The 48,523-nt window shown below is 46.0% G+C and carries 46 protein-coding genes; 27 read left to right on the forward strand and 19 right to left on the reverse strand.

What is annotated here, in order from left to right; all coding sequences use genetic code 11:
- Window positions 1–50: 50 nt before the first annotated feature.
- Complete coding sequence (locus IQ263_RS12080; RefSeq protein WP_194067647.1) at window positions 51–311, reverse strand: hypothetical protein; 261 nt, start codon at window positions 309–311, stop codon at window positions 51–53.
- Window positions 312–380: 69 nt separating this feature from the next.
- On the opposite strand from IQ263_RS12080, the gene IQ263_RS12085 reads away from it, so the two are divergent.
- The 6 genes from IQ263_RS12085 to IQ263_RS12110 all read left to right on the forward strand — a co-directional run bounded on the left by IQ263_RS12085 (window position 381) and on the right by IQ263_RS12110 (window position 5,695).
- On the forward strand, window positions 381–1,112 hold the full coding sequence (locus IQ263_RS12085; RefSeq protein ID WP_194009115.1) for an undecaprenyl-phosphate galactose phosphotransferase family protein: 732 nt from the start codon (window positions 381–383) through the stop codon (window positions 1,110–1,112).
- 227 nt (window positions 1,113–1,339) lie between these two features.
- Complete coding sequence (gmd, locus tag IQ263_RS12090) at window positions 1,340–2,371, forward strand: GDP-mannose 4,6-dehydratase (RefSeq protein ID WP_194067648.1); 1,032 nt, start codon at window positions 1,340–1,342, stop codon at window positions 2,369–2,371.
- Between the two features lie 233 nt (window positions 2,372–2,604).
- A complete protein-coding gene (locus tag IQ263_RS12095) occupies window positions 2,605–3,549 on the forward strand; it encodes a GDP-L-fucose synthase family protein (protein ID WP_194067649.1) in 945 nt (314 codons plus the stop codon).
- A 214-nt stretch (window positions 3,550–3,763) separates the two neighbouring features.
- A complete protein-coding gene (locus tag IQ263_RS12100; RefSeq protein WP_194067650.1) occupies window positions 3,764–4,258 on the forward strand; it encodes a DUF4365 domain-containing protein in 495 nt (164 codons plus the stop codon).
- Window positions 4,255–4,797 carry a hypothetical protein gene (locus IQ263_RS12105; RefSeq protein WP_194067651.1) on the forward strand — a complete coding sequence of 181 codons (543 nt, stop codon included), beginning with the start codon at window positions 4,255–4,257 and terminating at the stop codon, window positions 4,795–4,797. Before IQ263_RS12100 ends, IQ263_RS12105 begins: the two co-directional genes overlap by 4 nt.
- A gap of 73 nt (window positions 4,798–4,870) precedes the next feature.
- Window positions 4,871–5,695, forward strand: a complete 825-nt coding sequence (locus IQ263_RS12110; protein WP_339384846.1) for a peptidoglycan-binding protein — start codon at window positions 4,871–4,873, stop codon at window positions 5,693–5,695.
- 254 nt (window positions 5,696–5,949) lie between these two features.
- Here the strand turns inward: IQ263_RS12110 and IQ263_RS12115 are convergent, their stop codons facing one another.
- The gene (locus IQ263_RS12115; RefSeq protein ID WP_194067653.1) at window positions 5,950–6,810 is read right to left on the reverse strand and encodes an acyl-CoA desaturase; all 861 of its coding nucleotides are present in this window, start codon (window positions 6,808–6,810) and stop codon (window positions 5,950–5,952) included.
- Window positions 6,811–6,997: 187 nt separating this feature from the next.
- Between IQ263_RS12115 and IQ263_RS12120 the strand changes: the two genes are divergently transcribed.
- The 3 genes from IQ263_RS12120 (at window position 6,998) to IQ263_RS12130 (ending at window position 10,257) form a co-directional block, all read left to right on the forward strand.
- Window positions 6,998–8,347 carry a TetR family transcriptional regulator gene (locus IQ263_RS12120; RefSeq protein WP_194067654.1) on the forward strand — a complete coding sequence of 450 codons (1,350 nt, stop codon included), beginning with the start codon at window positions 6,998–7,000 and terminating at the stop codon, window positions 8,345–8,347.
- Between the two features lie 313 nt (window positions 8,348–8,660).
- Window positions 8,661–9,257 carry a 5-formyltetrahydrofolate cyclo-ligase gene (locus IQ263_RS12125; RefSeq protein ID WP_194067655.1) on the forward strand — a complete coding sequence of 199 codons (597 nt, stop codon included), beginning with the start codon at window positions 8,661–8,663 and terminating at the stop codon, window positions 9,255–9,257.
- A 223-nt stretch (window positions 9,258–9,480) separates the two neighbouring features.
- On the forward strand, window positions 9,481–10,257 hold the full coding sequence (locus IQ263_RS12130) for a fumarylacetoacetate hydrolase family protein (protein ID WP_194067656.1): 777 nt from the start codon (window positions 9,481–9,483) through the stop codon (window positions 10,255–10,257).
- Between the two features lie 225 nt (window positions 10,258–10,482).
- Here IQ263_RS12130 and IQ263_RS12135 read toward each other — a convergent pair whose 3' ends face one another.
- Both IQ263_RS12135 and IQ263_RS12140 read right to left on the reverse strand, forming a co-directional pair.
- Window positions 10,483–10,956, reverse strand: a complete 474-nt coding sequence (locus IQ263_RS12135) for a Tic20 family protein (RefSeq protein WP_194067657.1) — start codon at window positions 10,954–10,956, stop codon at window positions 10,483–10,485.
- A 230-nt stretch (window positions 10,957–11,186) separates the two neighbouring features.
- Complete coding sequence (locus IQ263_RS12140; RefSeq protein ID WP_106149203.1) at window positions 11,187–11,384, reverse strand: hypothetical protein; 198 nt, start codon at window positions 11,382–11,384, stop codon at window positions 11,187–11,189.
- Window positions 11,385–11,551: 167 nt separating this feature from the next.
- Between IQ263_RS12140 and glyA the strand changes: the two genes are divergently transcribed.
- Window positions 11,552–12,835, forward strand: a complete 1,284-nt coding sequence (gene glyA, locus IQ263_RS12145) for a serine hydroxymethyltransferase (protein ID WP_333194513.1) — start codon at window positions 11,552–11,554, stop codon at window positions 12,833–12,835.
- Here glyA and IQ263_RS12150 read toward each other — a convergent pair.
- On the reverse strand, window positions 12,832–13,116 hold the full coding sequence (locus IQ263_RS12150; RefSeq protein WP_194067658.1) for a hypothetical protein: 285 nt from the start codon (window positions 13,114–13,116) through the stop codon (window positions 12,832–12,834). The two genes, glyA and IQ263_RS12150, sit on opposite strands and share 4 nt — an antisense overlap.
- Window positions 13,117–13,569: 453 nt before the next feature.
- Here IQ263_RS12150 and IQ263_RS12155 point away from each other — a divergent pair, with 453 nt between their 5' ends.
- The 5 genes from IQ263_RS12155 (at window position 13,570) to IQ263_RS12175 (ending at window position 18,748) form a co-directional block, all read left to right on the forward strand.
- Entirely contained in the window at window positions 13,570–14,625 is a 1,056-nt protein-coding gene (locus IQ263_RS12155; protein ID WP_194067659.1) for a glycosyltransferase family 4 protein, read from the forward strand.
- A gap of 152 nt (window positions 14,626–14,777) precedes the next feature.
- Complete coding sequence (locus IQ263_RS12160) at window positions 14,778–16,034, forward strand: competence/damage-inducible protein A (protein WP_194067660.1); 1,257 nt, start codon at window positions 14,778–14,780, stop codon at window positions 16,032–16,034.
- A 301-nt stretch (window positions 16,035–16,335) separates the two neighbouring features.
- Window positions 16,336–16,473 (forward strand): hypothetical protein, encoded by a 138-nt coding sequence (locus IQ263_RS12165; RefSeq protein ID WP_194009100.1) that lies wholly within the window; start codon window positions 16,336–16,338, stop codon window positions 16,471–16,473.
- Between the two features lie 81 nt (window positions 16,474–16,554).
- On the forward strand, window positions 16,555–16,995 hold the full coding sequence (gene aroQ, locus IQ263_RS12170; RefSeq protein WP_228049995.1) for a type II 3-dehydroquinate dehydratase: 441 nt from the start codon (window positions 16,555–16,557) through the stop codon (window positions 16,993–16,995).
- A gap of 607 nt (window positions 16,996–17,602) precedes the next feature.
- Window positions 17,603–18,748, forward strand: coding sequence for an ADP-ribosylglycohydrolase family protein (locus IQ263_RS12175; RefSeq protein WP_194067661.1), 1,146 nt, complete (start codon window positions 17,603–17,605; stop codon window positions 18,746–18,748).
- A 197-nt stretch (window positions 18,749–18,945) separates the two neighbouring features.
- Here the strand turns inward: IQ263_RS12175 and IQ263_RS12180 are convergent, their stop codons facing one another.
- Window positions 18,946–19,125: a hypothetical protein gene (locus IQ263_RS12180; RefSeq protein ID WP_194067662.1), complete on the reverse strand. Its 180-nt coding sequence runs from the start codon at window positions 19,123–19,125 to the stop codon at window positions 18,946–18,948.
- Window positions 19,126–19,187: 62 nt separating this feature from the next.
- Between IQ263_RS12180 and IQ263_RS12185 the strand changes: the two genes are divergently transcribed.
- On the forward strand, window positions 19,188–21,740 hold the full coding sequence (locus IQ263_RS12185; RefSeq protein WP_194067663.1) for an HD family phosphohydrolase: 2,553 nt from the start codon (window positions 19,188–19,190) through the stop codon (window positions 21,738–21,740).
- Window positions 21,741–21,794: 54 nt separating this feature from the next.
- Here the strand turns inward: IQ263_RS12185 and IQ263_RS12190 are convergent, their stop codons facing one another.
- The 3 genes from IQ263_RS12190 to IQ263_RS12200 form a co-directional block, all read right to left on the reverse strand.
- Window positions 21,795–22,058 carry a hypothetical protein gene (locus IQ263_RS12190; RefSeq protein ID WP_194067664.1) on the reverse strand — a complete coding sequence of 88 codons (264 nt, stop codon included), beginning with the start codon at window positions 22,056–22,058 and terminating at the stop codon, window positions 21,795–21,797.
- 129 nt (window positions 22,059–22,187) lie between these two features.
- Window positions 22,188–22,349 carry a hypothetical protein gene (locus IQ263_RS12195; protein ID WP_194067665.1) on the reverse strand — a complete coding sequence of 54 codons (162 nt, stop codon included), beginning with the start codon at window positions 22,347–22,349 and terminating at the stop codon, window positions 22,188–22,190.
- Between the two features lie 290 nt (window positions 22,350–22,639).
- Window positions 22,640–23,506, reverse strand: coding sequence for a carbohydrate ABC transporter permease (locus IQ263_RS12200; RefSeq protein ID WP_194067666.1), 867 nt, complete (start codon window positions 23,504–23,506; stop codon window positions 22,640–22,642).
- A gap of 66 nt (window positions 23,507–23,572) precedes the next feature.
- Here IQ263_RS12200 and rpsF point away from each other — a divergent pair, with 66 nt between their 5' ends.
- Window positions 23,573–23,908, forward strand: a complete 336-nt coding sequence (gene rpsF, locus IQ263_RS12205) for a 30S ribosomal protein S6 (RefSeq protein WP_194067667.1) — start codon at window positions 23,573–23,575, stop codon at window positions 23,906–23,908.
- Between the two features lie 195 nt (window positions 23,909–24,103).
- Here the strand turns inward: rpsF and IQ263_RS12210 are convergent, their stop codons facing one another.
- Window positions 24,104–24,850 (reverse strand): creatininase family protein, encoded by a 747-nt coding sequence (locus tag IQ263_RS12210; protein ID WP_194067668.1) that lies wholly within the window; start codon window positions 24,848–24,850, stop codon window positions 24,104–24,106.
- 262 nt (window positions 24,851–25,112) lie between these two features.
- Between IQ263_RS12210 and IQ263_RS12215 the strand changes: the two genes are divergently transcribed.
- On the forward strand, window positions 25,113–25,262 hold the full coding sequence (locus tag IQ263_RS12215) for a hypothetical protein (protein ID WP_194009093.1): 150 nt from the start codon (window positions 25,113–25,115) through the stop codon (window positions 25,260–25,262).
- 139 nt (window positions 25,263–25,401) lie between these two features.
- Entirely contained in the window at window positions 25,402–26,145 is a 744-nt protein-coding gene (locus IQ263_RS12220; protein ID WP_194067669.1) for a winged helix-turn-helix domain-containing protein, read from the forward strand.
- A gap of 748 nt (window positions 26,146–26,893) precedes the next feature.
- Here IQ263_RS12220 and IQ263_RS12225 read toward each other — a convergent pair.
- The 4 genes from IQ263_RS12225 to IQ263_RS29295 form a co-directional block, all read right to left on the reverse strand.
- Window positions 26,894–27,649: a 4'-phosphopantetheinyl transferase family protein gene (locus tag IQ263_RS12225; protein ID WP_194067670.1), complete on the reverse strand. Its 756-nt coding sequence runs from the start codon at window positions 27,647–27,649 to the stop codon at window positions 26,894–26,896.
- Between the two features lie 125 nt (window positions 27,650–27,774).
- Window positions 27,775–29,091: a dihydroorotase gene (locus IQ263_RS12230; RefSeq protein ID WP_194067671.1), complete on the reverse strand. Its 1,317-nt coding sequence runs from the start codon at window positions 29,089–29,091 to the stop codon at window positions 27,775–27,777.
- A 256-nt stretch (window positions 29,092–29,347) separates the two neighbouring features.
- The gene (locus IQ263_RS12235; protein ID WP_194067672.1) at window positions 29,348–30,709 is read right to left on the reverse strand and encodes a histidine phosphatase family protein; all 1,362 of its coding nucleotides are present in this window, start codon (window positions 30,707–30,709) and stop codon (window positions 29,348–29,350) included.
- 33 nt (window positions 30,710–30,742) lie between these two features.
- Window positions 30,743–30,874 (reverse strand): hypothetical protein, encoded by a 132-nt coding sequence (locus IQ263_RS29295; protein ID WP_255515866.1) that lies wholly within the window; start codon window positions 30,872–30,874, stop codon window positions 30,743–30,745.
- Between the two features lie 293 nt (window positions 30,875–31,167).
- Here IQ263_RS29295 and IQ263_RS12240 point away from each other — a divergent pair, with 293 nt between their 5' ends.
- The 7 genes from IQ263_RS12240 to IQ263_RS12270 all read left to right on the forward strand — a co-directional run bounded on the left by IQ263_RS12240 (window position 31,168) and on the right by IQ263_RS12270 (window position 39,204).
- Complete coding sequence (locus IQ263_RS12240; protein ID WP_194067673.1) at window positions 31,168–32,760, forward strand: CPBP family intramembrane glutamic endopeptidase; 1,593 nt, start codon at window positions 31,168–31,170, stop codon at window positions 32,758–32,760.
- A gap of 186 nt (window positions 32,761–32,946) precedes the next feature.
- Window positions 32,947–33,159: a hypothetical protein gene (locus IQ263_RS12245; RefSeq protein WP_194009087.1), complete on the forward strand. Its 213-nt coding sequence runs from the start codon at window positions 32,947–32,949 to the stop codon at window positions 33,157–33,159.
- 67 nt (window positions 33,160–33,226) lie between these two features.
- Window positions 33,227–33,574 (forward strand): NINE protein, encoded by a 348-nt coding sequence (locus IQ263_RS12250; protein WP_194009086.1) that lies wholly within the window; start codon window positions 33,227–33,229, stop codon window positions 33,572–33,574.
- A gap of 214 nt (window positions 33,575–33,788) precedes the next feature.
- Window positions 33,789–34,493, forward strand: a complete 705-nt coding sequence (locus IQ263_RS12255; RefSeq protein WP_194067674.1) for a helix-hairpin-helix domain-containing protein — start codon at window positions 33,789–33,791, stop codon at window positions 34,491–34,493.
- A 217-nt stretch (window positions 34,494–34,710) separates the two neighbouring features.
- A complete protein-coding gene (locus IQ263_RS12260) occupies window positions 34,711–35,193 on the forward strand; it encodes a DUF29 domain-containing protein (RefSeq protein ID WP_194067675.1) in 483 nt (160 codons plus the stop codon).
- 296 nt (window positions 35,194–35,489) lie between these two features.
- Window positions 35,490–36,500, forward strand: a complete 1,011-nt coding sequence (gene chlG / locus IQ263_RS12265) for a chlorophyll synthase ChlG (RefSeq protein WP_194067676.1) — start codon at window positions 35,490–35,492, stop codon at window positions 36,498–36,500.
- A 157-nt stretch (window positions 36,501–36,657) separates the two neighbouring features.
- Window positions 36,658–39,204, forward strand: a complete 2,547-nt coding sequence (locus tag IQ263_RS12270; RefSeq protein ID WP_194067677.1) for a transglycosylase domain-containing protein — start codon at window positions 36,658–36,660, stop codon at window positions 39,202–39,204.
- Between the two features lie 122 nt (window positions 39,205–39,326).
- Here the strand turns inward: IQ263_RS12270 and IQ263_RS12275 are convergent, their stop codons facing one another.
- The 4 genes from IQ263_RS12275 to IQ263_RS12290 are packed head-to-tail and all read right to left on the reverse strand — an operon-like array spanning window position 39,327 to window position 44,325.
- A complete protein-coding gene (locus tag IQ263_RS12275; protein WP_194067678.1) occupies window positions 39,327–40,520 on the reverse strand; it encodes a tetratricopeptide repeat protein in 1,194 nt (397 codons plus the stop codon).
- Window positions 40,517–42,379 carry a CHAT domain-containing tetratricopeptide repeat protein gene (locus IQ263_RS12280; RefSeq protein ID WP_194067679.1) on the reverse strand — a complete coding sequence of 621 codons (1,863 nt, stop codon included), beginning with the start codon at window positions 42,377–42,379 and terminating at the stop codon, window positions 40,517–40,519. The genes IQ263_RS12275 and IQ263_RS12280 overlap by 4 nt, the downstream gene beginning before the upstream one ends.
- Before the next feature lie 30 nt (window positions 42,380–42,409).
- On the reverse strand, window positions 42,410–43,549 hold the full coding sequence (locus IQ263_RS12285; RefSeq protein WP_194067680.1) for a DUF1822 family protein: 1,140 nt from the start codon (window positions 43,547–43,549) through the stop codon (window positions 42,410–42,412).
- Window positions 43,546–44,325, reverse strand: a complete 780-nt coding sequence (locus tag IQ263_RS12290; RefSeq protein WP_194067681.1) for a helix-turn-helix domain-containing protein — start codon at window positions 44,323–44,325, stop codon at window positions 43,546–43,548. Before IQ263_RS12290 ends, IQ263_RS12285 begins: the two co-directional genes overlap by 4 nt.
- 465 nt (window positions 44,326–44,790) lie before the next feature.
- On the opposite strand from IQ263_RS12290, the gene IQ263_RS12295 reads away from it, so the two are divergent.
- The gene (locus tag IQ263_RS12295) at window positions 44,791–45,900 is read left to right on the forward strand and encodes a vWA domain-containing protein (protein WP_194067682.1); all 1,110 of its coding nucleotides are present in this window, start codon (window positions 44,791–44,793) and stop codon (window positions 45,898–45,900) included.
- A gap of 238 nt (window positions 45,901–46,138) precedes the next feature.
- Here IQ263_RS12295 and IQ263_RS12300 read toward each other — a convergent pair whose 3' ends face one another.
- A complete protein-coding gene (locus IQ263_RS12300; protein WP_194067685.1) occupies window positions 46,139–48,211 on the reverse strand; it encodes an ABC1 kinase family protein in 2,073 nt (690 codons plus the stop codon).
- Window positions 48,212–48,523: the final 312 nt, after the last annotated feature.

Below are 48,523 nucleotides of genomic sequence, written 5' to 3' on the forward strand. Positions count from 1 at the left end.
GAGGGGGAGAGGGGCAAAATCTTCGTTCTTCTGAATGGCTTCAGAAACGTTCAAAGCCTTTCTGTATAAGTACCTTGTCCATTCTTCCTTCTTCCTTCTTCCGACTTCCCTCGGACTTCTTCCCGCGATTTTACCAAGTCTGGGAGTTGAGAGGGGGAGAGAGGGAGAGTGGGAAAATATTCCGTAATTACTTCCGAAGCCCTCAAAACCGCTCTACATAAGTACCTTGTCCATTCTTCCTTCTTCCTTCTTCCGACTTCCCTCGGACTTCTTCCTTCTTCTGAATGCAGAAAATTGAGTATTGGAAACATAATTCAGAGAACAAAGCGTCTTGAGGCTTTATGATCGAGACTGTGTGTGGTGTGAAGTGAAGGAGTAAGATGACTGCCGACAGCCAACTAATCTCCGGTAAGGTAATTCGAGCGATCGCGAGACGCGGTTTTGGGCCTGTCCTCGACGGAGACAGACGCATAACTCGTTCTCTACAGAGTCTCGACGGAGAATTTTTCAAGCGGCTATTTGATATCCTGTTTTCCTCATCGGTTCTGCTCCTGTTTGCTCCGGTTTATCTGCTTTTGGCTCTTTCGATCGCCTTAAGCTCGTCCGGGCCTATTTTTTACGTACAGGAACGAGTAGGCAAAAACCGTAAAATGTTTTATTGCCTTAAATTCAGAACGATGGTGGAAAATGCGGACGATATATTGCTGGAAATCATGGAAAAATCTCCGCATTTGCGTCAAGAGTTTGAGGACAATTTCAAACTCAAACAAGACCCTCGAATTACCTGGATTGGAAGATTTTTACGAATGACCAGTTTGGACGAATTTCCCCAGTTTTGGAATGTTTTAAAAGGAGATATGAGCGTCGTCGGGCCGAGACCTCTAGTTGAAGAAGAACTGCCGAAATACGGCCGTCACATCAACAAAATTCTTACCATCAGACCTGGAATTACAGGCTTGTGGCAAGTGTCCGGTCGCAACGACATTCCCTATCCCCAGCGAGTCCAAATCGACCTCTATTACGCCAAGGACAAAAACCTTTGGATGGATATGTGGATTCTTTTCAAAACAATTGGAGTTGTAATTTTTCCCAAAAATAACGGCGCATATTAATTATTGTCTGCAGTCAGCAATCGGTAGTTAGTTTTGTTTGTTACTGGCCGCTGATGCTGACTACTGACAGCAAGTGGCAAACTCTTTGTCAAAACATTCACATTTTGTTGATGACGATCGCACAATTGTGAGTTAATCTAGAGCTTGAAAATGCGATCGCCAGGGAACAACATCCTCTGGCCGGAACGTCCCAAATTAATTAACACAGCCTGTAAAAGGAAAATCAGATGACGCAACGCAAGCGAGCGCTAATAACAGGTATTACAGGTCAAGACGGCTCCTACTTGACCGAATTACTTTTAGATCAAGGATATGAAGTTCACGGCATTATCCGGCGGAGTTCTAGTTTCAATACCGATCGCATAGATCACATTTATGTCGATCCTCACAGCGCGGACGCACAGTTATTTCTGCACTACGGCGACTTAACCGACGGCACTACTCTGCGCCGGATATTAGAAGAAGTTCAGCCGGTAGAAATTTATAACTTAGGCGCTCAATCCCACGTCAGAGTCAGTTTTGACTCGCCGGAATATACGGTTGACACAGTAGGAATGGGAGTATTGCGCCTGCTAGAAGCAATTCGGGACTACCAGCGCCGCACGGGCATAGAAGTGCGGTTTTATCAAGCAGGTTCTTCGGAAATGTTTGGTTTGGTGCAGGAAGTTCCGCAGAAGGAAACAACTCCTTTTTATCCCAGAAGTCCCTACGCCTGCGCTAAAGTTTACGCTCACTGGCAAACAGTAAATTATCGCGAATCTTACGGACTTTTTGCCTGCAACGGCATCTTGTTCAACCACGAATCTCCCCGTCGCGGCGAAACTTTTGTAACTCGCAAAATTACTCGCGCCGTTGCCAGAATTGTCGCCGGCAAGCAGAAAAAGATTTACTTGGGCAATCTCGATTCCAAGCGGGACTGGGGCTATGCTAAAGACTACGTGCGGGCGATGTGGCTGATGCTGCAACAAGACAAACCGGACGATTATGTCATTGCTACCAACGAGACCCATTCGATTAAAGAATTTCTCGATTTAGCCTTTAATTACGTCAATTTAGAGTGGCAAAAATATGTCGAGTTTGACGAACGCTACTTGCGTCCGGCAGAAGTCGAACTGTTGATTGGCGATTCAACTAAGGCGCGCCAGCAGTTAAATTGGGAACCTTCTGTAACTTTTGAAGAGTTAGTGCATTTGATGGTAGATGCTGACATCACAGCTTTAGAAAAGCAGGAACGAGGTTCTGGTAACGGATTTGATTGAGGCGCGAAACTCAGCAGTCACCGCGACTGCTTGACAGCTATTTTCGTTCAACAAAATTGGTAGTTGGGCGATCGCTCGTCCTAGTTGAGTTAATGTAGATCCACTAGGGCGAGTTTGGTTATATTTTTACTGAGCAGGAAAAACAAGCGCGATCGCTCCAAGTTGTGTAGCGGTAGCATTTTTAGACAGAAAATTGTCGATCGACCTTTATTCAAAATCCCCAGGATCAAATTATGACAAGCTTGGATTTAAGCAACAAGCGCATTCTAGTCACCGGTGGCGCGGGTTTCCTAGGCCGTCAGGTAATCGACCAGTTAGTCAAAACAGGGGCGGATGCTGATAAAATTTCGGTAACGCGATCGCGCGACTGCGACCTCCGCGTCATGGAAAACTGCAAGCGCGCCGCCGACCAACAAGACATCATCATACACCTAGCAGCCCACGTTGGTGGCATCGGTTTAAACCAACTCAAACCGGCAGAACTATTTTATGACAATTTAATGATGGGCGCGCAACTAATCCACGCAGCCTACGAAACAGGAGTCGAAAAATTCGTCTGCGTCGGTACCATTTGCGCCTATCCCAACTTAACCCCAGTTCCCTTCAAAGAAGACGACCTCTGGAACGGATATCCCGAAGTAACCAACGCACCTTACGGAATAGCAAAAAAAGCCTTATTAGTGCAACTGCAATCCTACCGCCAGCAGTACGGATTCAACGGTATCTACTTGCTACCAGTCAATTTGTACGGCCCGGAAGATAACTTTGACCCGAAAAGTTCCCACGTCATCCCCGCATTAATTCGCAAAGTCTACGAAGCCCAAGAAAGGGGAGACAAAACATTGCCAGTTTGGGGCGACGGCAGCCCCAGCCGCGAGTTTTTGTATTCCACAGATGCCGCGCGCGGGATTGTGATGGCGGCTCAATCTTACAATGAATCTGACCCGGTTAATTTGGGAACAAATAGCGAAGTTAAAATTCGCGAATTAGTAGAAACGATTTGCGAATTGATGGGATTTGAGGGAGAAATTGTTTGGGAAACAGACAAACCGAACGGTCAGCCGCGCCGCTGTTTGGATACCGAAAGGGCTAAGGAAAGGTTTGGTTTTGTGGCTGAAATGGGCTTTAAGGAAGGGTTGAAAAATACCATTGATTGGTATCGCAAACACGCAGTTTGAGTGTATAAAACCCCGGTTTTTTGAAGAAACCGGGGCTTTTTTAAATGATATTCAGGGGTTGAAACCGCTACTATACAAACGATGTTTGCCTCCGCAGACTAAGAATAAGAATTTATACCAATCGATCGCCTTTTGGGGAGAGTTCTCCTACAATAATTACTTGTAGAACACTTTTATTGTAAAATATATTATTTTCGCAGATGTTTATTTGGCAATGGAACTGAACCAGCAGAAAGAACTTTTTAGCAAAGCTTATGTGCGTGCGGTTGCAGCCGTGGCAGGTTTCTCGATCGATCTGTTAGAATTAGACTTCGACAGCATCGACCTACAAATCACGGCTGGCAGCGGTGAGGGAAGCGTTTATTTTCCAGAGTTGAAGTTACAATTAAAATGTACTTCAAGGGACGTGATGGATGGCGACTACATCCGATATCCGCTCAAACTCAAAAACTACAACGATTTGAGAAGGAATACCCTAGTACCTAGAATCTTAGTTGTAGTTTTAGTACCAGAAAATCTAGAAGACTGGTTGCAGCAGTCAGAATCTGAACTGTGCATGAGAAGTTGTGCCTACTGGATGTCATTGCGGGGACAGCCAGAAACACAAAATATAGCAAATGTGACTGTTTCTTTACCCCGCACCAATCAGTTTACAATAGAAGCTCTTAAGTCAATGATACAGCGCATTAGCGAGGGAAGTTTGCCATGAAAGTAACTGTAAGAGATAGTCACATTCTGAAAACAATTGAGCCAAATGTGTTAGAGAAATACTTACAGATAAATGGCTGGCATAAAGCTCGTCAATTTTATGACGGATTCATTTGGAGTAAGAAAAATTCAGTGAGTCAGGAGGGGGAAGTATTGGTTTCCCCTCACCAAGATTTTGATGATTTTGCCGAGGTGATGTGTCGGAACTTAAAAGCAATAGAAGTGGTGGAAAATCGTTCTCAGCTAGATATTCTCAGCGATTTAATCACGGTTTTACCTAATGTTGCAATCTCGGGATGGATTAATAAAGTGCACGGGGCAGAATCTCCGGCCAAAATTACATTAATGGGATTTGTCGTGGGGAAGCTGAGAAAAATTAATCTGGAATTGAGCGGATCTGATTATCAGTTGGCCCTCAAGGCTTATGAAGCGCGATCGCCAGTTACCTGTTTTGGTGATTTAATTAAAGAAAATGACTGTTTCGTGCTACAAAATCCGCGAGATTTTGCTCTGCTGACTGAGGCAGAATTAATCAAATAGTTTGGGAAATCCTGGTTGTGGTACAATATCAAGCAAAAATTATTGTGCCGATCGCATTACAGGAAAACAGGTTGTGCAAACTATAAAATTAGGTGCATCGGGTTCCGATGTTGTGAAACTGCAAAAACGCTTGCTGGAGTTAGGTTTGAATCCAGGAAGTGCCGATGGTCAATTTGGGCCGAAAACTGAAGCATCCCTTAAACAGTTTCAAAGCAATCAAGGGTTTTTAGCTGACGGAATTGCGGGCCCCAAAACGCTAGCTGCGTTGTTCCCCGGAGAACCTTTGCGGTTGTCACTTTTATCAGACAGGGCGATCGGGCTAATTTTAGAATTCGAGGTTGGCGGCGGGCGGGAATATTACGAAAAGCTGTTGCAGCGTCCAACTTGGCCGGAAGCAGCATCGGGAATTACGATCGGCATCGGCTACGATCTAGGTTACAACAGTGTAGAAGTTTTTAACCAAGATTGGCATAAATTAGGAGATGCAGATCAAAAACGTTTGAGTAACTGCTGCGGCTTGAAAGGAGAAACTGCAAAAAGCCGTTTAGCTAGCGTGCGAGACATTCTTATTTCTTGGGAATTAGCGTGGGAAGTTTTTAATATTGTAACTATCCCAAAATTTTACAATTTTACTAAAGAAGCATTTCCCGGTTTTGAAGAATTGCCTGCAGATGTTCAAGGCGGATTGGTAAGTTTGGTGTTCAATCGCGGCACGAGTATGGAGGGAAACCGCCGCCGGGAAATGCGTGCCATCCGGGATTTAGTGCAGAAAAAAGATGTGAAGGGCATTGCTGAACAAATCCGGGAAATGAAACGGATTTGGGTGGGTACTTCAATTGCCAGGGGAATGAATAGGCGGCGGGATGCGGAAGCGGCTTTAATTGAGGAAAGTGCTTAATCACAAATGAATAATGACTAATTTCATAACCATTGTAGGATGGGCAAATATCTATTTTTAATAAAATTGGTTCGTAGTGAGGTTTTTCGTGCGATCGAAAAAGAAGGACTGAAATCCTTTTTACGAACCAATCTGTTTGAGTGTTCGGATTTTCTTCCGAGCGAAAAAGAAGGACGGGAGCATCTCAGTTTGGCAAAAATGAGATGCTCCCAGAAGGATTAAAGTCCTCACTACGAACTTTGTAAGTCTAATAATTAAAGCTTTGAACTTGCAGCAGTATGCGGTGGTAGTACAACTTTCTTGGCTAAACCTAGCACTTGTAAAATTTTAATCGCCCACCAAGTCATGTCAATTTCCCACCATTTATATCCAGCTTTTGCTACATTTGGATAAGCGTGATGGTTGTTGTGCCAGCCTTCTCCGTAGGTGAGAATTGCTGCCCACCAAAGATTGCGAGAATTGTCGTGAGATTTGAAAGTGCGGTAGCCTGTCATGTGACTCGCAGAGTTGATTAACCAAGTGCTGTGCCACAGCAAAACTGCCCTGAGAAATACGCCGTAAATCACAAATGACCAACCGCCAATTAGGTACAGCAAGATTCCTACAGGAATTTGCAGTATCAGAAAGTTGCGATCTAACCAGCGGTAAAATGGATCTTTAGCTAAATCTGGAGCGTATTTTTTGTAAGTTTCGTAATTAAAAAACTCTTGGTGCGGGTAAAATATCCACATCATGTGACTCCACCAAAAACCGCGCCGCGCGGAGTAAGGATCTTTATTGTTATCTTCTGTGTAGAGATGATGCTGGCGGTGTCCAGAAACCCAAAAAATCGGGCCGCCTTGTAAGGCTAAAGCACCTATTGTGGCGATCGCATATTCTAACCAAGAAGGCACTTGGAAGCTACGATGAGTTAACATTCGGTGATATCCCAAGCAAATCCCAATGCTGCCAAATAGCCAGTGCAGCAATATCGCTACACCTAAAGCAGACCAAGAAAAAAACCAGGGGGCTAATAATGCTAAGCCGTGTATTATCCCAAAAAATGCCGCAGTCGTCCAGTTAAATGCGATCGGCTGTTTGCCCTCAAGGGCCGTTTCGACGGAATTATAAGTCATGAAATTTTTATTTTAGATAACGGCGATCTGCTAACGAAACAACGATCGACCTTCCCCTATACACTGGTTAAAACTGATGCTCGCGAAAGCATACCGTTACAGGCGGAATAGAAAATGCAAGTTTTACTTACATATTCAGCTTAACAGGCGTTTCCTTTTTATGCAAGTCTAACTTGCAATTTATTGTATGGCCGCTCAACGGAATCCAACTCGGCAGCGTTTAATCGTTGCAGCGCTAGAGTTATTTGTCTCTCGGGGAGTTACCGAAACCACGACTAAGCAAATTGCAGAATTAGCTGAAGTTAATGAGGTAACGCTATTTCGGAATTTTGGTAGCAAGCACGGCTTGCTTTTGGCAGTCATTGAAGAGGCTGCCGTATTTACTAAGTTGGGTGAAAGTTTAGTCGATCGGACAAATCAGACTAGCAGCATTCATGAAACGCTCAAAGACTACGCTATTGCGTGTTTACAGGCGCTGGAACGGGTTCCAGAAGTCGTGCGATCGGTGGTGGGCGAAGCCGGAAAGTACCCCGCAGAAAACCGCGCGGCGTTGGGTAGAGGCTTTACCGAAGCCAACCGTTATGCAGCAGAATATTTTGCTGCTGCGATCGATCGCGAGAAGTTGCACACACATTTGAGCGCCGAACAGCTTGCGAGTTTACTCAACGGAATGTTGGTGGGATATGCGGTGATTGAGTTTACTAGCGAATTTCACGAACTTTGGCATGATCGGGAGGATTTTTTGGAAAATTTAGTCACGCTGTTTTTGCACGGGGCTGTATCGTCTTTTGATGAGGAGGAAGAAAAGGAGAATGCTAGTTTTTTGAGTGAGAATCGGAAGGTGGAAGCTGGGATTTTGCCTGCGTCTGGCGGATTTGGCGCCCAAATTCGGGACAGCCCCATCGCCCAGAATCAATTTGCAGTTAAATCGGAGTTGGCGATCAAAAAAACTGCTGGGGAAAATGTGTTAGATTTGCCAGCAAATTTAGTCGCTGCCATTTTGCAGCGAGCAAAAAAGCTGGGAATCCAACAATATGCTTTAGTATATGTTTTGTTTGGATCGGGATTGAGTAAAGATGAGATTGTTGGGTTGGAGCGATCGCACCACATCAGCGATTCTCGCCAACAACTGCTGCAAGTCACCCAAGGTTTGGGGCGGCAAGTTCCCGTAAATCAATGGATTTTGGGCAAGCGCTACGGTTCTTATACTAACAATCCGCTGACTCAGTGGTTGAAAAGCCGGAAAGATAGCGAGTCAGCTTTGTTTTTAAATCGAACTGGAAAACCCCTGTCGGAAAATGATTTAGTAGAACTGTGGGAAGAATTGACTGCGGGATTGGTGGGTGTTGAAGCAGAGGCGATCGCGATCGAACAAACTCAACAAACCTGGTGCGTGGAGATGTTAATGCGGGGTATGAATTTGGAAGATATGCAGATATTGACTGGGTGGGATGTTGCTAAGTTGCAGCCTTACCTGCGGAGATCCAGGGAAAAAACTGCTTTGGAACAAGCGATTCGTCTCGATCGCAAATCCTAGACAAATCATAGTATTCAAATGCCAAGGTCAAAGAAATGGGAATCAGTTTGAAATTTAACAGGCCTATAATGTACTGTGTTGAGACAATATATGCTATCAGATTCGGTTAATTTACCGTGATATCTGTAGGAAGCGGCAGTGCCGCTTCCCTACGCTGTGGCGAGACAAGATATATTCTGAAATTCGGTTAATTACCCATGATATTTGTAGGACACCGCACTGTCGTGTCCTATCTTTTTTAGCTGTTTCTCTACCCTTTTTAGCCGTCTTCCTAGGTTTTTTCGCATTCTTTTAAACTGATTTAATCTGAAATATGAACGCTCCTGAACCTTCATTAACTAAAACTGAATTAAGAAAATCGCTCCTCAACACCCGCAAATCCCTATCAGCACAAGAGTGGAGAGAAAAGAGCGAAATCCTCTGCAATCACCTGCAAAACTCGCCCCTATTCGCCCAAGCAAAAACAATCCTCGCCTACTTCAGTTTTCGCCAAGAACCAGATTTAAGTCCCTTGTTTGCAACTCCCCGCAAATGGGGATTTCCCCGCTGTGTCGGGAAAGAGCTATCCTGGCACATCTGGCAGCCCGGAGATGCTTTACATAGTGGAGCTTATGGCATACTCGAACCACTGCCTGATGCTCCTAAAATAGATTGTTCAGAAGTAGATTTAATCCTCGTACCCGCCGTTGGTTGCGATGTTCGCGGCTATCGCTTGGGTTACGGCGGCGGCTATTACGATCGAATGCTAACTTTACCAGAGTGGCGAGCGAAAATGGCGATCGCCACAATCTTTGAATTTGCCTTGCTAGCCCAGCTACCCGTTGACTCCTGGGACAAAGCGCTGCACGGAATTTGTACTGAAAGCGGGTTAAAAATGATACAGCAAAAATCCCAAAGGTCGATCGAGTAATAAATTTTTAATAATTAGCAGGATGTCGGCTCAAACGATCGCAGCAAAATTGGTTTGCAGCATCGGACTTCAATCTTCATAAAAATCTGAGGACTTCAGTCCCCACTACAAACTTATACAAACTTATAACAGTTATTTTACAAGACATGATATTATCCCTAGAGCCATCTTTAGTTCTCAGTATAGTTTAATCTAAAATCCAAAATCTAAAATCTAAAATACTATGGCCCAGCGCTACGTTCGAGTTAAAACAACACAAGGACACATCCATTACGGTTTGCTGCAACTGAGCCACAGCGTTCAAGTATTTGATGCACCTCCCTGGTTAAAAGGACAACCAACAGATTTGGAACTCCAACCAGATACTTACCAAATTCTCGCCCCTTGCTCTCCCTCAAAAATTGTAGCCGTCGGCAAAAATTATGTCGATCACGCCGCCGAAATGGGTACTCCAGTACCCGAAGAGCCCCTGCTATTTTTTAAGCCGCCCAGCGCTATCATCCCCGCAGGTGGAGCGATTCGCTATCCGCAGCAATCGGAAAGGGTAGACTACGAAGGAGAATTGGCCTTGGTAATTGGCGAACATTGTAGCAACTGCACTCCCGAACAAGCACACGGCAAGATTTGGGGCTATACAATTGCTAACGACGTCACAGCCCGAGATTTGCAAAAGCGTGACAACCAGTGGGCGAGGGCGAAAGGGTTCGATACATTTTGTCCCTTGGGGCCTTGGATTGTCCGCGAATTGAGTCCGGCTGCACAGTTGCAGACTTTTGTCAATGATAGCGATCGGCCGATACAGTCATCCCCGATCGATCGCATGGTATTTTCCCCAGACTTTCTAGTCTCCTACATCAGTCAAATAATGACTTTGATTCCCGGCGATGTGATACTGACAGGAACGCCACAAGGGGTAGGGCCGCTACAAATAGGCGATCGAGTCCGCATCGAAATTGAAGGTATTGGGAGTCTTGAAAATACAGTAGTCAGTAGTCATTAGTCATTAGTCAACAGTCAGTAGTCAGTAGTCAGTAGTCAGTAGTCAGTAGTCAGTAGTCAGTAGTCAGTAGTCATTGTTGACTGTTAGCTGTTGACTGTTAACCGTTAACTAATAACTAATAACCGTTAACTAATAACTAATAACTACTGCTTTCCTGTCAACTCACAACTAAGAGAACCGGCACTTTTGCCAACTGCCAACTGCCAACTGCCAACTGCCAACTGACTAACGAACCTGCATATAAACAGCATCCGAAAGCGGAGGAATCTCTGCATAGCGTCCCAACGCCGACTGTACGACTGCATAAACAAATGCAGCCAAAGCACCCAAAAACACCATATTAAACAGAGTTTCCGCAATAAATGCGACTTGCAAGCCTCTAGAAAAAATCGGCAAAATCAAACCGCAGAGCATCAAAACAATGTCTAAAAGAATCGCCTGCATCGCATTAAAACGAATGAAGTGACTGATGTTTTCGTTTCTCACCACTGCTAAATACAGCGCAAAGAAAATAATCAAGCTAGCGAAGGGCAACCTATAAATCTGAAGCAACGGAGTTAGCGGGATCAAAAACAGTTGGAGGACAGGAAACTGTGCAAACAGATACCTGCCAAACCCCAGCCCGTCAATCAGTGGCAGCAAATAAGGCAAACAAGCAAAAATTCGGTCTGGAACAGTCGTAGATCCGCGCCAAGTCATAATGAACTCTCCTGAGTCGATCGATAAACTATCAATTCCCGTTAAACTCAGGATAACGCAGCAGGCTCAGTTCCGACTCGCCCGGAATTTTCCCACACTCACAGCCGAGTAGATTCAGGGGTATTTAGATCGAGTCGGGTTCAATAGTCACCATCCCCGATGCCCTGCGCGGGCCGATGCTTTTAGGCCCTGCGCGGGCCGATGCTTTTAGGCCCTGCGCGGGCCGATGATTATTTAATATTGGCAATGACGAAGCCCATTAGACACTCGTATCGATCGGGCAAATTTTCCGTAGGTTTAGCAACTGGATGCCCGCAGCGAAGCTCTCCACCGCTCCAGCGCGGTTGGCCCGTGCGATCGGCGAGCACACAACCTTGGCAAACACACTGAGGGGCAAGCATCTGATTTTCCATTAGAATAACTAACATTTGATACCTCCGGCAGGTTTCATACCAGTAATTTCATTGTATGTCAGGAACTTGGGACAAACGGCTTAAGCTGAACACAATGTAATATTTGGATAAATCATGTGAAATCCGTAGTAGGGTAAAAGATCCCCAATTCGCAATCCTAAATTGTCAAGAGGTTGATTATTGTGACCGACACTAACTTAGACTTGCTTTCCAAAACCGACCCGCAGATTGCCGATTTAATCGGGCAAGAACTCCAGCGCCAGCGAGACCACCTAGAACTGATCGCCAGCGAAAACTTCACCTCCGCCGCAGTAATGGCAGCTCAAGGCTCCGTGCTGACCAATAAATACGCTGAAGGACTGCCAGCCAAGCGCTACTACGGCGGCTGCGAATTTATTGACGGCATCGAGCAAATTGCGATCGATCGCGCCAAACAGCTATTTGGAGCAGCCCACGCTAACGTCCAGCCCCACTCCGGCGCTCAAGCCAACTTTGCAGTGTTTTTGAGCTTGCTAGAGCCTGGGGACGGAATTATGGGCATGGATTTGTCCCACGGCGGACACCTGACCCACGGTTCCCCCGTCAACGTATCCGGCAAATGGTTCAAAGCTTTTCACTACGGAGTCAGCCCAGAAACAGAACAGCTTGACTACGACGAAATTTTGGCACTGGCGAAACAAAACCGACCGAAATTGCTGATTTGCGGCTATTCAGCATATTCGCGAATTATCGACTTTGAAAAGTTTAGAGCGATCGCCGACGAAATCGGAGCCTACCTGCTCGCCGACATCGCCCACATCGCTGGGTTAGTCGCCACAGGCCACCACCCAAGCCCCCTCGCCCACTGTCACGCAGTCACCACCACTACTCACAAAACCCTGCGCGGCCCGCGCGGCGGCTTGATTTTGACCAATGACCCCGAACTAGGCAAAAAGTTCGACAAAGCAGTGTTTCCCGGCACTCAAGGCGGCCCCTTAGAGCACGTAATTGCGGGCAAAGCAGTAGCTTTTGGCGAAGCATTAAAACCCGAATTTAAAACTTATTCCGGTCAAGTAATAGAAAATGCGCGGGCTTTAGCTGCACAGTTGCAGCAGCGGGGTTTAAAACTCGTTTCCGGCGGCACAGACAATCACTTAATGCTAGTAGATTTGCGATCGGTAAACATGACAGGCAAGCGAGCCGACCAATTAGTTAGCGGTGTGAATATTACTGCTAATAAAAATACCGTGCCTTTCGATCCGGCATCGCCTTTTGTCACCAGCGGTTTGAGACTCGGTTCGCCGGCGATGACAACCAGGGGCATGGGAACTACTGAATTTACCGAAATTGGTAATATTATTGCCGATCGACTGCTGAATCCTGAAGATGAAAGCGTCACAGCCGATTGCCTGCGGCGAGTAGCTGCACTTTGCGATCGCTTCCCGTTATATCCGCACTTGTTCTTAAAAGTGCCGGCATTAGCTTAATTTTCCTGATCGGTGACGGGGAATTGGTAGTTGGAAGTGTACGGGTAAAAGGGTAACAGAGCCGGGAAAGATTGAGAGTTGCCATTCGCGCCCCCTGTTTTAACGTGCATATATTTGCCGTAGGGGCGGGTTTCACCAGAGATATTTGTCGGTAGCCAAATATCTTTATAAACCCACCCTGAATTCCCGAATGATGAGGGAAATAACTCACAATTCGTCGATCGCAACTCACAACTCTCCGGCTCCCAACCCCCAGTCGCCCTACAAAAGACCTCTCCCATAATTCTTGTCGGGTAGGCATCCTGCCTGCCCTTTACAGGCTTTTATGGAGAGGTCTAAAGATGTTTCCTTGTGTTGACACTCCTCGGCCTTAAGGTACGAGGATTCTTAAGACATTACGGTCTTAATATCCCTATTGCTAGGGTTCCTTTCGCTGACTACATTTGCACTTTACGTGCGTAGTCATGTCTCCTCTGTGAATGTTTTGGGCGTAGACTTTCCCCCAGTCCGGAGGTGGGTTTTTAAATCTTGTCTGATCCGTGTAGTATACCACAGGCTTGCACATGGATATGTTTACCCAAATACATGAGGATTTCTTACTACACACTTTCGGAGAAAAAGCCGTCCTCAAAGGACGGGGTTTTCAACCCAATTTTCTGATAAGCCATCTGAAATGTAGTAGACTCTGCCTGACAGCCTAATTGCCCCGCACTATTATTTAAAATTGATTTCAGATGCCGTATCAGTATCTGTACCACGTAGTCGCTTTTCTGGTTTCTGCGATCGTCGTCCTCTACAGTACACCAATAGTCAAAAAAATTGGTCTCAAAAGCGGGCGAGTCGATCGGCCAGGCGAGCGAAAAGTCCACAAGCGCCCGATGGTGCGCTTGGGAGGAGTGTCCATCTTTATGGGCACTCTGATTGCTCTGTTATTTGTCTGGCTCTCAGGAGGCTTCATCGATGCTAGCGGACAAATTCTCGATCGCAAAGACGAATACGAAATCTGGGGAGTCACCCTCGGCGGCCTCGGATTCTTCCTCATCGGTTTAGCAGACGATTTATTTTCGCTCTCAGCCATCAAACGCTTGCTCATGCAAATTGGCGTATCCAGCATCGCTTGGTACGCGGGCGTACAAATTGAGTTTCTCACAGTTCCATCCTTGGGACTGACAGATCTTGGCTGGCTGAGCTTGCCAATTACCGTAATTTGGCTCGTCGGTATGGCCAACGCCATCAACTGGATTGACGGTTTGGACGGTTTAGCAGCCGGAGTTTCAGGTATTGCAGCAGTTGTCATGCTGATAGTCAGTCTGTCAATGCACCAACCCGCAGCAGCCCTAATTGCAGCGGCGTTAGCAGGCGGCACTTTGGGATTTCTGCGCTACAACTTCAATCCGGCTCAAATCTTTATGGGAGATGGCGGAGCTTATTTTATCGGTTTCACTCTCGCGGGAGTGGGAGTAATTGGGTTAGTTAAAACTACGGCTATTACCTCTGTGTTGCTGCCATATTTAATTTTAGCTGTACCGATTTTAGATATGTCTGCGGTTATTCTCGATCGGCTCCGCAACGGCAAATCACCGTTTATTGCTGACAAGCGCCACCTCCACCACCGACTTCTCGAAGCCGGAGTATCCCATCGATTTGCGGTTTTATTTATTTACGCCCTAACATTGTGGGTGGGAAGTTTAGCCCTCGCTTTTTCGATACCCAGCGGCGTAATTTACGCACTGGGTGCAACAAGTTTGCTGGGATACGCTAGCTGGAAAGTTTGGAGACACGCTCGATAGTCTGTTAACAGTTAGTTGTTAGTTGTTAGTTGTTAGTTGTTAGTTGTTAGTGATCAATAACCAATAATCAATAACCAATAACCAATAATCAATAACCACTAACCAATAACCACTAACCAATAACCAGTAAAAAATCTAAAATCTAAAATCGAATGGTTGCTGAAATTATTTGTGTTGGCACTGAATTGCTTTTAGGAGATATTCTTAATGGCAACGCTCAGTTTTTAGCCAAAGAATTAGCGAATCTAGGAATCCCTCACTACTATCAAACAGTTGTGGGGGACAATCCAGAACGCATCAAACAAGTGTTAGAAATCGCCGTTAACCGATCGCAACTTTTACTATTTACAGGAGGCCTCGGCCCGACACCAGACGACCTCACCGTCGAAACAATCGCCGATTTCTTTGGCGTTCCCTTAATCGAAAAACCGGAAATTATCGCCGATATCGAACAAAAATTTGCCCTGCGCGGACGCACTATGAGTAAGAGCAACCGCAAACAAGCTTTAATTCCAGAAACGGCGGACATTCTGCCGAACCGCAGCGGTTCGGCACCGGGCATTCTTTGGCAGCCGATTCCCAAGGTGACAGTGATGACATTTCCCGGCGTACCGGCGGAAATGCACTTGATGTGGCGAGAAACCGCCGTTCCTTACCTGAAAAATGGCGGTTGGTGCAGCGCAACTATTTTCAGCCGCACGTTGAAATTTTGGGGAATTGCTGAGTCGGCGCTGGCGGAAAAAGTAGAATCTTTTCTGAATTTAACTAATCCTACTGTCGCTCCCTACGCCAATCACGGTCAAGTCAAATTGCGGATTTCTGCCCGCGCTGACTCGGAAGTGGCTGCGAAAAAGTTAATTGAGCCGATCGAACAACAATTGCAGCAGATTACAGGCCTAGACTGTTACGGTGCCGATACCGATACCCTCCCTTCGACAGTAGGCAAATTGCTGCTGTTGGCCGGGGAAACTCTGAGTGTGGCTGAATCCTGCACGGGAGGAGGGTTAGGGGCGATGCTGACTGCTGTTCCCGGCAGTTCGAGCTATTTTTGGGGCGGGATTATTTCTTATGACAATCGGGTTAAGGAATCATTATTAGGTGTTAATCCCCAAGATTTAGCCGAATTCGGCGCAGTCAGCCAGCAAGTAGCGAAACAAATGGCGGCGGGAGTGCGCGCGAGGCTCAATACGAGTTGGGGATTGAGCATTACAGGCATCGCCGGGCCCGGAGGCGGTACAGACGCTAAACCTGTGGGACTGGTTTATATCGGTTTATCCGGCCCCGACGGCGTGACAGAAAGTTTTGAATACCGCTTTGGCGATGGCCGAGGCCGCGATTGGATTCGGCATCTCAGTAGCTGTACGGCGCTCGATCGGCTCCGGCGTCAATTATTATTGGTAAAAACATAGAAAAATCCTACGATTGGTCAATTGTCAACAGTCAACTGTAAGCTTAAGCTTTATTTAACACTCTCTACTCCGACATAATTTGGCAATCTTCCTTTTGCCTCTTGCTTATCTGTAAAGATTCGTTATGATAATAAGATAGGACTGATTGGCAAAGATACTGAACTCTCTCCTTTGCTCAAAAACAACCAGCAAGCGAGAAAGCAAGTTTGACCTTTGGTTTCAAAGCCGTGCTTGCTTATGTTTCAGAGATTTAGCCGTCGGTTTAGCAGTCTAGACTATAAAAAAAGGAGCTATCCGTTCAATGGAAAACATTGAAAAGGTGCTGGAACAAATTGAAAAATGGGTTCGCAAGTTGATAGAAGGACTGCTGAGTCCCGAAGCTCAACCGGAATTGGAACCGATTCCTATTCCAGTTAACCAACCTAGGCATCGTCGATAGTTGAGACGGGGTTTGAGATTTGATGTTGGCGATCGAATTCAAGTCAAAACTCAAAGTTTTGTGGCGCTGGAATTTAAAAAATTGTTAAAGATCCTGGTACTTCACGGCCCCAATTTGAATTTATTGGGTCAACGAGAACCTGGAGTTTATGGTTCTGCGACTTTAAATGATATCAACGAGTTGCTAGAACGAGAAGCGCAAGCCCTCCAGGTGAAAGTCTCAATTCAGCAGTCGAATCATGAAGGAGTCTTGGTGGATGCAATTCACTCGATGTTAGGGCAGCACCAAGGCTTGTTAATGAATCCTGGAGCTTATACTCATACGAGTGTGGCAATTAGAGACGCGATCGCTGCTGTGAATATTCCTGTGGTGGAAGTTCATCTGAGTAATATTTATCGGCGGGAAGCTTTTCGACACCACTCGTATATCGCACCAGTGGCGATCGGACAAATCAGCGGTTTTGGCTCAGACAGTTATCGGCTGGGGCTGCAGGCTCTGGTTAGTTACTTGGTTAAAAATTAAAAATTCACCGATTTTCGCGATCGGATGAGGGCAGGTTTTAGATGGAAGGCCAGCCCTTGTATGTTTATGTAAAATTGAAATTAGCCACAAGAATTGGGTCATGGCTAATGGCTAATGGGTAACATCCTGTTCCGCACCGCACCCCGGTTCGTAGTGCGGAATGCGAGTCGGCTCTTAGAATGCAGACGCTGACTGACGCACTACAAACCATTTTTGTGATGATAATCGATTCGTAAAAAAAACGGTTTATGATGGTGCGTCCAGAATTGTGGGTAATATCAAATCCGGTAGCATCGGAATGATTCAGATATATATTCTCGGACTCTGTGTACTCTGTGTTCTAGCGCCGGTTAAATCACCTGATGATGCTACCGGAAACGATATAATTGCTAAGGGATAAACTGTACTGCTGCATTTGATTTTAAAATTTTGGGCGCTGCAAAAAGCCCTCCCCACAAGAGTTAAAAAAACAAGATTTTTGAAATTAATTGCAGTACAAATAGAGGGCTAATAAGGAAAAAAAATAACCATTCTCGATTCCTAATTCCCAATTCCCCAATTCCCAATTCCCCAATTCCCAATTACTAACAACTTGAGTTAAATTCAAATGCGCCATTCCCTGTTGAGCAAGTTTCAAGGAACCATACTGGGGGCAGTTTTAGGAGACTCTACAGGCCTGCAATATCAGAGGCAACTGGTGGGTATTTCCCCCAAAACAGAAGGCTGGCAGCCTATTTTACAACTGACGAAACACCAGCAATTGACCCTGAGCGGGCAAACATTGTTGAATTCTCCCAACACTAAAATCCTCACTGGCACGCACTCATCCGAATGCGGGAGACTTGCAGTAGCGTGGACTCAAAGTTTAATTCGGTGTATGGGTTTAGATTTAAAAGATTGGGGCGACACTTGGGAAGGATTTGTCAAATCGGAAATCTATCCTCCAGAAAGCACCGAGTTTCAAAGCGTGCTTAACCCTTGCGAAGCTGCTGTTGCTGCGATCCCGTGCGCGATGTTTTTTCACGAAAATAAAGCTAAGCTGCGAGAAAAAATCATGCTGGCGACAGATGTTTTTCCCAACGAAAATAAGTCAGAATTGCAAACAGCCGTTTTAGCTATCGGATATGCGATCGCCCGATCGCTCAAACAAAGACTCGATCCCTCGACAGCGATCGATCAAACAATTGCCTACCTGAACACAGATAATGCCTTAACAGAGCTACTGCTACAAGTGCAAATACTACTAGAACAGAAAGCCGATTTAGAAACAGCAACCACCCACCTGTGCAAAAGCGTCACAGCTTTGCCAGAAAAACAAGGCGATGGCGACAAAAGAGCGCAAACTAACTCAACTGTCAACCAGGGAAATTTGCTGCCCATCGCCCTAGCTTTCTACTGCTTCTTGAACACTGCAGAAGACTTGCGCTTGTCAGTGATGCGGGCAGCCCGCTGCGGGATAGCCGGACAACTCACCTGCGCTTTGACGGGAGCTTTGTCTGGAGCTTACAACGGCGCTGCTGCGATTCCTGTAGAATGGCGACAATTATCTTCGGCTGCGGTGGAATCGCGGCGGTTCGCCGAAGGCGGAGAACCCTCGCTCTGGGGAATCGGCAGCGATGCCAAAATTGTGGAGTTAGCAAATAATTTGTTTGCGGTGTGGGCGGGAGTTTACAACCCTTCAGCAGGCATGAATTCGGAAGCGCTAGCCCGCGCTGTGGCTGCACCTTATGTGATTAGACCTCGCAAAATATAAAGTTTTGAGCTTGAAAAAGGGAGGGTAAACTAGAAATTAGTAATGAGAAATGAGCAATTAACCAGTCAAAAGCGAAAGCGGAAGGAAAGCGGCAATTAAAAATTTAAAAATAAAATGTGACTATCTTGACTCCCAAAACCCGGTTTCTAGGAAAATGTTGGGTTGTAAAAGCAGGAATCTACGGATAAATCGGGTTTTTAGCCCTCGCGCCCGCGAACGGTTCGAGATAGATAAGGGCCCGAAAGAAGCAGCGGAAGCTTGAGGACACTGCTGGCTGGTTGGCTGCTTCTTAGCAAACCGAACTGCTGGCGACATTCAGGCAAAGTAGCTGGCGCGGTTAAATATTCAGGTACGGTAATTCGGATACACTCAATCAAGATGCACAGTCAGAATTTCTGACCAGGCTGCTGGATAACAGTGAACATATCTTCGACATATAATGAATACGATCTCCTCATTGATGCGGCAGATTGAGCAGCTAGGGGCTGCGCGCTCACTGCGCCAACAGATTGCTAAAGTGCAAAATGGCAGCAAAGCAGAGCCCGATCGCCCTGGCAAACATCTGTTAAGCCGTTTTTCGCTCGACAAACTGGATCTGCCCGAAACTTTTATTAAATTTAGAAGTAAAACCTCAAAATCAACTATCAAAAATCAAGCTCGTTCCCCGATGTTGGTGATCGTAGCGGTAGTTTCCCTCAGCAGCACTTTGGGCCACCGCTTCTACAACCAGCCGAAACTTGATGTGGGGACGAAAGCTCCTCAGACGATTCAGGCTCCTGCTAGTGCTAGTATCCCCGATCGCAAAACTACTGAAGAAGAGCGTTCATCGGCGCGGATCGGGGCTGTAGCGATATTAATGCTCGATCCAGCCGTGGAGCAACAAATCGAGCAAGAAATGCAGCTATTTTGGCAACAGGGAAGCGAACTGCGGCGGGAGGTAGGCTCGTTTCCGTTTGCCGCTACCTCGGCGCTCTCAAATTCGACTCAGCTTTATTTGAGGCGCTGTCCTGAGTGGGAGTGGCGATCGATTTTGGCGGCGGCTGGAGACTCTAGCGGCGCAACTTCCGAGAAGTTGAATTTGGATTCCCCCGCCAGTGATGCGCCGACAGATAGCCAGTCTAAGCAGGAGGCTCTGACTCAACTGCAAGCTTACAGTCGATCGGTCTCAGCAGCAGAGTTCAAAAGCCTGACAGACAGTATTTCCTCAGCTCGCAGCCACTATGTCAGTGCTGTGGATGCGCTGGAAAAACCTTCGGTTTCTGGACTCCGACAGATTTACGATACTTCGTTGTTCGATTTGTCGGATGCAGCTTGGCAGAAAACCCAAACGGGTATGAGTCGAGTGGCAAAAATAATGCTGGCTCAAGGTATCCCGCCGGGGTTGCCAAAAGAGATGTTGAAAGAAGCTGTGAAGCTGCAAATAGCAGATGAAGTGCCTTTAGAGTCGCAAGCTTTGGCAGTTGAAGGTTTAAGTGCGATTTTGCAGCCAAATCTGGTAAAAGATCCCGAAGCAACCAAACAGCTAGCTGAATTGGCGGCGCAAAAGGTGAAACCGGTGACGATCGCCGTCAAGCAGGGCGATATTATTGTTACAGAAGGAAAAGAAATATCGCAGCAAGATTTCGTGTTGCTGGACTATTTTGGTTTGAGCCGGCGGGGGGTGAATTGGCTGGGGCTGGCGGGGTTTGTGTGTTTAGTGTCGGGGGCAATTGCGATCGTGCTGCTGGTAGAAAGGCACTACCGCTTGCGGCGGAGAGATCATTTGCTGTTGCTGTTGCTGACTTTGAGCGCGCCCGTGCTGGTGAGTTTGGGGCTGCCTTGGACGAGTTTGCCCGCGATCGGCATTTTAGCCGGTGGCTTCTACGGTTCGGCCGTGGGAGTGACTGTGGTGGGGCTGCTGTCGGCGCTGCTGCCCGTTGGCTTAAATGTGGAGTTGATTCATTTGGTGGCTAGCGCGGCGGGGGGATTGCTGGGCGCTTTTATGGCCGGGCGGCTGCGATCGCGCGAGGAGTTGGCTCTCTTGGGCGTGGCTGTGGGCTTGACTCAGGGCTCGGTTTATCTGGTGGGGACTTTGATTGCCAGTGCGGCTGCAGGTGCGATTTGGTACCTCGTTCTCGGTACGGTGGGCGCCCAAAGTTTGGCCGGTTTGGCTTGGAGCGTTGTGGCGATCGGCATCAGCCCTTATTTAGAACACGTTTTCGACTTGATCACCCCGATCCGGCTGGCGGAACTTGCCAATCCCAACCGCCCGCTGTTAAAGAAGTTGGCTGCCGAGGCTCCGGGGACTTTTCAGCACACGCTGTTTGTGGCTAGTTTGGCGGAGGCTGCGGCTCGGGAACTCGGCTGCAATGTTGAGCTGGTCAGGACTGGAACATTATACCACGATATTGGAAAAATGCACGATCCGCTCGGATTTTGCGAAAATCAAATGGGCGGGGGAAACAAACACGATGAAATTAATGACCCTTGGAAAAGCGCTGAAATTATTAAAAAGCACGTTAGCGAAGGGTTGCTGATGGCGCGCAAGCACCGATTGCCGAAGGCGATTCAGGCGTTTATTCCCGAACACCAAGGTACGATGTTGATTGCTTATTTCTATCACCAAGCGAAGCAAAATGCTGCCCAAAAACCAGAAGATTTAAAGATTGCTTTGGCAGATGCGGATAATTCTAAGTTAGCCATCGCAATTCGGGAAGTGACGGAGAAGGATTTTCGCTATGTAGGCCCGATTCCTCAGTCGCGGGAAACTGGGATTTTGATGCTGGCGGATTCTTGCGAGGCTGCTTTGCGATCGCTCAAGGATGCCACTCACGAGGAAGCTTTGAATATGGTTAATAAGATTTTGCGCGCTCGTTGGCAGGACAATCAGTTGTTGGATTCTGGTTTGACGCGGGAAGATATGTCTTTAATTGGGGAGATTTTTGTGCGGGTTTGGGAACAGTTCAATCACAAGCGAATTGCTTATCCTAGTGCGGTTTTCACTCCGAGGTAAGGGGAAATTTAGAGTCGCCAAAAAGCAGATCTAATTTCTGTGGAAAATTAGATTTTATGATGGCGATGTACCGCGCAGGGCACCGTGAACTTGTGGATTGCCGCTGACAATCACCACAGTTTGTTTGATTCCTGTGATTAGCCAATGTCTGTCTGTTTTTTGAATCAAGGAGTGAAAATAGTTTCCTGCTGTATCCAACCGATTCTGTCCCGATTCGCGAGTCTGGTCAAGTCGATAAATTTGATAGACAGACTTGCATTCGGCAGTATTATTGTTAAGAGTTACCTCGTGATTTGTGCTGACCTGTAGCGTTCGCAAACCCGCAAGACCTTCTACCCGCTGTTTTATGTATTCTTCTGCAGTTACTCGTCTGGGAGGTTCACCCCTGAATTCCGAGTAGTCGATATCTATTTCGTCGGCTAAATGCGATCCTCTTCGAGGGCTTCGCTAACGCACTTTTTGCCAGTCTTTGGTATCGAACGCATTGGCAAATGCTACGATCGTATCTGCGATCGCAGCGCGGTCAACAATCCAGCGGATTTCGGGCAGTTCGTACATAGAAAATAAATTTTGTCCGTTGTGTTGCAGAAGGAAGAAGTCATTAGTCATTAGTCATTAGTCATTAGTTATTAGTCATTAGTTATTAGTTATTTTAGTCGAAGAGCGAAGCCGAAGGCTAGTCATTAGTCATCAGGAAGAAGGAAGAATTTTAGACTGACGATGCCCAATGCCTCATCCCTCCGCTTCGCTCCGCCCTGCGCGGGCCAATACCCCATCCCTCCGCTTCGCGCTCGCCCAATCCCTCCGCTTCGCTCCGCCCAATGACCTGCGCGGGCCAATGCCCATGCCCCATCCCTCCGCTTCGCTCCGCCCAATGCCCGATGCCCGATGCCCTCAATCTATCCTTTGACTCCGGCGGCGGCTTCTGTCGGTACAATGTATTTTTGCAAGACCAAAAACAGTCCTAAAACTGGAACAATGGAAATAATTGAACCCGCCGCTACCAAACGCCAATCTAAGGAAAATGTCCCGGCTAAATTAGCAACTCCTAAAGGTAACGTGTAATATTCGGGTCTGTCTAAAACTAGCAGCGGCCACAGAAAATCGCTCCACGAACCGATAAATACAAAAATTCCTAAAGTGACTAAAGCTGGCTTAATTGCCGGAATCATGACGTGCCACCAAATGCCTAATTCAGTGCAGCCGTCGATGCGGGCGGCTTCTTCTAATTCTTTGGGAACTGCTAGGAATGCTTGCCGCAATAAAAATATGCCGAAGGCTGAGGCTAGTCCGGGAAATATTACGCCTAAATAGCTGTTTTTTAATCCGAGTTGTACTGTCAATATGTACAGCGGAATCATGACTATTTGGAAGGGTATCATGATGGTGGATACGATCGTAATTAAGATGGCTTCGCGGCCGCGAAAGTTGAGTCTGGCTAAGGGGTATGCGGCGAGGGCGCAAAACAGGACGTTGATGCTGACTGTGAGGCCGGCAATTAGGGTGCTGTTGAACAGGTAGCGGCCGAAGGGGTTGGTTTGCCAGACTTTGATGAAGTTTTCGAGGGTTGGCTGTTGTGGCCACAGTTGCGGGGGATATTGAAAGATGTTTTCGGTTGGGGATTTGAGGGAGGTACTCAGCAGCCACAGCAGGGGGAAGAGCATTAAAAGTGCGATCGCCCCCATGATACTGTACGTCCACAGTGTGCTCCACCGCGAGGGAGTTCTGTTTGGGGAATTTGATTTTTTAGTTTTGAGATTGTTCATTGTTGGGATATGATAATAAGTCCTTGCTTCGTGAGAAGCCTTGTTGTCCATAAGGGGATTATTGCCATGAAACCGTTTATTTACGAAACAATGTACATTCTGCGCCCTGATTTGGGTGAGGAAATGACTGACGCGGCGATCGCGAAATATCAAACTATTTTGCGCGATCAAGGTGCTGAAAATATCGAAACTCAGCACCGCGGCAAGCGCCGTTTGGCTTACGAAATCGGCAAGCACCGGGACGGAGTATACGTTCAAATGAACTATACAGCTCCGGGCGCTGCAATTTTTCCTATGGAACGCGCGATGCGTCTGAGCGAAGAAGTGATTCGCTATTTGACGATCAAGCAAGATGTCCCAGATGCACCGGAAGCGGAAGCGGAAGCGGAAGCCGCAGCATAAAACGAGTTTTTTGACTCGTTACCAAGAAAGAACCTGGTTATATCAATTCCGGCTGCGCCGGAATGATATAGAGGACACGGCAGTGCCGTTTCTTGCGCGCCAGATTAATTGTAGGGACTCGGCACTGCCGTGTCCCGATCTGGGGTAGTATTAATTCCGATGCAACCGGAATTGATATAACGAGCAGCAAAAACGCTAATCGGTGTTCAAAAATTCCAAATAATTATTAGTCAGTTCTTTGACTGCTAACTCGTAAAACTGCTGGCCGTGTTCTGGGGTTGCTAGGGCCGGATTTGAACCCATTCTGCCGTCGGGATATCGCCGTCGGAAGTTAGCAGCACTGTAAATTTTGTACCCGGATGCAGCTTGTTCCGAAAGCGGTGCTTGCTTGATTGCTTCTGGATAAAGGTACTGGGTTAAGGCGATTTCGCTGGGGGTGGCGTGGGAACCTTCTTGGTTTCCGTACAATTCTTTGGCGAGTTTGTAGACTGAACCGCACATGAACCAGTTGCCGATTTGACACTGGATGCGATCGGCATTTGGTAAATTCAAGTCCGACAAATGCGCGTAAGTCTCGGAAAATGCTGCTTTCATCGTGGCAATGTTGCCGCCGTGACCGTTGATGAAGAAATATTTCTCAAATCCCGCTTTTGCTAAAGATGTGATATGATCTCTGATTACGAGAATCAGGGTCTGCGGTCGGAGGCTGATGCTGCCGGGAAAGCTGGTGTGGTGCAAGGCCATCCCTACATTAATTGTCGGGCCGATTAAGGCATGGGCAGCTTCGCCGACACCAAGGGCGATCGCACCAGCAGCAATGGCGTCAGTTCCGATTAAGCCGGTGGGCCCGTGCTGTTCCGTGGAGCCAATCGGGATAATTATGCCGCGGGAACTTTCTAGATAAGCTTCTACCTCCGGCCAGGTACTCAAATGCAGCAACATTATAGGCAGTTTACAGATTTTTACTTACAAACTCGATCCTAGCCGGCAAGCGCAGAAAAAGAACTTTGGGGCAACTTATGATTGTATTCTTAAACACAGCTCTACAGTCCGATCGCAACTTTACAGTTATATTACTTAACTTTAATAATTTAACCAATTAATTACCAAAACTTTACCTTTTAATAACCTTTTAAGAGTAGTATAACAAGCATCTCCCTATAGATTGGGTGTTACCCGGTCAATTAACGGCGGGCAATGTTTTATGAAATTAACACCAACCCCTAAAAATGACCGGGCTTCTGATGCCTGGACGCAGGCAAACAGCGCAGCTATCGCAACTGCTCTACGGCTGTACTTTTTGCACGAGCAAGTAGAAATAGTCGAGCGCGTGTCTGTGGGATGGGCTGGCTAAGGATTACAAGCGATCCTCTTCGAGGGCTTCGCTAACGAACAAATGGCGGTCGTATAGGCGATCGCAGCGCGAGAGGCCTCAGCTACTGAAGAAGGCACCTCACGCTAGCCACATACAAACATAACTCCCACTGATATTTATGTCTTCTGCTGAATTAAGCGAAAGTCCTTCAAGGTTGGCTGTTGGACAAGCCGGCCGCATCTTGTTATTGGAAGGTGAAGACCTGTTGCGGGAAATGCTAGCTTTAGCCCTTAAAGAACAGGGCTATGAGGTGGTGGTTACTAGCGACGGGCGTAACGCTCTGCCTACTGTGCAGGCTTCCTCGTCATACCACGGTGAATTTGCCTTTAACCTGTTAATTATGGATTCAATTAACGGTTTGGATCTGTGTCGAATGTTACGGCACCAAGGCAATCCAGTTCCTATTTTAATTATCGGCGCTAGAGGAAGTGCGAACAATTGCGCTTTTTATCTAGAAGCCGGCTCGGACGATTATCTAACCAAGCCTTTTGGGATGCGGGAATTTATCGCTCGCTGTCGGGCGCTGATGCGTCGCCAGCGCCTCGTCGGTCAGTTGTCGCAACCGGTGATGCTGCAATATAAGAGCATAACTTTGTATCCCGAAGAGTGCCGCGTATTGGTTCGCGGCATAGAAGTAAAATTTTCTCCTAAACAGTTTCGCTTACTGGAACTATTTATGAGTAATCCCCGGCGAGTTTGGTCTCGCGATCGGTTGTTGGAAAAAATTTGGGGTCAAGATTTTATCGGAGACAGCAAAACAGTTGACGTTCACATCCGCTGGCTGCGCGAAAAGTTGGAAATCGATCCCAGTCAACCGGAATATATCATTACGGTACGGGGATTCGGCTATCGATTTGGTTAAACTTTTAAATCTGCTGTACGGTTGCAAGTTGCAGCCAATATCACGTAAGGACACAACATAGTTGTGTCCTTATTTGTACCTGTACGGTACGCAAGTTTGGCGTGCGATCCACTTTCCCGCGATCGGGCTGAACCCGGAAGGAAAAAAACAAACATTTTTCGCCCCAAGATTCAAGAACAATTACCATCAATTTAGTTTCGATCCTGCGGATGCTCAGTCGTCAACCTTTGCTTAAGCTGTGACTGTCAAGCGTCGAGAATTCCTACTTTTCTCAAGTGCAACAGCAGGTAGTTTGCACTCAATTCTTGCGAACAAAAATTTGTCATATCCTTTCCGGTTGTATCAGAATGATTGAACCGGCGCTAGGGCGCAGAGAAGACACAGGAAGAAAAGAGAGATGTGAATACAGGACGATCACGATTCGGCGGTTGAAACCGGCAGAAAGTCAAACAAAGTCGGCCTGCACCGACTGGTTCATAAAGAATCTCCAAAACCCTGATTTGCTATTATAGAGCATATTCCATGTAGATGTAGAGAGCGAGAAACCGGGTTTCACAGAACAGAATCTGTTTATAGGCGAGAACTCTAAAGAAACCCGGCTAGGAGAGTGTGCACTTCATAAACCTGGAGTACGCTGTATTTTATACTTTGTATGGGTCGGAATATTGTCTAGACTTGCATTTTTTCTTGAAGTGTTCTCTGTTGAGTCGAAGCCCAAATTGTCTTGGACAATAATACGAACCATAACTCAACACTCTGCCGTCCACTGCCAACAATCAAGTTGGTGGCAATCCCCTGCAACTGCAACAGCCGCAACCATATCTGAATTGGAAATTAATTCAATTAAAGACCATTTTGATGCTTCATCGGGGTTTGCTTTGACATTTAACAGCGCTGCTGGTTCTCCAGGTGCGAGGGTGACATCAAACTCATTTAAAGGAAGAGAAAGTCCTTTGCCTACTGCCTTGATATAAGCTTCTTTGCGAGTCCAACAGGTGAAAAAAGCTTTCGTCTGGAGATATTCTGGCAGCGAACTGAGTGCTAATTGTTCTAATGGTGAAAAAAATCTTTCAGCAATTTCTAAACAAGAAGTTTTGGGATTTATAGCTTCAATATCCACACCAATTTCTCGATTTTTGGTTATAGCAATTAGAGCTATTCCCCTAGTGTGAGACAAATTAAAACGCAGGGTATTTCCACCTTGGGCGATGGTGAGAGATGGTTTGCCGTAGGGATTGTATTCAAAGCATAGAAGGGTGGGGTTTATGTGCAGGTAGCGACTCAAAATCGCTCTCAGCGCACCGCGACTTACAATAAATTGATCTCGATCTTTGGGAAAATGAAAACGCTCTGCTTTTGTCTGTTCATCGGTTGAAAGAGTTTGTTGTAAACTCTGCAAACAATTTTCTGTTTGAGCCAAGAAGACGCGCCAAACATGAATTTCGTTGATGTCTAATTTCAGGTTTTGCGGTGGGGAATTCCACGAAGGAACGAAAGCAACCATATATTTACCATGCCTTATCCAAAGCTTCCAGTTACCAAATTACCGCTCCTATTCTCGATCTTCTTTCTCTTCCTTAGCGCCCTTTGCGCCTTCGCGGTTCGTTAAATAAATCCTAATTCCAACGGTCAATTAATCCAAGTTTGCACAACCTTACCTGCTAATTTTTGTCCCAACCAAGGCGTATTTGCCGATCGCGACTTCAGACTGTGCGCCTCAACCGTCCAAGTCATTAGCGGGTCAAACAAAATCAGCTCAGCAGAGACTCCCGGTGCAGCCGTGGGGGGCGTTTGTCCGAGACAAACGGCGGGGCCTGCGCTCAACACTCGCCACAGTTCTAAAGCCGAAATTTGACCAGTTTCCACGAGTCCGTGCCAGAGCAAAGGCAAGGCTAATTCTAAACCGATCGCCCCAGGCGGACTATCAGCAAAAGCCACAGTTTTCTCCTCATAGGTATGCGCGTTATGGTCGATCGCGATCGCATCAATCACCCCATCTTTCACAGCTTGAATCAGCGCCAATTGGTCGCCCAGATTGCCCAGCGGCGGTTCCAGATGTAAATTCGGATCGTAAGCAAACGAAGCATTCAGAGCATTTTTACCGCCTCCAGAGTCTTTGGCGTTACCTGAAATTGCCCCAACATTCAACAGCAAGTGCATCCAAGTCACACTCGCAGTCACCGGCAAACCCCGCGCCTTAGCATCCCGAATCAATTCCACGCTGCGCGCCGTAGAAACGCGCATGATGTGCACTTTCGTGCCCGCCGATGCCACCAACTCTAGGATGGCCGCCAAAGCCGATGTTTCCGCAGTCGCAGGAATTCCCGGCAAACCCAAACGCACCGACACCGCACCCTCCCTCGCCGCGCCATTTCCTGCCAAAGTTCGATCGCACGGCCACAAAGCCACCGACTTGCCCAAAGGCTGGATATATTCAAGCAAACGCCTCACCAGAGCCGGATTGCTAAGCGGTAAACCGTCGGCAAACCCCACCACCGCAGAGGAGGCCAGCTCGCCCAACTCAGCCATCTGCTGCCCTTTAACGCCCGCTGTCAGCGCGCCCCAAAAATACAAGCGGGGCAGCCCCGGCGACAAATTGCGGATATGTTGCTGCAACAAAGCTAAACCGGCCAAGTTATCCGCAGGCGGCGACGTATCGGGCAAAATAGCCACCCGCGTAAAACCGCCAGCCGCCGCCCCCTGCATCAAGGATTCTAGAGTTTCTCGTTCTTCAAAACCCGGTTCTCCGCTGTGACTGTAGATATCGACCAATCCCGGCCCTAAAATTAGTCCCTGAGAATCTCGTACTTCGGTGTCGGCGGGAATCTCGGTAATTTTTTCTTCGATTGTTTCGATCTGATTTTCTTTAATTAGAATATCAGCGATGCGATCGAGCTTTGAAACTGGATCTAACACTCTTACATTTTGTAGCAGTTCGCGACTCATATAGTAGCAGAAGGAAGTTCGGGAACGAGCAATGTACGGGATTTAACGGATGTAACGGAGGTCGGGAAGAGGGAAGTACGAACCGCGAAGGCGCTAAGTACACGAAGGAAGAGGTAAGAAGGAATAAGTAATAAAAGCAAGGGTTTCAATTATTCAGAATGCTTGGTGGTTGTGATCGGGGTTCGGACATTTGTTAGGCGGGGGAATTGTAGCAGAGGGGATTTTCTCTGCTACACTTTGCCGATCGCCTTACAAATTACAGTGCTCCGGCTGCTGTTTTGTCAAAAATGCCGCCGCTTAAATGAGTTGTGATGTTCATCGCCTGCAATACTGGCAAACCGTCGGGGCCGTGGGGATAATCGATGACGCTAACGGCCCCATTTCCTTGTTTGAATTGCCAAAAATGTTCGGGTTGCAAATTGAACAGGTGGCACAGAAGGGCTTTGTTGACGGCATCGTGAGCAACTACAATTCCTGTACCAGAAACCGATCGTACAATTTCTTGCCAAGCTGCGATCGCCCTTGTCCAAACTTCCTCCAAATTTTCTCCTTCGGGCATTTGTACGTTTTCTGGAGATGTTTTCCATTCATCCAGCAAACCCGGATAGGATTGTTCTATTTCTGATTCAAACTTTCCTTCCCAAAGTCCGTGACTAATTTCTCTCAATTCGTCGCGGAGTTGTAGTTGCAAACCGCCGTGATGTTTGAGAATAATTTCCGCAGTTTCTTTCGGTCGCAGCATGGAACTGCTAATCGCAAAATCTAATTTTACATCTTTGAGAAATTCTGCGGCTTGCCGAGCTTGTTCGCGACCGTTATCGTTGAGAGGTACGTCTATTTGTCCTTGAAATTTACCTGCTTTATTCCAATCTGTTTCGCCGTGACGCACCAGCAACAAGCGCGGGCCGCTGTGTCCGTCCCTCGGTTTCGGGAATTTTTCTCCGGTATGGGCGGTTAAATTCAGCGATTCTAATTGAACGGCAATTTTCTTATTTTGCTGTTTTTTTTCATCACCACCTACAGGAGAAGGCCCAAAATTGATGACGCTAATCCCGCAATTTGACTGCTGAATAGATTGATAGTAATTCGGAGAAATTTCGGAGGCTGTAGCGATGAGCGCGCGGTTGATTCCGTTGTGACCTACTACTAAAATTGTGCCTTCAGGGTGCCGAGAAAAAAGCTCTTTCCAAAAATTGCGGGCGTTAGCAAATATTGCCAATACTGGAAAGTGTTCGACTTCTCCTTCGGCTGAAGGTAGTTTCATGGAAAATTTGTCTGGCTGTTTTTGCCATTGCTGATAGGCGTCGGGGAATTGGTCGATCGCATCTTGGCGCAGCATTCCTTCCCACAGAGGTAAATCGATTTCCATCAATTTATCGGTTGGTTGCAGTTGTGGCGGATTTGTCAAGCGCGACAGGATGATTTCGGCTGTTTCTTGGGCTCGCTTCAGGGGACTTGTATACGCAGCATCGAAGGCGATGGTGCTGAGTATGTCGCCTACTTGAATCGCGCCGCTGCGCCCTGCTTCTGTCAAAACTGATTTGTCGAGGCGGCCTTGGATGCGGCGCTCTAGATTGTAGGTGCTTTTGCCGTGACGGACTAAGATAATGCGAGTCATTCGATTTTAGATTTTAGATTTTAGATTTACGATTTACGTTGCTGTCGAGTCTTCGTCGGCTGCTTGTGGCGCACAAGGTGCGCCACAAGCAGCCGCACAGTACACTAATCCTCTCGCGCGCGCTTTCGGTGCGTCGCGCGCGCTTTCGGTGTATACCTTACGCATAAACGGCGAGTCGAAGATTTGTGGCGCAAGTCCTGTTGAGCCGAGTCAAAAAGATCGGCCAGTGAAATTTTACCAGTTGTGGGGCTACTCTCGACTGGAACGACATATGGGGAGCATCTGGGTTTTGCAGCGCCGCATTTTTTGACTAAGCGTGCGAACACCTCAAGAGCTCGCGTATTGTACAACTCGTTCTTTGGGGACAGCAGTATAAATGCCAAACTTAGATGCTCCCGACATATGATTAAAGACGGACAAGACTTAGCCACGGATTTGCGCGGGACGGAAAAGCAGGAATGACACTGAAGCGGATAATTTTAAGTATTTTAACGGCGATCGCGATCGCCCTAGTCGGTTTATCTTTAGTTGGTAGTTGGAACCAGCCGCAAATTCAAAGCCGGCTGGAACTCTACCAGACAAATTTGCTGCTTCACGCCTCGGAGTGGCAACCACAAAACGGTGGCGATGCTAATTTAACTTCGGCACGCAACAATATTGTCGGTACAGAGCCTTTAAATACGGCTTTGACGCAGTATCGAGAAGCGCGAGATTCGACTCGAAAAGCTATCACAACAACTCGATCGCAAATTAAAGATATTCAGTCTGCCATCGCAGCTAAACCTGATAATAATACTCAGAATTTGGCTCAAACAAAGGTTTTGTCAGAGTCGATCGAGCAACAGTTAGCGCTGCAAAACGAAATTGACTTGCGCGTCGGAATTTTGCAGGCAAGCAATGACAAAACTGAGGCGGCAATCCAAACTTGGCAAAATTTATTGGAGCGGTACAAAACTGAAAGCGATGGCGATTCTTCGGTAGCAACTGCTAGAGTTTTAACTGGAATTTGGAGCGATCCGGCTCAACTGCTGCCGGATGCCGAGCCGCGCATTCAAAAGTCTTTGGAGGGTTGGTTTCGCTATCGCGCTCTCGCTCAACTTTACAAGCTGCAAGAACGTTCTAAGGAACTAGCAGCCCTGCAAGCTACGGAGCAAGCAACGGCTGAAAAAGCTATAGAAAAATTGGCACTTATTGTAGGCATTCCGGCGATCGCGCTTTGCATCGGTACGGTTTTGCTGGTTGGTTTGACTGTACAGTGGCTGTTGCAGCGGCGGCAGTTAGATAAGGCAGATTCCGGGCCGCTGTTGGCGCGAAATGGGAGTTTGGCTTGGGATGTGCCTTGGGATGGCGAGATTGTTTGGCAGGTGCTTGTAGTCGGCTTTTTCTTTGTCGGGCAAATCTTGATTCCCTATTTGTTATTGCCAGTTTCTCTGGCTGTTCTTAAGCTGAATCCGGCTACTTTTGACCCGCGCGAAAAGGCTTTTTATATCTTTGCTACTTATTTGTTGCTGTCGGCTGGCGGGCTTTCGGTACTGTATTTTTCAATTAAGTCTTTTTTGCCTTTGCCTGATGGTTGGTTTCGGCTTAATTGGCGGGACAATTGGTTTTTGTGGGGGTTGGGCGGCTATTTTGTGGCTTTGCCTTTGGTAGTTGTGGTGTCGCTGATCAATCAGCAATTATGGCAGGGACAAGGTGGCAGCAATCCGATTTTGCCGATCGTCCTTGAAGGTAGGGACAACGTGGCTCTGGCGGTGTTTTTCGGCACTGCTGCGATCGCCGCTCCGGTTTTTGAGGAAATCGTGTTTCGAGGCTTTCTGCTGCCTTCTCTGACTCGCTATTTGCCTGTTTGGGGGGCGATCGCAGCTTCGGCTTTCTTGTTTGCTGTGGCTCACTTGAGTGTCTCCGAGATTCTGCCCTTGGCGACTTTGGGTGCGGTGTTGGGCTTTGTGTACACGCGATCGCGCAATCTCCTCGCTCCCATGCTTCTCCACAGTCTTTGGAACAGCGGAACTCTCCTGAGCCTGTTTCTTTTGGGCGGCGGCGCGAGTTAAGTCGCGCGGTTGTTAATAATTGTGAATTCACCTTGCTTTTTTCGCAGGTTTGAGAAACTGCCAAAAAAGCAGGTGCGCCACCAGCCCGCGATCTTCAATCTAGTCCCAAATTGGGAAGCTAAACGGAAAAACTTGTTTTAACATAGAAGTAACATCTTGTCCGGTTTTTGTAGATGGATCGCACGAATGAGCAATTTCAACAGCCGCAAGTTAGAGGGAGCACCGAATTGGATGCGTTTCGCACCCTACGCAGCTCTAGGCATTTTAATATTTTCTCTCAATTCAGGCAGCGAACTAAATTATTTCATGAGAGGCTACTTGGTCATTCTACAAGCTCAAGCCGGTATAGTTCTGCTGTATTTTGCCATGTCTAAGTTTCGCAAAAACCCTAATAAATGAGTAAAAATTAGTAATACTGCTTAGCTCGATCGCACAAGTTAAAGTAAAAAAACTGGGGAAAGGGAAAATGGTAAAAGATAAAACCGTAGCAGTTGTGTTAGCTTTTTTTATTGGAGGTTTCGGAGGACACAAATTTTATTTGGGAAATAACGTAGCAGGGCTATTATATTTGCTTTTTTCCTGGACGTTAATTCCCTCACTGATCGCATTTTTTGATTTTCTCGGTCTGCTGCTGATGTCGGAACAAGCTTTTCAGGTACAGTACAATCACGGATCGTTGCCTTCTGGGTATATGCTCAGAGGGGCAAAAGATGTGACAGGGGCGATCGCCGAATTGAAAGGACTTTACGATATGGGCGCAATTACCGCCGAAGAATATGAAGAAAAACGCCAAAAACTGCTCCGAGAATTGTAATTAAGAAGTCAGTAGTCAGTAGTCAGTAGTCATTAGTCATTAGTCATTAGTCATTAGTCATTAGCGTTTTGTAGGGGCGGGCTTAGAAGAAAATTTATGATACAAATGACTAAATAAATGGCAAAACCCGCCCTCTCAGCTCAGCTATGACTGTATGAAAAAGGTGGGATTTAAACAATAGTCAAATATAAAATAGATCGAGGATAAAACTAAAGTGTCTCAAAATTTATACTGGCTGCGTCAAACTCCCAACTGGGTGTGGTATTCTTTTATTCCCTACTTCGGCGGATTGGCGATCGCCTATGCAGGGCAAAAAACAAATATTCGCAGTTGGATGGGATGGGGTGTTGGCATTACTTTAGCAGCACTAGCGGTATCTTCTTCAACTAATTTGGGGACGCTGGTTTGGATAGCTCAAATTGTCACTGCTTTTGCCTTGAAAAAGCGCTATCTTATCAAAACCGCACCCAAAGGCTTACTCGTTCCTGCAACTGCGACAAATGCCCAAGAACTGGCAAAAGAGCGCGGCAAAATAGATATTAATGAGTGTACCAAAGATGATTTGGTCAGAATATTGGGTTTGCCGATCGTCTACGCTAACGATATTGAATCTTTGCAAAACGAAGGCTACATTTTTACCCACGCCGAAGAGTTATCGGAAATCGCCGGAGTTCCAGAAAGTCACGTCAGACGCATCGCTCCGATGATTTGCTTCAGCTACAATTATCAAAAAGAATCACAATTTAGTTGGAAACGGTTAAATATTCTGTCGCCGGAAGAGTTAATTCAGAGCGGTTTAGATCGGGTTGTGGCTGAAACAATAGTTAGAGAAAGGCAGATCAAAGGTGCATACAAATCAGTTGTTGATGTCAAGCGGCGCACGGGACTGCCTTTTGATTCCTACCGCCATATTTGTTGATTTGTTAATTGGTAGTTGTTAAGCTGTTGTGGATTTAATTTTTATTGTGAGGAAGGGCTAGAAGCCTACCCCACAAGAGTTTGATGCACGCAGACCTCAGAAACCCGGTTTCTGACTAGATTTCTCTTGACTCGACCCAAAACTCGTAGAAACCGGGTTTCTTGCTCCCCATGCGTCAGCAATTAAAGTGTCCAAATTGTTGAATTAGGAACAGCTTATGACAACAAAATTAGAAGTTGACCGACATAAATTGTATGATACCGATTACCTCAGATGGATTGAAACCACTGTGGAAAATTTGCGGGTTCGCGACTACTCAAATATCGATTGGGAAAACTTGATTGCAGAAATAGAAGACATGGGCCGAAGTGAACGCAGGAGTTTGGAAAGTAATCTTGTGGTAATTATCCTGCACTTGCTGAAGTGGCAATTTCAACCGAATCGAAGAAGTGGTAGTTGGAAAGGCAGCATTGTTGAACATCGCAGACGCATTCGCCAAACTCTAAAAGATTCCCCCAGTCTCAAATCATATCTTGAAGAAGTATTAGTTGAATGTTATGCGGATGCAGTAGAACAAGCAAGTGCTGAAACTGGATTGTCTGTAGAAACGTTTCCGCAATCATGTATCTATTCTGCTGTCGAGGTTCTAGATTCTGACTTTTGGCCAGAGTTTTTGCCCGATGAGACGATCGAAGAGTAGTATGGCAAAAAGCCCGATCGCGCATATCCCAGTAATTTACCTTAAATGAACCCGCTAGCTAACATCTCCAACAGCAGGCCGCTTCAGCTAAATTATCAAAAAAAAACTCTTGACACTCTTGACATTTGCACCAAATAATGATATTAAACAATATTGGTAAAAATGGTAATTTTCCCTAGCATCAACTCCAATCCGGGGTAAGTTTTCCAGACATTGCCTTAAATATCAGTTGTATACTGTCAGAATTATTATTCAAACGCACAACGACACAGTAGCAGTACCGCTAACATCAAATTATGTCTGACTCTCCTCCATCTCAAATCTCCCCAGAAGCTGCACCGGAAAGTGCTGCTACCGCAGATCGCAGTGCCAAAACTCGGCAACTGTTGGGCATGAAAGGCGCTTCTAGCGGGGAAACTTCGATCTGGAAGATTCGCTTGCAACTGATGAAACCGATTACCTGGATTCCCTTAATTTGGGGCGTGGTGTGCGGGGCTGCGTCTTCTGGAAACTATGTTTGGAATTTAGAGAATTTCGCGATCGCGGCAGCTTGTATGTTGATGTCAGGGCCTTTGCTTACTGGCTACACTCAAACTTTGAACGATTTTTACGATCGCGACATCGACGCTATTAACGAACCCTACCGCCCGATTCCCTCCGGTATCATCTCGATTCCCCAAGTAGTAACGCAAATTTTGGTATTATTAGCCGCAGGCATTGGGGTGGCTTATGCTCTAGACTTGTGGGCTGGTCATGAATTCCCCACAATGACTGTTTTGACTCTAGTCGGCGCGTTTCTAGCTTACATCTACTCTGCGCCACCGCTGAAACTCAAGCAGAATGGCTGGTTGGGAAATTATGCCCTGGGTGCTAGTTACATTGCCCTGCCTTGGTGGGCAGGTCAAGCTTTGTTTGGTACACTAGATCCGACCATTATGATTTTGACCCTGTTTTATAGTTTGGCAGGGCTGGGAATCGCGATCGTCAATGATTTCAAAAGTGTCGAGGGCGATCGGCAATTAGGGTTACAATCTTTGCCAGTGATGTTTGGTATCAGCACTGCAGCTTGGATTTGCGTGTTGATGATCGACATCTTTCAAGCTGGGATTGCAGGCTACCTGATCAGCATCCACCAAAACCTTTACGCTGTCATTCTGCTACTGCTGATAATTCCCCAAATTACTTTTCAGGATATGTACTTTTTACGCAATCCCCTGGAAAATGATGTTAAATATCAGGCTAGCGCTCAGCCTTTCCTGGTTTTGGGTATGCTGGTAGCAGCCTTGGCACTTGGTCATGCGAGTTAAGAAGAATTAAGAGTGGGGAATTTTGAGTTAAATAGTTTTTAATTCAAAATAATTAACTCAAGACTGTTCGCAGTGTTGTTGAATAAAAAATGTCAAGTTAAAAATTAAAAATTGAAGGAGGCTAGCCTTTTTGATTTTTAATTTTTAATTGAAGTTGATGAGGTTTGAAGGTCTGAACGTGGCAGAATTTTTCTCAAATATCAAGGATAAATTGAGCAAAGTCACTAAGGCAGCAAGGGGTAATTCCGATCGAGAATCGCCAAATGCTGCCAATAGCACGGGGCTAAACTCGTCACCATCCCTGCCTGAATTGTATCCACAGGCAACGGATGAGCGATCGGAGTATGTGGTATCAGAAGATGCTGAACCTCCAGAAGAGTCAGAATTAGCATCAGAATATTCCTACCCAAAAAACGGTGAATATCCAAGAGTCCAGCGCCATTGGCAAGGGTTGAAGCGCTTAATCGTTTGGTTGGAAATTGAACCTCAAGTTACTATGCTGCAAGCAAAGGGAAGAGAATTGTTGCAGCCGGTATTCGGTAGGCGCAGAACGAGATCATCAAAAAAAATCAAGAGGTTCGATAGCAGCAAACTACCGGAAAATAGCGGCTTGCAGAATACCCAACTGCAAGTAAATACTGAACTACCGGAAAATATCGCGCTGCAGAAAAATAGCAAACTACAGGAAAAGTTAAAAAAGCTACGGTCCCGCCGCCCGCGATTTTGGATAGCCATAGGTGTTGTTAGTGTGGGCAGTGGCGCTTTAATATACGGTTTATGGATTTTGCACACCTTAAATAAAGGTTTGCCGGATGTTAACGATTTGTCAGCGTTTAGCCGCGATGGAACGCTGACAATTAAGGCTGCAGATAATACGATTTTATTGCAGTCGGGGCCCGCAACTAGAGATAAGCTAAAACTTAATGAAATTCCAGATTTGTTGAAAAAAGCTTTTATTTCTATCGAAGACCGCCGTTTTTACGAACATGGCGGGGTGGATTATCAAGGTATTGTGCGATCGATAGCTTCTAATTTGGTAGCGAGAGATTTGGTGCAGGGCGGCAGTACAATTACCCAACAATTGGCTCGCGTGGTTTTTCTCAATCAAGAAAGAAGTCTTAAGCGAAAAGTTCGGGAGGCTCTTTTAGCTCAGAAAATAGAGCGGGAGTTGACTAAAGACCAAGTTTTAGAAAGATATTTAAATTTGGTTTATTTGGGTTCGGATTCCTACGGAGTCGCAGATGCGGCTTGGGTTTTTTTTAGCAAAACTGTCGATCAATTAACATTGGCAGAGATGGCCACTTTGGCGGGTTTGCCACCTGCACCGAGCGAATATTCGCCTTTGGTTAATCCGAATATTGCTAAGGAGCGCCGCAATATTGTGCTCAAACAAATGCAAGACGCAAAGGTAATTACAGAAGCGCAGGCGAAGGAGGCGATGGCAGAACCTATGACTGTCAAACAAAGTCCGCCGAAGCGATTTAAAGTAGTCGCGCCTTATTTTGCTAGTTACATTCGCAAGGAATTGCCGCGCTATATTTCTAAGGATGCTTTGGAAGCTGGCGGTTTGACTGTCGAGACGACGGTGGATTTGAAGTGGCAGAAAATAGCGGAACAGGTTGTTAAAGATGCGATCGAGGTTGATGGCCGCCGTCAAGGTTTTGAACAGGCTGCTTTAGTTTCTATGGACACTAAAACTGGGGAAGTTAAGGCGCTAGTCGGTGGCGGAAATTTTAAGGAAAGCCAATTTAATCGCGCTACCCAGGCTTTGCGACAACCCGGATCGACTTTTAAGGGGTTGGTTTATGCCGCGGGGATAGCAGCCGGTTTTTCGCCTTACGACAGCTATCAAGATGAGCCAATTATTTTCGACGGCTATCAACCGAACAATTACGGCAAAAAGTTTAGTGGCTGGCGATCGATGTCTGATGCTTTGAGGGCTTCGGTGAATGTGGTGGCGGTGAAGGTGTTGGTTGATGTCGGCTTTGAGCCGGCGATCAAATTAGCCCACGATATGGGAATTAAGTCTAAATTAAGTCCGATTTATTCCCTGGCTTTGGGCTCTTCTGAGGTGAATTTGCTGGAGTTAACTAATGCTTACGGTACTTTAGCCTCCCAAGGTAATTTTATTGAAGCGCACGGAATTACTAAGGTGATAAATCAGCGGGGAGATGTGATTTATAAGGCTAATTTTAAACCAAAGCGGGTTTTGGATAAAGATAGTGCTGCGATTACTACTTGGATGTTGGAGGGTGTGGTGACTGGGGGTACGGGCGGGCCTGCTGCTTTAAACGATCGCGCTGTTGCCGGCAAAACTGGTACTTCAGAAAACGTGCGGGATTTGTGGTTTATCGGTTATATTCCGCAGGTGGTGACTGGCGTTTGGCTGGGGAATGATGACAACTATCCGACGTGGGGAACTAGCGGTACTGCAGCCTACAATTGGCGCGATTTTATGAGTCAAGCTGTCAAGGGAATGCCGGTTGAAGAGTTTCCGAAGTTGCCGAAGTTGGAGGGCCGCAAAGGCAGTATTAAGGCAAAACCGGTGCAGCCTAATAGGATTATTCATGGGATGATTGTGAATGATGATGGGGCGATCGTACCTTACAATCCCAATCCCGAACCCCCCCGCCGCGAGTGGCAAGAACCAGCTTATCAAGAACCTGCTTATCAAGAACCTGCTTATCAAGAACCGGGATATTAAGTGATTGGTGGGGCGGGTTTATTAAGATTGTTTGTGGGTGACAAAATCCATTGCGAACCCGCCCCTAAAAAGTCTGGTGATTGCGACGTTAATTTACCCACAATTAACTTCACAACGCATTACTATTGCCGATCTTTCCTCCTTTGGGCATCTTGTAATTGCTTGCCTATTTTTTCCACCATTGATAAATCTCCCAAACTTTGATATCCCTCTTGTGACAACTTCAAATACTGTATCGCTTCGGGATAGTTCCGCATAGATAAATAAACTTGTGCTAAACCGTAACTAGCCTCGGTTACCTCCTCAGTCTCATCGGGTTTAGCTGTCTCGATCGCCTTTTTATAATATATTTCAGCCTGCGGCATCAATTGCGATCGCTCCCGATACAGTTCCCCCAACTTGCGGTAAATTGGCGCTGTTTCTACTCCGGCTTTTGGTAAAGTTTCTAAGGTTTCTATTGCTTCGGCATTCAAGTTTGTGCTAAGATATATCTGTGCTGTTGCTAATTTTTTAGCCACTGGATTCGATAGTTGTTTGTCGATCGCCCCCACAGCCTCCTTCACCCCTTCAACTGCTTTCTCATCCAACAAATCAAACTCTGTATCTTCCTCTAACAGCGGACTTTCCGAAGAAACCCCCGTATTCGTTTCCACAATCAACCTGTACTTAACACCCGGTTTCAGCGCCGGTTCCCCCGGATACACAGCCTCAGTACCGCTAACCGTCATTTCCCAATTTAACTTCCCATTATTTTCGAGGAGGCTCAACTTATAGCTAGTCGCACCCGCAACCGGATTCCAACGCAAAGTCGGTTTGCTGTCGAGCAATTGCGTCCGCCTCGGACTGATTGTATAAGGAATTGGCGCATTATTCCAAGCAATTCTATCATCACCTCGATCGGGACATCTAATTAAATTTTTATTGCAGTCAGAATGCGACTTATCGCTAGCCAACAAACAGCTATTTAATTGATTTTCCCCCGCTTTAATTGACTTAATTCCTAAATCCGCACATTGGAGCGTAATTTGTCCGTTTTGTGAAGTTTGCAGTTTGTCGCCCGGATAAATTGGCGTACCGATTGTCGGGCGAATATTTCTGCCATCTTGACGCTGTAGCTGCACTTCGCCGCTAATATTCAGGATTTGTCCGTTGGGTATTCTTTGCGTTGCTGCGATTGCTGGGGAAATTATCGGATTGTTGGCCAATATTTCGCGGAAGCCTGGGCCATTTTCCCAGGAATCAGGCATAATTTCGATCGCAATCAATGTAAATGCGATCGCGCTTGCGCCTATACAAAATACCGTCTGTTTTTTCATTTGCTCTTTCCTAGGATTTGTAAACGCTCCTTTGCCATTTCGAGACATTCATCTTGTTCTGGAATGCTATAATTCGCATGATTAAGGGTTTCTTGCCAATATTTTAGTGATTCTTGTACTTTACCTTTAGTTTCGAGGACTTGCGCTAAAAAACATTGAGCTTCGGGACTATTACTGTTAAGAGATATTGCTGTTCTTAAATCTGCTTCCGCTGAATTGTATCGCTTTTGAGTGAATCGCAACCAGCCACGATTCTTGAAACAAGCTGATTTGACTCCATCGTATTTAGTAGTTTTTAAGCAAAGTCCGATCGCCTTTAAAACATCTTCAGGTTTATTTTCCAGCAAGAAGGATTTGGATATTTGAGCGTGAGCTTCTGGAAGTCCCCGCCAGACGGCACTTTGCATTGCTTCTCGCTCGCATTTGCGATCGCTTAATTGTTTACAAAGTTGAGATAAGTTATAGTAAGGCTCGCCGTTAATAGGATTGATTAATGCAGCTAGATTGTAGGAAATTTTAGCGGCTAAAAATTGATTTTTCCGGTGGTTTTCCCGCCCAAATGCGTTGATGGCATTTGCCAGATGGGGGCCCATTAATATATAGCCGATCGCCAAAACAGCTAAACTGATGCTGGTACGCTGCATAAATTTAGTTGAAATTGTAAATTGGGGGCGGTTTGGGCGAGGTGCCGCACCATCCGCTGCTAAAATCACAGGTTTAGCTGCGCCGCATCCCGGTAACGTTAATTCCTCAAAGTTTCGATGCTGACATAGCACCGGAATCCCGCTAGCGCCCGGAAATCGAGATTCCCAGCGCTGCAAATCATCCTTAGCTTTTCGCATTGCCAAAAACAAAGGATCTCCCTCCGCCAAGTATCTAAGCAAAGACTTCACAAAATCGTGAGCAATTTGATCTGGAATTGGCGCGCGCATCACAATTATTGACGGCAAATGATGATTCTGAGCCACCAAATCCGCTGCTAATCCAAAACTCGAACAGGAATTAAAAATTAGCAACTGCAAGCCTTTAAAACTCGCTTGCTGTACACCTAATTTTAAATCCTTTACTGTGACAGTATTGTTGGTAGGATTTTGATTGATGTGCAGCCTTCCGTTTGTAGCATTGTCATCGCTGTTGCTGTGTCCGGCAAAAAAGAAAATTTGCCAGCCTTTTTCATCAAAAAGGCGATCGTTAAAGTCTTCCGGTGTCGGGTTGTCTAAAAATTCTAATTCGCAGCTATCGCCCAAACTTTTTTCGATAATTCTGCGATCTTTTGTAACATTTATTCCCTTACTGTTACCTAAAAGACATAAAATTCTTCCTCTAGAAGGTAGATCTATTCCTAATTGTGTTTCTTGCCGCTGCAGTATTGTATACTCGGACGAACTGCGGATGATTTCACTCTGGCGGTATTCTTCCCGAAAATTCCACGCATCCCAAGGCAACTCGGAAATCTGAGAATCATCGCACTCTAGAAATATTTGAACGGCAGCTTCCGAGGGATTGCCGATTCGTGTCCTCAGCTTAACCTCAATTTTGCTGTAAAATTCGTCTGTTTTCAGCCACGATTGTATCTCTTTTTTTAAACCTTCATATATAGCGCCCGGATTGGTTTCAGAAATGTGAGTCGTGCTGGCATAATTGACTTTTATTCGAGCATCGCTTCTGCTAGATTGTAGTCCTGTACAAGCAGCTTTCCATCTTCTGTGCAGCACCTCAATATCTGGTGCTGGTGGCAAGCTTCCTTTGAATTGTTGAATACTGATAGATCGGGCTGGGTTTTCCAACTTCGCCGTGATGTGAGGAAATCCTTCTTGAAGATTTCCCGACCCTAAAGCCAATATGACAGTCCAAGTCATAAATTTGCTGTGGTAACAGTAATCACAAAATCATACCATAAAGTTTTCTGTTACGCTCAAATCATCGATCGCAAGTCGAATACTAAAACTCTCTCCGGGTTCTACCTCAAATTCCAGTGAAATGCACTGCTGTTGAACAGTCGATTCAAGCTCATCTAAAACTTGGCCAGCATCGGATATTAACGACAGTTTCAGGTTACGAGGCAAATAACGATCGCCAATCGCCGGATGCAACTGGGCGTGAACTCTGACAGTGCGATCGCTTTGTTGGGCGATCGCCACCAACAAAGCAACAGTTGTCCTCCCCAAACGCATTCCCAAATCAATCAACTTGGCCCTAGTAACATCCGCTTCCGGGAATGTCTGACGGATAGTAGTTTGATTCCCTGACAACGGAGATTCCGATCTCGAAGTTCCACCACTTCGGAATGCAAAATCTGGATTTTTATCAGGGAAAATTACATCTTCTAAACTTTTTTTACCTTGCTCAATATTCTGCCAGCCTGTTTCAAAAACATTTTTAAACCAATTGCCCAATTTTGACAAAATCGGATTTTCAAATTCGCGGGGCGAAGTCTGCGGCTGCGGGTGAAACACCGCCTCAAAAGGTTGCCACTCAGAATTAAATACATTTAAAAACCACTGATTTAGGTCAACTTTAGCTTCACACAAATGTTCTATATGTACTAAGAAATCATCAACAGAATGTAATTTGCTCAATACTAATTCGCCTGAAATCGCCGTCGGAGAAAACCCCAACAATCTCGCCTCCTTTTCCTCTTCATCAATTTCTACAACTATATAACCGATGCGTTCCTCCCTGGCTTCCAACGGCACCGGGTAAATATCAGGTGTCTGAGACGATGAATTTTGAAACCGATTTATAATCGGGCGGCATTCAATTTTACCTAATCCTTTAATATACAAATCTGCCGCATTTGCAAACAAGCGCATTGCGGGATTCCAGCTATCACATTGAGTTAAGTCAGTTTCAATACTCAAAATTGTGAGGTAATCGCGAACTGCCAGCACAGCCAAAGTATTTAAATAAACTTGCTCTTGTCTTTGTGGGTGACGTTGTTGGGATGAAAAACGTCTAGCAATATGCAGTGAGTTTTGAGTAATTGGCATGGGCAAAGAGTCTATTTCTGAGAGGTTATTCGAGTTCATGGTTTTTGCAATCCTGTTATGTTAAAAGTTTGATATCCTTGGTTTTCCGAAAATTTCTGCAGCAGGTGGCGGCAGTCGTTATTGAACAATTGATATACAGTGGAGGGGGCGCAGCCAAACTCTTTTGCTATTTCTTGAATGCTTTGACCGTACAAACACTGCCGCTGCAATAAAAGTTGGCAATTGAGCTGTGGTTTACCTCTAACGTGTCTGCTTTTTAACTCATTATTGGGATCGGTTTTTATCCATTCTAGAAGTTCGTCCAAATAGAAAGTTACATCTGGATCTGCGACGAGATTGTTGCTTGAATTGATAGTGTCTTCTTTGATTCCGTCTAGCCAAACTATGCGATCGCTGCTTTGTCTTTCCCTTTCCTGTTTTTGCTTCAGATGACAATCTAACAGCCGCATTTTGAGATAGGGATTTAACCAACTCGTAATCTGGCTTATTTCGGGATTGTAAGCTTGTTTTGCTGTGGTAGCTTCACATAAATTCGCAGATAAATAGATCCATGTCTTGTGCAATGCCTCTTCGTAGTGAGGTGTATTTTCTTTCCAGAGTTTGCCGGATTTGAGAATCTCTCGAATGAGTTTACCCACAAAGTAACCTCGCCGGGGACTGCCCAGGGGATGCTTGCAAGCTTGGGTGACGAGTTCGAGGATTTGCTGCTGGGCGGAATCTCGATCGGATAATTTCGATTTTCCCCCAGCCCCAACAGCATCGGAGTCGTCGGATAAGTTGTCTTCCCCCTTGGATGGGTTGGATTTATCGTTCATAGTTAAGTGCGGCCGCAACTTTTTTCCTACATTTACTTATCAGGATGAGTTGGGACTTTTTTTGCGAAATTCTGAAACTTTTTGGTAGCCGATCGTTGAAAGTATTGCTGTGCGGTCGATGTGGCTGTAAAATTAGATGTAAATTTTTGTAAAGACTTGCGCGCCAAGCTCAAGAAACCGGGTTTTTGGCCGCATCTTCTGGTAACAGCGAATAATTTTCGCAAAAAACCCGGTTTCTTTGGTCTGAGTTACCCATGAATGACCAGAAACGGGATTTTTTACGAAAAGACGCGTTGCAGTCCACAAATTCGGTAAAAACCCGGTTTCTTCGATCGGAGTTGATAAGTTCTGTAATGAATCGAACCCCAATGTAAAATATTGTTATAAATTACTTGACACCTGGAACTAAATCTCTATTATCACTGACTATAATTAGATAAAAAATAATTTCCTAGGGAAAAATTCATGCAGAAACTAGCTAAAAATTTATTCGCTACAGCATTAACCCTAAGTATCTTGTGTTTTCCCACAGCCGCTTTCGCCAAAGCTAAAATTCAGATTGCCATCCTTTTAGATTCTAGTAATAGCATGGATGGACTGATCGACCAGACTCGTACTCAACTTTGGCAAATTGTGAATTTTTTAACTAAAGTCACCAAAGATGGCGAAGTGCCAGAGTTAGAAGTTGCTGTCTACCATTATGGCAATGACAGCTTACCTTCCTCGGAAGGTTTTGTGAGATTATTAACTGGATTTACTCCAGAATTAGATTTAGTTTCCGAAAAGCTATTTAGTATCAAAACCAACGGCGGCCAGGAATATGCTGGCTGGGTAATTCGCTCGGCAATGCAAGAATTAAACTGGAGTAAAAATCAGGAAGATTTTCGCGTGATTTTTATTGCGGGTAATGAACCATTCGATCAAGGCCCAATAGTTTGGACGCAATCTGTCAATCTAGCTGTTAAAGGAGATACTATCATTAATACTATCTACTGTGGTTCAGCGGAAAGTCAGGAGCGACAACTTTGGGCATCAGGAGCTACAGTAGCAAAAGGCAGTCACTTCAATATTAATCAAAACCAAGTAATTGTGGTAATTAAGTCCCCTTACGATGACGAAATTTCTAGTTGGAATACTAAACTAAATCAAACCTACATTCCCTACGGTAGAGAAGGAAGAGTAGGACAACAACGTCAAGAAGTTGAAGATAGTAATGCTGGCAGAAATTTGCTGATGCGTGGTGTTTCCAAAGCCTCTGAATACTATGATAATGCTTCTTGGGATTTGCTCGATGCTCTTGAAAACGGAAGAGTTACGCTGGAGTCACTATCAGACGATGCTTTGCCGGAAATTATGCGTGTTATGAATCTAACAGAAAAAAGAGCATATGTAGCTGGAAAGAAAGCCGAAAGAGAGAGCATTAAAAAGACAATCCGCGACTTATCTCAAAAGCGAACCGAATATGTTGAACAACAGCGCCAATCTAGTACCAATAGAGGCGAGAATACTCTAGATAGCGTAATAATTCAAAGTCTCCGCCAGCAATTAGCTGCTAAAGGATTTAAGCTTCAGTAGTTCCCGAAATACCCTAACAGATAAGTAGAAAGGCGTAAATATTTGTAGTTGGGATGAGGCAGAAGTCAGGAGACAGAATGCAGGAGGTATTGGGGTTTTAGCCTCATTTATCTTTCTTAACACAGTTGTGTTTTTCCCCACCGACTTACTTAAACACAGATGAACGCAGATCAAATCCCATCTGCGTTCATCTGTGTTTATCCGCCAACATCTGCGGCCCAAAAAACGCCCAATCCAACTACTTCGCAGCAGGCAAAGATAACTGAGGCGAAGGATGAGAATAACTACCATTTTCCGCAATCACCACAGGCGGTTCCTGCGACAGCAAAAACTCGCGAATTAATCTAGCGACTGCCCTTTGCGCTAAACCGCCTACGACTTGCTGGCCCATGTTCTGCACTTCGCGTTTCAGCAACAATTGCGGCAGTAACTGCAATACTTTCGCGGTGTCAAAACCGGGCGTTGATTGCAATATTCCCCAAATTCGCTTGATGTGTTCTAGGTTTTTTTGTTCAGTTTGTGAAACTACTGGTTGATTTGCCTTGACTCCAAACCATTCGCCTACTACTGCTTTGGCGTTAGCAAAGGCATTGCTGGAAATTATGTCCAAATTTTTCACTAATTCGGTGACGATGCGATCGCGAATAAAATCTCCCCTTTCAGAGAATAAATATTCTAAGGCTTGATTCAGGATTTTGCTGACATCGTAATCGTCACTCTCGCGGGCATTGTTCAGCAAGTTTTCTAAGCGGTTCCAGCGGAATTCGCCTTGTTTGAACAGCAAATCTTTCAGAGATGCTCTCAATTCCGGTGCGGGGTCGCTCAACAGCCGTTTTGCTACGTAAGGATAGGCTTTGCTGAGCACTTTGAATTCGGGGTCAACGTTGATGGCGATGCCTTCTAGGGTGACGAGCGATCGAATAATCAAAGCATAGTAAGCTGGAACTCGGAACGGATATTCGTACATTACGGCGGAAAGTTCGTCAGTAATGCTTTTGAAATTGAGTTCGGCAACACTAGCACCCAAAGCATTGTTAAATACGCCCGCCAAAGCTGGAATAATTGGCGTTAAATCGGTATCCGGTGTCAAAAATTCTAACTTGACATAATCTCTAGCTAAACCTTCAAAATCGCGGTTGACCAAATGCACTACAGCTTCCAACAAGCCGTATCTCTGATAAGGTTTAACTTCGCTCATCATTCCGAAATCGAGATAAGCTAGTTGACCGTCAGGAGTTGCCAAAAGATTGCCGGGATGCGGGTCTGCGTGAAAGAAACCGTGTTCTAGCAACTGTCTGAGAGAACACTGCACCCCCACTTCAATTAAGTAAGGAGCGTCGATTCCTTGAGCTTTGACGGCTTCTAAATTAGTGAGTTTGATGCCGGTGATCCACTCCATTGTCAACACGCGGCGGCGGGTATATTCCCAGTAGATTTTGGGAACGTAAATATCTTTGAGATTTCCGTATAATTGGGCGAAGCGTTCGGCATTTTGTCCTTCGTGGGTGTAGTCCATTTCTTCGTAAATGCGTTCGCCCAACTCGTCCATAATTCCCGCTAAATCGCTGCGAATTATTTTGAAGTTGTTTTGCGCCCAAACTGCAACGCGCCGCAGGATGTAAATATCTAGGCCAATGTTCTCGGCTAAACCCGGCCGCTGCACTTTGATGGCGACGGTTTCCCCGGTTTTGAGTTTGCCTTTGTAGACTTGTCCGAGGGAGGCTGCTGCGATCGGATCTGCAGTGATTTCGGCGTAAATTTCGTTGGGGTGTGCCCCTAATTCTTCTTGTATAAATTGATATGCTACTTCGTTGGGAAACGGTGGCAATTGGTCTTGCAGGGTTGTTAGTTCTTCTAAATATGCCGGCGGTACTAAGTCGGGACGAGTTGAGAGTGCTTGTCCGATTTTGATGAAGGCTGGGCCGAGTTGGCTGAGAATTTCCCGGAGGCGCACGGCGCGGCGCTTTTGGTTGGCTGCGGTGCGCCCTCTTTTTTTGTCCCACCACAAACTGAAGGCAAAGCTAAAAAATGTCCAAACAACACTCGACAGCCGTCCCCAGACTTGCAGGGGGCGATTTCGGTATTGGGCTGCGATCGCCGCTGGATCGTAGCGCACAGCTTCTCCGGCCAACTCGTAAGCGATATCTTTGGCTGATTTGAGCGGTTCGGGAGTAACCGCCACTGTCTCTAGTTCTACTTCTACTGCTTGCAGGGGAACTGTTTCTATCTCTTGGAGATTTTGCAGTGTAGTGTGAGTCCCTGAATTTGAGTAAGTTAGTGGGGTGGCTGGCGATACTGTCTTGACATCCATAAACTCAGACCTAGTGTGAAGCATTGTAAACTAATTGTAACAATTTGTCGCCTTCTCACCACTGCTTTTAGATAGAGAAAACCGAATTCATTGGTCATTGGTCATTGGTCATTAGTCATTGGTCATTGGTCATTGGTCATTGGTCATTAGTCATTAGTCATTAGTCATTAGTCATTAGTCTATTGGTCATTAGTCCAAGACTTGTGCGCTATGACCCAAGAAACCGGGTTTTTTAGTGGATCTAGGGTCGTAATGCGTCTTTTTGAGAAAAACCCGGTTTCTGACCGCCCCCTCTCCCACTCTCCCCCTCTC

This window comes from Tychonema sp. LEGE 06208, assembly GCF_015207505.1.
Lineage (GTDB): Bacteria > Cyanobacteriota > Cyanobacteriia > Cyanobacteriales > Microcoleaceae > Microcoleus.

Excerpts from the sequence above, each read along its gene's own strand:
- rpsF (WP_194067667.1), top strand. The coding sequence starts at position 23,573 with ATGAAACCGTTTATTTACGAAACAATGTACATTCTGCGCCCTGATTTG.
- IQ263_RS12280 (WP_194067679.1), bottom strand. The coding sequence starts at position 42,379 with ATGACTTGGACTGTCATATTGGCTTTAGGGTCGGGAAATCTTCAAGAA.
- IQ263_RS12130 (WP_194067656.1), top strand. The coding sequence starts at position 9,481 with ATGGCCCAGCGCTACGTTCGAGTTAAAACAACACAAGGACACATCCAT.
- IQ263_RS12300 (WP_194067685.1), bottom strand. The coding sequence starts at position 48,211 with ATGGATGTCAAGACAGTATCGCCAGCCACCCCACTAACTTACTCAAAT.
- IQ263_RS29295 (WP_255515866.1), bottom strand. The coding sequence starts at position 30,874 with ATGCGTAAGGTATACACCGAAAGCGCGCGCGACGCACCGAAAGCGCGC.
- IQ263_RS12250 (WP_194009086.1), top strand. The coding sequence starts at position 33,227 with ATGGTAAAAGATAAAACCGTAGCAGTTGTGTTAGCTTTTTTTATTGGA.
- IQ263_RS12115 (WP_194067653.1), bottom strand. The coding sequence starts at position 6,810 with ATGACTTATAATTCCGTCGAAACGGCCCTTGAGGGCAAACAGCCGATC.
- IQ263_RS12215 (WP_194009093.1), top strand. The coding sequence starts at position 25,113 with ATGAAATTAACACCAACCCCTAAAAATGACCGGGCTTCTGATGCCTGG.
- IQ263_RS12200 (WP_194067666.1), bottom strand. The coding sequence starts at position 23,506 with ATGAACAATCTCAAAACTAAAAAATCAAATTCCCCAAACAGAACTCCC.
- IQ263_RS12085 (WP_194009115.1), top strand. The coding sequence starts at position 381 with ATGACTGCCGACAGCCAACTAATCTCCGGTAAGGTAATTCGAGCGATC.
- IQ263_RS12135 (WP_194067657.1), bottom strand. The coding sequence starts at position 10,956 with ATGACTTGGCGCGGATCTACGACTGTTCCAGACCGAATTTTTGCTTGT.
- IQ263_RS12285 (WP_194067680.1), bottom strand. The coding sequence starts at position 43,549 with ATGAACTCGAATAACCTCTCAGAAATAGACTCTTTGCCCATGCCAATT.
- IQ263_RS12225 (WP_194067670.1), bottom strand. The coding sequence starts at position 27,649 with ATGGTTGCTTTCGTTCCTTCGTGGAATTCCCCACCGCAAAACCTGAAA.
- IQ263_RS12160 (WP_194067660.1), top strand. The coding sequence starts at position 14,778 with ATGGTTGCTGAAATTATTTGTGTTGGCACTGAATTGCTTTTAGGAGAT.
- IQ263_RS12140 (WP_106149203.1), bottom strand. The coding sequence starts at position 11,384 with ATGTTAGTTATTCTAATGGAAAATCAGATGCTTGCCCCTCAGTGTGTT.
- IQ263_RS12230 (WP_194067671.1), bottom strand. The coding sequence starts at position 29,091 with ATGAGTCGCGAACTGCTACAAAATGTAAGAGTGTTAGATCCAGTTTCA.
- IQ263_RS12165 (WP_194009100.1), top strand. The coding sequence starts at position 16,336 with ATGGAAAACATTGAAAAGGTGCTGGAACAAATTGAAAAATGGGTTCGC.
- IQ263_RS12210 (WP_194067668.1), bottom strand. The coding sequence starts at position 24,850 with ATGTTGCTGCATTTGAGTACCTGGCCGGAGGTAGAAGCTTATCTAGAA.
- IQ263_RS12095 (WP_194067649.1), top strand. The coding sequence starts at position 2,605 with ATGACAAGCTTGGATTTAAGCAACAAGCGCATTCTAGTCACCGGTGGC.
- gmd (WP_194067648.1), top strand. The coding sequence starts at position 1,340 with ATGACGCAACGCAAGCGAGCGCTAATAACAGGTATTACAGGTCAAGAC.
- IQ263_RS12105 (WP_194067651.1), top strand. The coding sequence starts at position 4,255 with ATGAAAGTAACTGTAAGAGATAGTCACATTCTGAAAACAATTGAGCCA.
- IQ263_RS12240 (WP_194067673.1), top strand. The coding sequence starts at position 31,168 with ATGACACTGAAGCGGATAATTTTAAGTATTTTAACGGCGATCGCGATC.
- IQ263_RS12275 (WP_194067678.1), bottom strand. The coding sequence starts at position 40,520 with ATGAAAAAACAGACGGTATTTTGTATAGGCGCAAGCGCGATCGCATTT.
- IQ263_RS12235 (WP_194067672.1), bottom strand. The coding sequence starts at position 30,709 with ATGACTCGCATTATCTTAGTCCGTCACGGCAAAAGCACCTACAATCTA.
- IQ263_RS12080 (WP_194067647.1), bottom strand. The coding sequence starts at position 311 with ATGTTTCCAATACTCAATTTTCTGCATTCAGAAGAAGGAAGAAGTCCG.
- IQ263_RS12295 (WP_194067682.1), top strand. The coding sequence starts at position 44,791 with ATGCAGAAACTAGCTAAAAATTTATTCGCTACAGCATTAACCCTAAGT.
- IQ263_RS12150 (WP_194067658.1), bottom strand. The coding sequence starts at position 13,116 with ATGGGAGAGGTCTTTTGTAGGGCGACTGGGGGTTGGGAGCCGGAGAGT.
- IQ263_RS12100 (WP_194067650.1), top strand. The coding sequence starts at position 3,764 with ATGGAACTGAACCAGCAGAAAGAACTTTTTAGCAAAGCTTATGTGCGT.
- IQ263_RS12260 (WP_194067675.1), top strand. The coding sequence starts at position 34,711 with ATGACAACAAAATTAGAAGTTGACCGACATAAATTGTATGATACCGAT.
- IQ263_RS12220 (WP_194067669.1), top strand. The coding sequence starts at position 25,402 with ATGTCTTCTGCTGAATTAAGCGAAAGTCCTTCAAGGTTGGCTGTTGGA.
- IQ263_RS12270 (WP_194067677.1), top strand. The coding sequence starts at position 36,658 with ATGAGGTTTGAAGGTCTGAACGTGGCAGAATTTTTCTCAAATATCAAG.
- IQ263_RS12125 (WP_194067655.1), top strand. The coding sequence starts at position 8,661 with ATGAACGCTCCTGAACCTTCATTAACTAAAACTGAATTAAGAAAATCG.
- chlG (WP_194067676.1), top strand. The coding sequence starts at position 35,490 with ATGTCTGACTCTCCTCCATCTCAAATCTCCCCAGAAGCTGCACCGGAA.
- IQ263_RS12245 (WP_194009087.1), top strand. The coding sequence starts at position 32,947 with ATGAGCAATTTCAACAGCCGCAAGTTAGAGGGAGCACCGAATTGGATG.
- IQ263_RS12290 (WP_194067681.1), bottom strand. The coding sequence starts at position 44,325 with ATGAACGATAAATCCAACCCATCCAAGGGGGAAGACAACTTATCCGAC.
- IQ263_RS12175 (WP_194067661.1), top strand. The coding sequence starts at position 17,603 with ATGCGCCATTCCCTGTTGAGCAAGTTTCAAGGAACCATACTGGGGGCA.
- IQ263_RS12155 (WP_194067659.1), top strand. The coding sequence starts at position 13,570 with ATGCCGTATCAGTATCTGTACCACGTAGTCGCTTTTCTGGTTTCTGCG.
- IQ263_RS12120 (WP_194067654.1), top strand. The coding sequence starts at position 6,998 with ATGGCCGCTCAACGGAATCCAACTCGGCAGCGTTTAATCGTTGCAGCG.
- IQ263_RS12195 (WP_194067665.1), bottom strand. The coding sequence starts at position 22,349 with ATGACTAATGACTTCTTCCTTCTGCAACACAACGGACAAAATTTATTT.
- IQ263_RS12185 (WP_194067663.1), top strand. The coding sequence starts at position 19,188 with ATGAATACGATCTCCTCATTGATGCGGCAGATTGAGCAGCTAGGGGCT.